The sequence below is a fragment of the Flavobacterium jejuense genome (assembly GCF_006491595.2).
GTDB lineage: Bacteria > Bacteroidota > Bacteroidia > Flavobacteriales > Flavobacteriaceae > Flavobacterium > Flavobacterium jejuense.
In genome coordinates, this window is record NZ_VEVQ02000008.1 from 57,672 (window position 1) to 115,342 (window position 57,671).

A 57,671-nucleotide genomic window follows, 5' to 3' on the forward strand; every position below is an offset into this window, starting at 1 on the left:
TAGCTTCTGAAGATTTTATTGAATTTGAAGTGACAGAAGTGGTGCCATTGTTTAAAGGGTGTGATAATTCAAATTCTAGAAAGGAGTCTGTTGAATGTTTTAATAAGAAGATGATGAATCATATTAAAAGAAATTTCAACTATCCAGAAGAAGCTTTAGAAAAAAGAATTCAAGGTAGAGTGGATGTTAGTTTTATTATTAATCAATCTGGAAAAGTAGAAAATATTAAAGCTAATGCTTCAAATGTAAAAGACTCTGATAAGAAAATATTAGAAATAGAGGCGACAAGAATTGTATCCTTATTGCCAAAATTTACTCCTGGAATGCATAAAGGTAAAATTGTAAATGTAAAGTATGGTTTGCCTATTGTTTTTAAAATGATGTAATGGTATTGAAAGCTATTCTTAGTTTAGATTTTAACACTTCAAAATAATTGTAAATAAAAAATACTATTTTTACAAAAAATATATTTTGAGAAGAAATACATACATTTTATTATTGCTTCTTTTTACACTTTTTTCTTGTCAGCTTTTTGACAAAAAAGTTCCTGATAAAGAAAAATTGCTAAAAGAAGAATTAGAAAAAATTAATTGGGAAGAGGTAGATGAATTTCCAACAGTGAATAATTGTGATTCTATTTTAGATAAGGAACTTCAAAAAAAATGTTTCTTTGATTACCTAATTCAAAATATCCAACAAAGAATTGGTGTAGATACTTTGCAGATTATGTATCCAGAAGTAGATACAATTGCAGTAAAAGTCACGATTAATCCAGATGCAACTCTTGAATTTCATACTGAAGTACCTAAAGAAGCTGTTACCTATGATATTAAAGTTATAGATAGTATACTTCAAAATAGATTATCAGATTTCCCTCATGTTGAACCTGCTATTAAAAGAGGAATAAAGGTAAAATCGCAATTCATATTACCTGTGATTATTAAAGTGGAAGAATAAGTTTATTTTTTAAACTTTCTGCCTTTCCAAGTATAATTGCCAAATAATGCATAAAAAGCTACAACACTGCTAAAAAAAGGATAGAAAAATAAACTCATTAAAGTCCATCTTAATTTGGATTTGAAATAAAAAGAGGTTTGAAGTAAAAGAATATAGTCTACTATGAACTTTATGCTTGTAAACAACAAAAAATCTTCAATTGTAGCATATTTTGTAAGAGATATAAATAGGGCTAAAATCCAACATAAATTAGTAAGAAACACAGTAATAGCAGTGGTTTTGCCAAATAAGGAATAGTATTCTGTACTTTTTGAGGCCCATCTTACACGCTGAAAAAATAATTTTTTCCACGAAGAAACACTTTCAGTATGAATAATACTTTCTGAATGCATACAAAACCCTATGGCTGTCTTTTCTTTTTGTATTGCTTTTTGTAAAAGGAAAACGTCATCACCACTAGCTATTAAATTGTTGCCTTCAAAACCGTTCAATTCTCTGAAAAAAACCTTCTTATAAGCAAAATTAGCTCCATTACACATAAAAGGTTCATTAATTCCAAAGCTTCCTATTGTAGCTCCTTGTAGGCTTAAAAAATCTAAATTTTGAAAAGCATGCAAAAAACCTTTTTTGTTAGAATAACGTACACCAGCAACAACCATTTTTTTATGGGTTTGTTGGATATAATTGTCTAAAATTTTCAGCCAATTGGGTTTTACTATACAATCAGCATCTGTTGTAATAATCCAGTCGTGAGTAGCTATTTTTATAGCAGTTTCAATAGCGTCTTTTTTAGGAGAATTTGATTTTCTATTAGTATTGATTACTGTAATGTGAAGTTTAGAATTTGGAACTTGAAACTTTTCTTCAGAGGCATCATCTACTAAAATGACTTCATACAGCTCTTTTGGGTAGTTTAGAGAGGATAAAGAAGCCAATAGTTTAGGTAAAGTATAAGTTTCATTACGGAATGGAATTATAATAGAAAATTTATTTTTTGGAGAAGTGTCATAAAAAGATGTTGGCTTCATTTTAGTAAAACCAAAAATTAAAAGGCATATAACTAATGCATAAATAAAAAGAACTGTAAATAAAAATACAATCATCTTTGTTGTGGTTTAAATCGTAAAACAAAATAACTGCCAATTACCACAGGAATAACCAAATTAAAAAACCACATAATTGAAGTGATCATTACTATCTTCCATTCGTTAATGTCAAATTTAGAAAATAAATAAACGGCAACACCTCCTTTAATAGCGACATCCATAAAATGAATGCTAGGAAGTAATGAAGCTATAAAATACAGGGTAAAAATAAGAGATAGAGCTGTAGAATAAGGAATTTCACAATTAAAAATCACTAATAAATAATAAAATTGGTGAGAAAAAACAAGATATCGCATAGTAGATAACTGGAAATTCGTCATCATGATGTTTGAAGGAAATTGCTTGATTTTTCTAATTAATTTTTCAATCGAAAATCCGTAAATACTAACCTTTTTGTATTTAATTATCAGAAAGACTATAAGAATGAAAAGTATAAAAAAAATGAAATAGACCGTTTTTATTTTGAAGTGTACCCAAAGCATAGTTTCTGTCTTTTTTATGCTTAAAAGAATAATTCCTAAAATGCCAAAAAAGCATGTGGTAGCCATTTGCGAACTGTTGCTTATGAAGTTAAGAAATAAGATTTTTTTCGCTTGTTCTTTTGAGTAAAACAATATTTTGGCTCCATATTCACCTATTCTGTTAGGAGTGAAAATGGAAGCGGTTAATGATCCTAAACTTTGTTTGGAAGATTCGAAAAAGGTAATTTCTTTAAAATAAGACACTAAATTCTGCCATTTGAAAATCTCTAAAACCCAATTTGTTATTGAAAATAAAATTAAAATTAGAATAGCTTTAAAAGAAATAGAACTCGAAACAGCATTCCAATCTATTTTTTTATTTTGCAATTGATAATAAATATAACCCAAAGCCATACTTACAACCAAAAGTTTGAGTATTACTAATAAGAATTGTTTAGCTTTGTCAGGCATTGTAATCATAAACGCAAAGTAATAAACTTTAAGCTTTAAACTTTAATTTTTAAACTAAAATTTTGGCAAACGAACGCATCATATTAGGAATTGACCCAGGAACGACCATAATGGGTTTTGGTTTGATTAAAGTCGTCAACAAAAAAATGGAATTTCTTCAATTGAACGAATTAATTCTTAATAAATATGATGATCATTATACCAAATTAAAAGTCATTTTTGAGCGAACAATCGAGCTAATAGAAACGCACCATCCAGATGAAATCGCTATTGAAGCCCCTTTCTTTGGTAAAAATGTGCAATCCATGTTAAAACTAGGTAGAGCACAGGGTGTAGCAATGGCTGCTGGTTTGTCAAGGCAAATACCTATTACAGAATATGAGCCAAAGAAAATAAAAATGGCCATCACTGGAAATGGTAATGCAAGTAAAGAACAAGTCGCGAAAATGCTCCAACAATTATTAGGCTTAAAAACGCTACCCAAAAATCTCGATTCAACTGACGGTTTAGCAGCTGCAGTTTGTCACTTTTTCAATACAGGGAAAGTAATAGGAGAAAAAAGTTATACAGGTTGGGATGCTTTCGTGAAACAGAATGAGAATAGAGTGAAGAAATGAGCGGCATTTACATTCATATTCCTTTTTGCAAACAAGCTTGCCATTACTGTGATTTTCATTTTTCTACTAGTTTGAAAAAGAAAGACGAAATGGTTTTGGCTCTAGCCAAAGAAATTGCCATGCGAAAAAATGAAGCAGCTAATGAAATCATTGAAACCATTTATTTTGGAGGAGGAACACCTAGTATTTTGTCTATTGAAGATTTGAAATTTTTAATAGATTCAGTTTACCAAAATTACAAAGTAGTTGCTAATCCAGAAATTACCGTTGAGGCTAATCCAGATGATTTAACGGAAGAACGAATAATTGAACTGTCTCATAATAGAGTAAATCGGTTATCAATAGGAATTCAATCTTTTTTTGAAGCCGATTTAAAAATGATGAATCGTGCTCATAATGCAAATGAAGCTGAGAAATGTTTAGCAATAGCAACTCAATATTTCGATAATATTTCACTCGATTTAATTTATGGGATTCCAGGTTCAAGTAATGAAAAATGGAAGAAAAACATTGAAAAAGCGCTTTCTTTTGGCATTTCTCATATCTCAAGCTATGCTTTAACGGTTGAGCCAAAAACAGCTTTGGAAAAATTTATCAAAAAAGGAATTATCAATCAACCTGACGACGAAGTAGCACAAGAGCAGTTTCATATTTTAGTAGATACTTTGCAGGAAAATGGATTCGTACATTATGAATTGTCTAATTTTGGGAAACCAGATTATTTTTCTAAGAATAATTCAGCTTATTGGTTAGGAAAAAAATATATTGGAATTGGTCCTTCAGCACATAGTTATGATGGTAAGAATAGAGGTTGGAATGTTTCTAATAATGCATTGTATATCAAATCGATTGAAGAAAATAAGTTGCCTTTTGAAACGGAAACATTAACTAAAAACGACCGTTATAATGAATATATTATGACAGGTTTAAGAACTATTTGGGGTGTTTCATTGGAACGAATTGAAAACGAATTTGGAACTAAATATTTAGATTATTTAAACAAACACGTAAAACGTTTTCTTGAGGATGATTTGTTGGAGATTATCGCTTCAAGTGAAGACGGTAACATATTGACAACTACCAAAAAAGGAAAGTTTCTATGTGATGGAATAGCTTCCGATTTATTTTTGCTAAATTTGGAATAAAATTATTTTCTATTGAAAACAGCTATTCAACATAACAATCAAGTGTTTGAAGTCGATTTGTCAAAACCTTTAGATATTTCTATTCCACTTACAAATGATGAGCAAAACCCTATTGCATGGTATCAAAATGTACCTCAAATAGGGCCTGTTGTAATGGGTGAATGGATAGGAAAAGTATCAGAAGGTAAATCATCAACTAATTTTAATAATATATTTTTCAACCCTCATGCTCATGGTACGCATACAGAGTGTTTAGGTCATATTACAAAAGAATTTTATAGTATCAATCAATCTTTAAAACAGTTTTTTTTTACTGCTGAGGTAATTTCGGTTGAACCAATAAAAAAGGAGGAAGATTTAGTTATTACAAGGGGACACATTGAAAAGGCTTTACTGAATAAAGAAACAGAAGCAATCATTATTCGAACTTTACCAAATCCAGAGAATAAAAAGCACTTAAAATATTCCAATACAAATCCACCTTATTTATTAGAAGAAGCAGCAATTTATATAAGAGAAATTGGAATAAAACATCTTTTGATTGATTTGCCAAGTGTAGATAAAGAACACGATGAAGGAAAGTTGTTGGCTCACAAAGCATTTTGGAATGTAAAAAACACAAAAAAATTGAATGAAGATGCCAGATTAACTAGCACTATAACGGAAATGATTTACGTGGACCATTCTATTTCTGACGGTAATTATATTTTGAACTTACAAATAGCTTCATTTGAAAATGATGCTTCACCAAGCAAGCCTGTTTTGTATAAAATCATATAAAAAAAAGACTGTTCTTTCGAACAGCCTTCTTCTAAAAATAATTAAGAATAAAATGGTTATTTTTCATTTAACCTGAAATCAGGATAAGCATTCATCCCGTGTTCCGTGATGTCTAGGCCTTCGGTTTCATCTTTTTCAGAAACTCTTAATCCTAGAGTCTTTTTCAGAATAAATAATACTATAAATGTAGTAGTTATTGCCCAAGCACCTATTGCAAAAACACCAACTGCTTGAATGCCAATTTTTGAAAAACCACCACCATATAGCAAACCACCATCGATTGCAAAAACACCAACTAATATTGTTCCTAAAGCACCACATACACCATGTACTGAAATAGCACCTACTGGATCGTCAATTTTAAGTTTTTCGTCTATAAAAGTAATTGCTAGAACAACTACTAATCCACAAATTGCTCCAATGGCTAAAGCTCCACCATTTGAAACGGCAGCACACCCAGCAGTAATTCCAACTAATCCTGCTAAAGCACCGTTTAATGTCATTGATACATCTGGTTTTTTGTATTTAATCCAAGTATAGAACATGGCTACAATGGCACCTGCTGCTGCTGCTAGATTGGTTGTAATGAAAACATTAGAAACATTTTTTGCATGTTCTCCAGAAATAGCTAATTCAGAACCTCCATTAAATCCAAACCATCCGAACCAAAGAATTAAAACTCCGAGTGCTCCATACATCATATTGTGTCCAGGGATTGCGTTAGATTTTCCATCTGTATATTTTCCTATTCTAGGGCCAACTAAATAAGCAGCAACTAATGCGGCCCAACCTCCAACAGAATGAACAACAGTGGAGCCTGCAAAGTCAACAAATCCTAAATTAGTTAGCCATCCACTTCCTTGCCATACCCAATGTCCAGAAATAGGATAAATAAATACAGTGATAACTAATGATAGAATTAAATAGGTAGAAAACTTAGTTCTTTCTGCAACAGCACCTGAAATAATAGTAGCAGCGGTTGCACAAAATACAGTTTGAAAAAACAAATTGTGCATTTCACCTTCTGTATTAAAGAACAATGATGGTGTTCCAATAAAAGATCCTATTGAATCTCCATACATTAAGGTGTAGCCAATTGCCCAAAAACCTAATGATCCAATACATAAGTCCATTACGTTTTTCATAATAATATTTATTGTGCTTTTTGATCTTGTGAAGCCAGCCTCAACTAAGGTAAATCCGGCTTGCATTAAGAATACTAATACTCCAGCAATAAGTATCCATAAAATATCAAAAGCGCCATTTATTTCCGTTATTTGATTAGTAACATCTTCCATAATAAGTTTTATAATTTGATTGATTATTTTAAAGTTTGATTGCCTTTCTCTCCTGTTCGTATTCTGTATACTTCTTCAATGTTTGATACGAATATTTTTCCGTCACCGACTTCTCCTGTAGCTGCAGCTTCAAGAATAGCTTTAATGGTAACTTCTTCGAAATCTTCGTTAATAACTATTGAAAGATACCTTCTTTGAATGTCGCTAGTACTGTAAGAAATACCTCTGTAAACATGACCTTGTTTTTCGTTTCCTAAGCCTGTTACGTCCCAATAAGAGAAGAAGTTTACACCAACTTCATGCAATGCTTTTTTTACCGCAGAAAATTTAGATCTTCTGATTATTGCTTCAATTTTTTTCATTTGAAATATATTAGTTAGTTAAAATTTATAAATAGCAGCCACTAAAAAAGAGCCTAAGGTTTTTGTTGGTACTAAGTCAGTATCTAAAAAAGCATCGTCAGATGCGCTGTCTAACCTAATCTCAGGTTTGATGGTTAAGTCGTTTATTGTAAAACTTCCTGTTAGAGTAGTCGCAAATACACTTGAATCTGGCAAACCTGTGCCAATAGCACCAAAATCTCCATCTTCCATAAAATACTCTGCTCTCAAACCAAGAGTAAAAGTGTCTGAAAAAGTATATTGCGGATATAGTGCTCCACCAGCAAATCCTCCACCATTATCTTCAAGAGTTAAGTAAGCCGCATTGATTCCTAAAAAGAAAGTTTTTGTTACATCAAAACCACCTGTAAAATCAATTTCCATGAAAGATGGATCATAGATAAAGTTTAAGAATTGACTTTTATATCCTAACTGAAGACCTGCAGCGTAATCTCCTGTTGGGTTGAATTCTGTTAAATCAGTATCATTCATAACGCCAACCATTAAACTTAAATCATCTGTCAAAGTGAAATCAGCTTTTAAACCAGTATGGCTAAAAGGTCCGTATGAGAATAAGTATGAGGTGCTGTAGTTGAAATTTGCCGTTGGGGAAATCACTTCATATCCTAAAAAAGTATTGAAATTACCCATAGTAAGTTTGACTTTTTTACTTACATTCCAATAAGCATATAATTGGTTAACAATATTACCAGTTGAAGAATACATTGGGGAAGCAAAAACTGCATCAGTACCTCTTGGTCCAAATACTAAATCGGCTACAAAACCTACTTTTTCACCTTCATAAGAAGCTATTACATTAGCCATGCCTAAAGCAAAACCTGGTAGATTTGCAAAGGAAGATCCAGGGGCTAAATAAAGCGGATCTGCTTCAGTTCCTATGTTGTCATTTGGACCTGTTATATTTGTTCTGTAATAAACATCTACACTTCCATTAAATGTAAATTTTTTTTCTTTCAATTCTAAATCTTCTTCTTGAGCATAAAAACAGGATGTAAGTAATGCAAGGCTAATAGTAAAAAGTTTTTTCATGATTTTAGTTTTTATAGTTAGTCGAGTAAATTTATTTAAAAACAGTATATACCTATTAAAAAATAGGGTATTATTTATTATTTTTATGTTTTTTTTATTTTATACCATAAAAAAATATGGGTATCTTTTTATTTTTTATGTTTTTTATGTTTTTAACAATCCTTTTTTTAAATATTATTTGTTAAAATGCGTTTTTAAATAATAATTATTTATGTTTTTTGTTTAAAAAATGAGTATTGTTCATGTAAAAATCATTTTTTATGACTTTATATCATTATTGATTTCTTAAAACAAAGCATATAAATTATTAATTTGATTTTTTTTAATTCAAATATTTTGAATCTCATAATAATGATTCCGATATTTTATTATTAAAATTCTTAATTATAACTTAGTGTGATGTGGGGTAAAAAAATCTAAAAAAAATGACAACAATGCTAAAAAAACAAGGACTCTATTTGCCAGAATTTGAACACGATAATTGTGGTGCTGGTTTTATATGTAGTTTAAAGGGAAATAAATCGAATGATATTATTCATAAAGCTCTTGAAATTCTTGAAAAATTGGAGCATAGAGGTGCTGTAAGTGCTGATGGAAAAACAGGGGATGGAGCAGGTATTTTGATAGATATTCCACACGATTTTTTTATAAAGAACTGTAATTTTGCATTACCCAAAGAAGGAGAATATGCTGTTAGTAATGTTTTTTTACCCAAAAAAGAGAATCAAAGAAATTATTGTATTCAAAGATTAGAATATTATATAGAAAAACAAGGTTTAACAATTTTAGGTTGGAGAGAAGTTCCTGTTAACACTTCTGTTATAGGAAGAATAGCGGCAGAAACAGAACCTTTTATAAAGCAAATTTTTATTGGTAAACAAGATAAGAAACAAGACGACTTTACTTTTAATTTAAAATTATTTACTGCAAGAAAACAAGCAGAACATGACATAAATAATTCTAAATTATCTGAAAGTAAACGATTTTATTTGCCAAGTCTATCTACAAAAACGATTATTTTCAAAGGTTTATTAATTCCTGAAGATATTAAATTATATTATAAAGATTTACAAGATCCTTCATTAGTTACTCGTTTAGCTCTTGTACATCAAAGGTTTTCTACGAATACTTTTCCTACTTGGGATTTGGCACAACCTTTTAGGTACATGTGTCATAATGGAGAAATCAATACCTTAAGAGGAAATGTATCAAGGACTTTATCGAGACAGGAATTAATGGAAAGCGAATGGTTTGGCGAAGATATTAAAAGTTTATTTCCAATAATTCTACCAGGAAAATCAGATTCTGCGCAAATGGATATGGTTGTGGAATTATTACTAATGACAGGTCGTTCTTTACCAGAAGTAATGATGATGCTCGTTCCTGAAGCTTGGGAAAAGAATCCAAATATGTCGGAAGCTAAAAAAGCATTTTATGAATACAACTCTTGTATTATGGAACCGTGGGACGGTCCTGCATCTATTCCTTTTACGGATGGGAATTATATAGGAGCTGTTTTGGATAGAAACGGTTTAAGACCTTCTAGATATACTGTTACCAAAGATGGATATGTAATTATGTCTTCTGAAACTGGTGTTATTGAGATTGATCCAAAAAATATTGAACGTCATGGACGATTAGAACCTGGTAAAATGTTTTTGGTAAACATGAACCAAGGAAGAATTATAAATGATGAAGAAATCAAAGAGAAAATTGTATCGAAACATCCTTATAAAAAATGGTTGGATAAAAATTTGGTTCACTTGAAAGATATTCCTGCCAAAAAAGGACCAATTAAACATAAAGAAGAACAGCTTGAAAAAAGACAAATTCTTTTTGGCTATACAGAAGAAGACTTAAAAACAATTATTCTTCCAATGGCACAATCAGGAAAGGAACCTATTGGCTCCATGGGGAATGATGCTCCTATAGCAGTTTTGTCTTTAAAACCTCAGTTGATTTATAATTATTTCAAACAATTATTTGCTCAGGTTACGAATCCGCCTTTGGATGGAATTCGAGAAAAATTAATCACGGATATTAGTTTAACGCTAGGAAGTGATACCAATATTTTCAAAATCAATGAAGACCAATGTAGAAAATTAAAAATTCAAAATCCGGTTATTTCAAAGCATGATTTAGATAAGATTAAAAATTATACTAATAATCCAGACTTTGTAGTGACTACAATTTCAATATTATATGAAGTCAATAAAGGATTGAATGAATTAGAAAGAGTTCTTTTGAGTTTGGTTGAAACTGCTTCTAAAGCAATAGATGAAGGTGGAAATATCATTATTTTATCAGATAGAGGTGTAAATAATAAATTGGCTCCAATTCCAGCATTATTAGCCTGTTCTTATGTGAATCATGAATTATATAAAATTGGTAAACGAGCAAAAGTCAGTATTATAATTGAATCGGCTGAACCAAGGGAAGTACATCATTTTGCTTTACTTTTTGGCTATGGAGCAAGTGCAATTAATCCCTATATAGTAAATGAAATTGTTTACAAACAAGTTGAAAATAAAGAAATTGAAAATTTAGATTATTTACAAGCAATTCTGAATTATAATAAGGCTATTGGAATGGGTATTCTAAAGGTGATGAATAAAATTGGGATATCAACACTAAATTCTTATCGAGGAGCCCAACTTTTCGAATGTATAGGTTTAAATACCAAAGTCGTTGAAGAATATTTTCCAAATACGATCACTAGAATACAAGGTATAGGCTTAAAAGAAATTGAAAGTGAAATTTCAAAAAGGCATAAAAAAGCATACGAGAAAAATGGCATTGATGCCGACTTAGGATTAGAATTTGGAGGAGATTATAAATGGAGAAGAAATGGAGAAAAACACGCTTTCAACCCATTATCAGTAGCTAAATTACAAGAATCTGTTCGGAGTAATAAACACAGTACTTTTAAAGAATATTCTGAAATTATAAATGAACAATCGCAACGATTAATGACTATAAGAGGATTATTCGAATTTACAAATTATGATCCTATTCCCTTAGATGAGGTTGAACCATGGACAGAAATTGTGAAGCGATTTAAAACAGGTGCGATGTCTTATGGTTCTATAAGTAAAGAAGCACATGAGAACTTAGCTATCGCAATGAATAGAATTGGAGGTAAAAGTAATTCTGGTGAAGGTGGAGAAGACGAAGAACGTTTTTATAAAGATTCAGATGGAGATTGGAAAAACTCAGCAATTAAACAGGTCGCTTCTGGAAGATTTGGGGTTACTTCAAATTATCTTACGAACGCTTCTGAGATACAAATAAAAATGGCTCAAGGAGCAAAACCAGGTGAAGGTGGTCAATTACCTGGACCGAAAGTAAATCCTGATATTGCTAAAACTAGAAATTCAACTCCTTATGTGGGTTTAATATCACCACCACCACATCATGATATTTATTCTATTGAAGATTTGTCCCAATTAATTTATGATTTAAAATCGGCAAATAGAGAAGCTAGAATTAATGTGAAGTTAGTTTCTGAGGTAGGCATCGGAACGGTTGCTGCTGGAGTGGCTAAAGCAAAAGGAGATGTAATCTTAATTTCTGGACATGATGGGGGAACAGGAGCATCACCATTAACTTCTCTAAAACATGCTGGATTGCCTTGGGAATTGGGTTTGGCTGAAGCTCAACAAACTTTAGTCATGAATAATTTAAGAAATCGAGTCGTTTTAGAATGTGATGGCCAACTTAAAACCGGAAGAGATGTTGCAGTCGCTTGTTTATTGGGTGCTGAAGAATTTGGTTTCGCAACGGCTCCTTTAGTAGCTTCTGGGTGTATTATGATGCGTGTTTGTCATTTAAATACGTGTCCAGTTGGAATTGCTACTCAAAATCCTGAATTGAGAAAAAAATTCCAAGGAAAACCAGAACACGTGGTAAATTTTATGTATTTCGTAGCCCAAGAGTTGAGAGAAATTATGGCTCAATTAGGCTTTCGATCAGTGAATGAAATGGTAGGACAAGTTCATAAATTAAATCGCAACAAAACTATCAAGCATTATAAAGCATTAGGACTAGATTTATCTCCTATCCTTCATAAAATAGAAGTGCCTGAAGGAACAAAATTATACAATACTGAATCTCAAGACCATCATTTAGAAAAATCTTTGGATTTTAAAATTATTCGTCAAGCTCATCCTGCTTTATTTAGAAAGGAAAAAACGGTTTTAGAATCTAAAATCACCAATAGAGACCGAGCATTTGGTGCTGTTTTAAGTAATGAAATTTCTAAAATTTATGGTTCTCAAGGATTACCTGAAAACACTTTGAAAATTAATTTTACAGGCTCGGCTGGTCAAAGTTTTGGTGCTTTTGCTACTAAAGGATTGACATTGGTAATCAATGGAAATTCAAATGATTATTTGGGAAAAGGCTTGTCTGGAGCTAAATTAATTGTAAAAGTTCCTGAAGAAGCTACTATTGTTCCTGAAGAAAATATTATTATTGGTAATGTAGCTTTGTACGGAGCAACTTCAGGAGAAGTGTATATAAACGGAAAAGCAGGTGAACGTTTTTGTGTGAGAAATTCTGGAGCAAGTGCAGTAGTTGAAGGAATAGGGGATCACGGTTGTGAATATATGACAGGTGGTAGAGCTGTGGTTTTAGGAGAAGTTGGACGCAATTTCGGAGCAGGAATGAGTGGTGGAATTGCTTACGTATATGATGTAAATAATACTTTTGAAAAACAGTGTAATACAGAAGGACTGAATTTAGACCCTGTGATTTTGGAAGAGGATATAGCAGAGTTAAAACAATTTATTGAAAATCATTACAACGCAACAATGAGCCCTTTAGCACAAAGGATTTTAGAAAATTGGGAAACACAGCTAAATGAATTTATAAAAGTACTTCCTGAAGAATACAAACAAGCCTTATTGAGAATTGAACAAGAAAATCTGGTAAAACAATAATATTATGGGAAAACCAACAGGATTTTTAGAATATGAACGAGTAAACGAAAGTTACCTTAAAGTTGAAAAAAGACTAAAAAATTATAATGAATTTACTATTCCTTTAGAGGAAAGCAAATTGAAGAATCAAGGAGCGAGATGTATGGATTGTGGTATTCCATTTTGCCACAGTGGTTGTCCATTAGGCAATTTGATTCCTGATTTTAACGATAAAGTGTATAAAGGAAGATGGAAAGAAGCTGCTCAGATATTACATTCAACTAACAATTTTCCAGAATTTACTGGAAGATTATGTCCAGCTCCTTGTGAAGAGGCTTGTGTTTTAGGAATTAATGAAGATCCAGTCACAATTGAAAATATTGAAAAAAATATAGTTGAGACTGCCTTTAAAGAAGGTTGGATTACTGCACATCCTCCTCAAAATAGAACAAATAAACGAATAGCCATAATTGGTTCTGGACCATCAGGATTAGCTGCAGCCCAACAATTAAATAGAGCTGGTCATTTTGTAACTGTTTTTGAAAGAGATTCAAAAGTAGGAGGTTTATTACGTTATGGAATTCCTGATTTTAAATTAGAAAAACAAATTATCGATAGACGTATTCAAATTTTAAAAGAAGAAGGGATTATTTTTGAAACCAATGCACATGTAGGGCAAAATATAAGTGTAGAAACCATAAAAGCAGATTTTGATGCAGTCCTTCTATGCGGTGGTGCCACTGAAAGAAGAAGTATGCCAGTAAAAGGCATTCATTTAAAAGGAATCCATCAAGCAATGGATTTTTTAAAAGGCAATAATCAATATGTCGATGGATTAGCAAAATTTGAGGAAATTATATCGGCTGAAAATAAAAAAGTAATCGTAATTGGCGGTGGAGACACAGGTTCAGATTGCATTGGAACCAGTAATCGACATGGAGCAATTTCAGTTGCTAATTTTGAAATTTTAAGTAAACCAACAGAAGGTCGACCAGCCAGCCAGCCTTGGCCTTATTGGCCCATGAAATTAAAAACCACTTCTTCTCATCAAGAAGGAGTAGAACGGTTTTTTAGTATTTCTACTAAAGAGTTTCTTGGAGATAAAAACGGAAACGTAATAGGGTTAAAAACAGTTGAGGTTGAATGGATTTTTAAAGAAGGTGAGCGTCCTCAATTAATAGAAGTGCCCAATACTGAAAAAGAATGGGATTGTGATTTGGTTTTACTAGCATTAGGATTTGTAGGTGCTGAAAAAACATTAGCAGAACAATTTGGTGTGGAAATGGATTTTAGAACCAATATTAAAGCTTCTACTAAAGATTATGCTACTAATGTAAAAGGAATTTTTTCTGCTGGGGATATGCGTAGAGGACAATCATTAATCGTTTGGGCTATTTCAGAAGGACGTCAAGCGGCTTATCATGTAGACAGTTACTTAATGGGTTCTTCAAACTTACCTTTAAAAGATGAAAATGATTTACCTAGAGTATAAATCTTAAGTAAACACTTTTTTGTATATTAGACTTTTTATTATACAATGAATATTCAACAACTTTACGAATATTGCCTTTCAAAAAAAGGTGTTACTGAGCATTTTCCTTTCGATGAAGACACTTTAGTCTTTAAAGTAGGAGGGAAAATGTTTTGTTTGACCTCTTTAAAAAAATGGGAAGCAGGAAGTTCGTCTCTTAACTTAAAATGCGATCCTGAGATAGCCATTCAACTTAGAGAACAATATGAAGATATCATTCCTGGTTTTCATATGAGTAAAAAGCATTGGAATACAATACTCTTAAATAATTCATTACCAGATAAAAAAGTAACTCACTTTATAACACATTCCTATGAATTGGTTTTTGCTAGTTTACCAAAAAAAATAAAACAAGAAATTGAAAATTATGAAAATTAGCCATTACATTTGTTAATGTAATAAAATTCAAATTTCATGTTAGATAACTTAAAAAAGATTTTAAACGAAGATCAAGATCCTAAAGCTATTGAAAAAATCACTTCAAAGCTAGAAAATTTAATCATGTCTAATGAAGAAATAGGATATATTGCCGTTCAGAAAAAGCCTGCATTAACTATTTTTCCAGATAGCATAGTGGTTACGAATAAAAGAATTATTATTTGTAAGCCAAAAAATTTAGGACTTTCCATGGAGTTTATCGATTACGATTGGGATAATATTGAAGGTGCTTTTGTAAAAGAAGGTATACTCGGAGCTGATTTTACTTTTACTACCAAAACGGAATTAACACAAACAGTTGATTTTTTGCCTAAAAACCAAGCTCGAAAATTATATACTTTTTCTAAAGAGCAATTGGACAAATTAAAACATTCTGAAAATAATATTACAATTCAAACAAGTTCTACTGCTTTTAAGGATGAAGAATCTATTGATAAGCCAAGTTTTTTAGCTGAAGATTATACTGATGAAACAATTATAGAAGAAATTCTAACAGAAGAAGTGTTTGATTTTGCAGAAATCATTTCAGTAAATACCAATAATACTTCTTTTGAAGAACCAAAGTCCATTGAAGAGAAAAATACTGAAAGTAATCTAAGCGATTTATCTCAAGAAGAATTATTTGAAAAACTTCAAAATTATAAGCGATTGTTAGATAATGGATTAATTCTTCAAGGAGAATATGATAAATTAAAGGCAGCAATTTTAAAATATATGTAAAAAAATAAATTTCTTTATAATATAAAAAGCCTGTAATTATATTTTACAGGCTTTTTTTGTTAATACAATTCGTCTATACTTTTTTTCCATTCATCGACACTTAAATAAGAACAATCGAATTATAAACATCAATGATTTATTAAGATTTAATTTTGTGTTTGAGTAGTTGCCTTTTATAACAAAAAATAAAATGAAAACATGACAAAATCTTTAAACATACTTTTAATTGAAGACGATGCAATTGAAGTGATGAAGTTCAATAGAGTTATGAGAACTTTAAATTTTAATCATAAAATTATTGAAGCTAATAATGGCGAAGAAGCTTTAGATATTCTTAAAACTAAAGAAATTATTCCAGACATTATCATTTTAGATTTAAATATGCCAAAATTAAATGGTATAGAATTTCTTACTATTTTAAAAAGTGATGAAATTCTAAAATATATACCATCAATTATTTTAACTACTTCAAGTAATCATAAAGATATGCTTGAATGCTATAAAATAGGCATTGCTGGGTACGTTTTAAAACCCTTAAAGTATGAAGATTATGTAGATAGAGTAAAGAAAATGTTGGAATATTGGAGTTGTACAGAGTTAATCTCACAGTAATATTTATGGAATTTTAAAGCAGACAAATTTTGATAGAGTTTTATTTAACTTTTGTCAAAATAGTTTCCTATCGTAATATTAAGATTATTAAGCTAGAAAGGAAATACTTAAAATATTTTTTATTAAATTTACTTGCCTTCTAAAGGAGATGTTATCCAAAATTAACAACTACTTAATTTAAAGTAAGAACATTTTACCTCACTTTAAAGTACCATAATGGACATTTAAAACAGGATTTAATAAGTGTTATATTAGGGACTAATAGATTTATAATACTTCAGTTGAAATTAATTTATTGCTAACCAAATTAAAAGATGTTTCAAACCAGATTTCAAAAATAACTTAGTAAAATATGGGTAGAGTAGAATTTAATTTTGATGAAGATAGTTTCAATAAATTGTACCCCTTTTTTATACTACTTGATAAAAAACTAAAGATTACTAGTCTTGGTAAAAGTGTAAGAAAAGTATGTAAAGATTTAGATATTAATTCAAATTTTAATGATAGTTTTTCCATACGAAAATCTAATGCAGTACCATTTACTTTTGAAAATAAAGAGCAATTTGTAGATCAACTTATTGTTCTCGACTATTCTAAAGACAAACTTGTCTTAAGAGGACAGTTTCAGTTTTTTGATGACTCCATTCTTTTTTTAGGTACTCCTTGGTTTGTTACTATGGATCAAATTACGGGTAAGAATTTGGTTGTTAGCGATTTTTCAATCAGCGATCCTTTACTTGAATTATTGAGCATATTAAATAATCAAGAAATTACAACAAAAGAATTAAATGAATATTTTATACTTATCAATAAACAAAAGGAGGAATTAAAAAAAGATAAAGAAGAATTAAATAAAATTTCTCTGGTAGCTAGTGCCAATAAAAATGGAGTGGTTTTTACAGATCCATTAGGAAAAATATTTTGGTGTAACCAATCCTATTCCGAATTAACCGGTTTTTCATCTGAAGAAATTATAGGAAAGACACCTATAGATATTGGAAGATGTCATTTGTCTACTCCAGAAGAGTTAAATAAAATGGTTTCTGCGTTCTATAAAGGAGAGTTATTTAATGTAGAAGGTTATCATGCACATAAAGAAGGGAAGCCATTCTGGGCTAAAATTAAAGGACAACCTGTTTATGACAAAAATAATAAATTGATTCAATATTTCGCAATTGTAGAAAATAGTGATGATGAAAAGGAAAAAGAAGAGCAATTAAGTATTTTGTCGTCAATTGCTAAAAAAAATATAAATTCAGTGATTATTTGTGATAAAGAGGGAAAAATAGAATGGGTTAACGATAGTTTTATTGAAATGTCTGGTTTTCCCATAGAAGAATTATTAGATAAAAAACCGGGACAGCTTCTTCAAGGACCTGATACAGATAAGGAGACTATTATTTATTTAGCCAATCAAATAAAAAAAGGACTTCCTTTTAATTGCGAAATCATCAATTATAGCAAAAAAAAGAAAAAATATTGGGTTCGTATACAGGGACAAGCACTTCATAATAAAAATGGGGAAGTGTTTAAATTCTTTGCTATTGAAGAAGATATTACATTAGAAAAAGAATTTAATCAACAATTAATAGAATCAGAAAACAGACTTACTTCTTTAATTGAAAATTTGCAATCGGGTATATTATTAGAAGATGAAAATCGAAAAATAGTAATCGTGAATAAAAAGTTTTGTAACATGTTTGGAATAGAGCAAGAGCCAGATTTAATGAAAGGAGTTGATTGCGAAATGGCTGCTCAAAACACCAAACATTTTTTTAAAAATTCAGATTATTTTTTAGAAAGAATTGATGAAATTTTAAAAGATAGAGAAAAAGTAATTGCAGAAGAAATTGAATTAGTAGACGGTAGAATTTTTGAAAGGAGCTTTTTACCCATTTATAAAGAAGGGAAATATGCAGGTCATTTATGGAGTTATGAAGATATTACTATTAAAAAACGCTACAAAGAAAGTCTAGAAGCAGAAAGACAAAAGTACAGTAATATTATAGCCAATATGAACATGGGTTTACTTGAAGTAGATAAAAACGATGTCGTTTTATTTGCTAATCAATCATTCTGTGAAATGAGTGGTTACTCTTTGTTAGAGCTGTTAGGAAATAGAGCTTCAGATCTAGTTCTAACTTCTGAGGCTAAACAAGTTATTAAAAATAAAAATACTATTAGGACTAAAGGAGTTTCAGATTCTTATGAAATCACTTCAAAAACTAAAGAAGGTGATATTAAACATTGGTTAATAAGTGGTGCACCAAATTATAATCTAAATGGAGAGGTTACGGGTTCAATAGGAATTCATTTAGATATAACAGATCAAAAAAACCTAGAACTTCAAAAAGAACAGTTGCTTAAAAAATTAGAAAAACAAAATGAACAGCTCAGTGAATATGCTCAAGTGGTTTCCCACGATTTAAAGTCACCACTTAGAAGTATTCATTCACTGATTACTTGGATAAAAGAAGATAACGAGAAAGAATTTAGTGAACAAACTTCACAATATCTTTCTATGATTGAGAGTAAAGTCGAAAAAATGGATCATCTAATTCACGGGATTTTAACGTATTCTAAAGTAGATTCAGAAGATAAAATAGATGAAAAAATTAACATAAATGAAGTAGTTGAAAATTGTATAAACATCATCCATATTCCAGAAAACATTAAAGTTGTTGTTTCTGATAAACTACCTGTTATAATTGCAGATAAATTTAGAATGCAACAACTTTTTCAAAATATTATTAGCAATGCCGTTTATTATATAGATAAACCAGAAGGCCTAGTTGAAGTAGGCTCTTTTGAAGAAAAGGATTATTATGTTTTTTCAATAAAAGATAACGGACCAGGAATAGCAAAAGAAAATCAAGAAAAAATATTTAAAATTTTTCAATCTTTTACACAACACGAGCAATCAACAGGTATTGGATTATCAATAGTAAAAAGAATAATTGATAATTATAATGGAGAGATATGGGTTGAAAGTGAGATGAAACAAGGAACTACATTTTTTATAAAACTTCCAAAAACGAATAAATAATGAAAACAATTCAGGCTTATAAATTAAAAGACAGTAACTGGAACTATTTTCAGGATAAGAAAACGCTAAATAACCCATTAGTTTTAGTTTTCGGAAACCGAATGTTATTAGAAAAGAGTGAAATAATTGCTGATATTAGAGAAGAATTCCCTTACGAACATATTGTTTTTGGTTCTACATCAGGTGAAATAATAGAGAATACTGTTTTTGATGATTCTATTGTGGTTACAGCAATAGAATTTGAAAGAAGTTCATTTGAAATTAGAACTCAAAATATTTTAGATCATAATAAAGATGCGAAAAAATTAGGAGAATCCTTATATAATGGTATTCCCAAAGAGAATTTAAAACACTTATTTGTTCTTTCAGAAGGCAGTTTTGTGAACGGTAGCTCTTTAATTGATGGTCTAGAAAAAAACATTCAAAATGCAATTCCTATTTCTGGTGGAATGTGTGGAGATGATGCTAAATTTGAAAAAACACTAGCTTCATATAAAGAAAATCCTAAAGAAGGAGAAGTGGTTTTAATAGGTTTTTATGGAGAAACATTAGAAATTACTTTTGCCAGTTTTGGAGGTTGGTCAACATTTGGTCCTGAAAGAATTATAACGAAATCTAACGCTAATGTTTTATATGAAATTGATGGTCAACCAGCATTAGATTTGTATAAAAAATATTTAGGAGAAAAAGCCAATCAATTACCGCAAGCTTCCTTACTTTATCCTTTAAATGTTACTCCAGAAGGAAAAACCGAACCAGTAGTTAGAACTATTTTGGGTATTGATAATGAAAACCAATCTATGACATTAGCTGGTGATGTACCTGAGAATTCTAAAGTACAATTAATGATGGCTTCAGTCGATGCTATTGCAGAAGGGGCAAGTGAAGCTGCAAAATTAGCAATGAAGGATAGAAAAACAAAACCTGAATTGGCACTTTTAGTAAGTTGCGTTGGTAGAAAATTAGTAATGAATCAACGAGTAGAAGAAGAAATTGAAAGAGTACAAGAAGTAGTAGGAGAAAATACAGCCATAACTGGTTTTTACTCTTATGGAGAAATGGCACCATTTTCAGGAAATACTTTTTGTGACTTACACAATCAAACCATGACATTAACCCTTATTAGTGAATAATGAATCCATTATTAAAAAGACAGATAACCAAATTAATAGAACCAGAGCATTTAAAAGATTTAAAACATTTTTTACAAGCAGTTAATGACTCTTATAATAATTATGAAGATCAATTAAGTATGTCTCAACGCGCTATGAAAATTAGTTCGGATGAACTTTTCGAGGCTAATAAAAAATTAAGAGAAGAAGCTAATAATTTAAAAGAAGTGAATCAAAATTTATCTTCCATTCTAAACTCTATGAATTTAGATGCTAGTAAATTAGCAGATGAAAAGGAATTTAACCAAAGCGAATATTTAAAAAAACAAGCTTTGGAAATAGTAGCCATAAATAACCAAAGAGAGCAATTGTTGAAAGATTTGGAAGCTCAAAATGAAGAATTAAATGAATATGCACATGTAGTTTCTCATGATTTAAAAGCGCCTTTACGAAATATTGATACATTAGTGAATTGGGTGATTGAAGATAATAAAGATGGAATGGGTGAAAGTTGTTTAAACTCTTTAACTATGGTTTTGACAAATGTGGAAAAAATGGATTTGTTAATCAAAGGAATCTTGGATTATTCCACAATCGATAAATTAGAATCAGAAGATCGTATTTTAAATATAAATTTAATTATAGATGAGGTTTTAAGGACTTTATCGGTGCCAAAAAATATAAACATAAAAACTCAAGATGATTTGCCTAAAATCTATGGAAATGCTTGGCGTTTTAAACAAGTATTTCAAAATCTTATTCAAAATGCAATTAAGTATAATCACAAAGAAAAAGGAATCATTGAAATTGGTGCCACTGAAAAAGAAAACTATTTTGAATTCTTTGTGAAAGATAACGGAATAGGAATTTCAGATGCTTATTTTGAACGGATTTTTAAAGTATTTACTAAATTAGAAAGCAATACATCTTCTTCTGGAATAGGACTTTCAATAGTAAAAAAAATTGTTAATTATTACAACGGAGAAATTTGGTTAGAAAGTCAAGAAAATATAGGAACCACTTTCTTTTTTACGTTACCAAGAAAATAAAAAATGTTACTAAAAAGGTATAATAAAATAGATATTGAAACAAGACTTTATATAAAAATGCTCCTTTTAATGGGACCATCTCAATTTATATATGCTTATATTATTTCTTATATGTATCCTGATGTAGAAATTAAAAAACTATTTCCATGGATATTTCTCTTTTTATTTCCACTAGTTTCAATTTATTTATTTATTAATTATAAAAAACCTTATGTTCAAAAAAAAGGTAGCGATTTTATTATGATTCCCTTATTTGTCTTTGGGTTTTATAATTCTTATCAAGCTTTTGAAACTAATTTTCATATTGACTATTTATTAGCGTCGTTTATAACAATCTTTGGTGGTATATTGTTAATAAATAGACACAAACAATTAATTATTTATTCTTGTAGTTATTTCTTATACTATGCTATCATGTTCTATGTTTTTCCTTATACTATAGAAACAAGAACGAGTATTTTTTTAGCGCTTATTGTGATAATTTCTTTTTCGTTTGTTATACAAAATGCTTTCATAACTTATAGAAAAGAACAAATTAAATACAAACAAAAATTAAAAGAACAAGTTAGAAGTAGAACAATAACTATAGAAAATAAATTAAGTATAATAGAGAAAAAAAACAACGATTTAGAAGAATATGCACATGTAGTTTCTCATGATTTAAAAGCGCCTTTACGAAATATTGATACATTAGTGAATTGGGTGATTGAAGATAATAAAGATGGAATGGGTGAAAGTTGTTTAAACTCTTTAACTATGGTTTTGTCAAATGTAGAAAAAATGGATTTGCTTATTAAAGGTATTTTGGATTACTCTACTATAGATAAATTAGAATCAGAAGATCGTCTTTTAAATATAAATTTAATTATAGATGAGGTTTTAAGGACTTTATTCGTACCAAAAAATATAAACATAAAAACTCAAGATGATTTGCCTAAAATCTATGGAAATGCTTGGCGTTTTAAACAAGTATTTCAAAATCTTATTCAAAATGCAATTAAATATAATCACAAAGAAAAAGGAATCATTGAAATTGGTGCCACTGAAAAAGAAAACTATTTTGAATTCTTTGTGAAAGATAATGGAATAGGAATTTCGGATACTTATTTTGACAGGATTTTTAAAGTATTTACTAAATTAGAAAGCAATACTTCCTCTTCTGGAATAGGACTTTCAATAGTAAAAAAAATAGTTAATTATTATAACGGAGAAATTTGGTTAGAAAGTCAAGAAGGAATAGGAACCACTTTTTTCTTTACAATTTTAAAATATGATGGAACAACCTAATACTACATACATAGATGAATTATCAGGAGATAATCTCGAATTTAAACAAAAAATGATTGGCATACTTAAAAGAGAACTGCCAGAAGAAATTGAAATGTATCAAAGTCAAATACAAAATAGCAATTTTTTATTGGCTGCAGATAGTGTTCACAAATTAAAACATAAAGTATCTATTCTTGGTCTTGAAAAAAGTTATTATCTTGCTGAAACATTTGAAGAAAATTTAAAAAATAATTCTACACAGTTGCAAAACGATTTTGAAGCAATTTTAAAAGCAATGCATAAATTTGTAGAAGCACTATAAAACATTTACGACATGAATTGCATTATTATAGATGACGAAGAAATGGCAAGAGCAATTATTGCTCAAATGATTGCTAACCATAAGGAACTACATTTAGTTCAGGATTTTTCGAATGCAATGCAAGCCATAAAATTTTTAAATCAAAACGAAGTAGATTTAATATTTTTAGACATTCACATGCCTGATTTCACGGGTTTTGATTTTATTCAAACTATTAAAAATCCACCTAAAATTGTTTTAGTTACGTCTGATAAAAATTTTGCAATAGAAGCTTTTGAATATGATTGTATTGTGGATTATCTGGTTAAACCAATAACAGAAGAACGATTTCAAAAAGCTATTCAAAAAGCAAATACGGCTCAAATTAGCTCATCAAAATTAACAACAGAAAAAACGTCTACAGAAGATAATGCTAATGAATTTTACGTAAATATCGACAGAAGATTAATTAAAATAGAATTTAATTCTGTTACTGTTGTAGAAGCAAAAGGCGATTATATTCATGTAAAAACGGATACTAAAAATTATATCGTTCATTCTACTCTAAAAAAAATAGAAGATAAATTGCCTAATGATTTATTCTTAAAAGTACATCGCTCTTACATCATTAATACCAAAAAAATAATTGATATAGAGGATAATAGCGTTTTAATAGGAAAAGAAGTCATTCCTGTAAGCAGAGCAAATAGACCAGAATTAATGAAAAGATTGAATTTATTGTAATCCATTCGTCTAAACTTTTATACAACTCAACTATACTAAATTTTGTACAAACGAATTAATTTATTTTAGAGAAAATACTGTAATAAATTTGCTTCATAATACTAAATAAAAATATTATGAAAAAAATAGTACTTATACTGTTAATAGCTATTTCATCATCAGTAATTGCACAAAATTTTCAATTCTTGGGTTCTTATACTTCTGATGGAACTCCTTTATATTTTGCAACTAGTGATACTATTAGTCAAGCAACATTAGATTTGGTAAGTAATTCTTTGCCAGAAAATTACCCAGTTCCTGTTTATAATCCACAATACATTTCGTCAGGTTATGATACAGATTTAGTTATTGATAGTCTTGCCGATGTTTGGGTAACTTTCGTAAGTGAAGGAGCTGGTTACAAAAATGTATTAGGATTTTATACATATGATTTAAATAATCCACCTTTAACAGCTCCAACAACAGCTGATATTACTATTGTTTTTCCAAATGTATCTGCGGCAGGAAGTGGAGGAAGTTTAGTAACAGGAAATAAAGTAAAAATAGGAACTTTCCCAGCAGGAACTGGAATTGGTTGGGTGCTTTTAGCAAACGGATGGAATGGATCTCAAGTAACAAATGGTTTATGGAGGTTGTTTTCTAATCCAAGTTTTAATCCGGAATCAGATCCTAATTTAAGAAATCACAATGTATTGCTAAATGATCCAGATAATGAAAGAATTATTTTAGGGTTTGAAGATATTAGAAGAGATAATGCTGGTTGTGACAATGATTTTAACGACGCCATATTTTATGTCACAGCGAACCCTTATACAGCTTTAAGAACTGTTAATGTAGCCGATGTAAGTAGCAGAACTGATATTACTTCTGCAAATGATGGAGGATTAGAAAGTGAAGGAAGTTTAGCTACTTTAATTGCAAAAAGAAATTTTAAAAGGGTTAAAGAACAAACGTTTGCAAATAGGAAACAACTTCAAATTCCTTTTAAAGTAGATTCCTCTTCAAGTTATCAAAATAGAACTGGTGTTATTAATTTAAACACTCTTTTTCCAAGTACAGGAATGTTTGGTACAGAAACAGTATTTGTTTCTAGTCCTACAGATCTTATTCAGATAACAAACGCTGAGGAAGTGTTTTCAGTAGACTATTATGAAGGTACAAATAGAGTAGCAGCAGTACTTGGAACGAAGACGACAGGAGGGATTTACAATCACTCAAAAGTAATATGTGATAGGTTAAATGGTTCAACACTAGAAGATATTAGAACTATAAATTTAAAAGGATATGAAATAATCCTATCAAAAATAAGACGAGCCAATGGAGAAGTAGAATTTGCATTACACTTTTCAATAGAAGAATTAGCTACTGAAAATAAAATGCATAGTTATTGGAACATTGGACAATATCCAATCGGGAATTATAAAAATTTTCAAATTTGGGGTGCTACAATGGGACAAGTTTCGAATATTGCTAATTATATAATTGATACTTATAACCAACAAAGTGTTTTAATTCAAAATGTAGTAAGTAATAGAATTCCAACAGTTTTTGTAAAAAAAGGAAGTTACAAAGATGGTAAAGTTAAATTGACTTTAATAAACAAATCAGGTGCAAATGAAGTACAATTAAACGGAAATAGTAAAGAAACTGAACTTACTACAGAAGTAAACCTAACTTTAAATGAATTTATTTCTACTGCTTATGAAAGCGAAATTGAATTGGTTACTGGAAATCTATTTGATATTGGATTTTCAATTACAGGTAATAATTCTCCTCAACAAGATACCCTATATTTAGCAGATGGTCCTTGGGGAATGGATTATAATACTTCTGAAACAATAATAAGCTCATTCCAATTAACAAATCCAGTAGTAACAGTTCAATCAGAAATCTATACTATTGAAAGAAATGCTTCAGTAACAGGTCAAGTAAAAGGAACAGCTAATCTATTTAGAAATATATTGCCAGGAGAATTGTTATTTGACGCAAGTGCCTATGAAGGAACTCACTTTTCAATTCAAAATTCATTGCCAACTGAAGTAATATTGGTAACAGAAAACACAACAGATTGGAATAATAGATTACGTTTTAATATTCCTGCTAATGTGAATATGGTTGATGTTGCTATTTCTTTCCTAGATTTTACAAGTCCAAATGGAGCAATATACAATGGTGAAAAAATTAAAGGTTTTGTTTTCTCAGTAAAAGGAGATTATTTTCAATTTCAACCTTTTTCATTACAAGTATCTAATTTGAAATTAGGGTCTACTACTACTTTAAGTACTATAGATTTTGAAACCTCAAAAACTAATGAAATTTATAATTACCCTAACCCGTTTTCAAATGAAACCACTATTGTTCTTAGCGAAAATATTTCTGATTCAAGAGTTCAATTAATCGATGTAACAGGTAGAATTGTTCATGATAAGAATTATAAAGTTGTTAATTCGAATGAAATTAAATTTAAAAATACAAGTGTACCAAAAGGGATTTATATGTTTGTAATTACAACAAGTTCCAATAAGGTTTACAGCAAGAAATGCATAATAGATTAGGAAAATGCTGTTATTAATTTGGGATAAAAAACCGAAGATAATTCTTCGGTTTTTTTGTTTTACAAAGATTTTTAATTGAATTTATAGTAGCCTAATTTTTACATTAGATAGCTGTATTACTTTCTAATTGTCAGACTATAAAATAGTTTGTCGATACTTTTTCACCTTTCGACTATATCAAATATGTTATGGTCGAATGTCTCATTAATTACGATATTTTGAGCGTAGATTTGTCTTATAAATAACAACAATATTAGAAAGTCTTTACTATAAAAAACAGAGACCAACTATCAAAATACACATCAATGCATTAGAAAAATGTGTTATTAACCAGAGATAAAAAAACCGTAGATTATTCTTCGGTTTTTTTGTTTACAATAACATATAATCAGTTTAAAATCATAGGAGTAAATCAATATTTTCCCATTTAAATTACAGCATTTAATACATTGATAAATTCAATAATTACAGTCTCAAAGTAGTTTTAAATGAAAGCGTCTTAATTAAAGTAAACTTCTTAATAAATCTCAAAATACTTAGTGATAAGATTTGAATTAAAGCGTTTTTAAGCCATAAAACACATTCAAGGTAAATTTAATTATCTTTCATTACAGCGAGTATTTTAGTCCGAAATGGCTTTGTGATATAATAGTTTTTAATTGAATTTCGAGTTAAAAAGAAAAATGCTTGAATTTACTAGTTTAATTAAAAAAGTTAAAAGGTTAAGCACTAAAAAAAACCGTATATTATTCTTCGGTTTTCTTAGTTTTAAAAATAGGCTTACTTAATAACAACCATTTCAATCTTACACCAAATTCGTTATAAGTAAAACCAGCAGCTGTAGCAGAGGCTATATTACTTCGTAAGCCATATATATTGGCTAACAAGCGATCAGAGAATTTATAGCCTAATTTAGCTTGTACTCTATATGTCCATTGTTTGTCATTATCTTCAATATATTGAAAGCCTGTTGCAGCATTTACGTTGTAAAAGACACTTTTTACTGTTGCTATATTTTCATCCTTCAAGAAATCAACAAATAGTTCTACAGCATTGAACTTCTCAGGGCTAAAATAATCCGTAGGGACTTGGTTTTTAAAGGCAATAAATTGATAGTTAATACCTCCTTTTAACACTGGTTTTGATAAAAAGTTATAATACAAAGAAGTAAATAGTAAATTTCGAGTATTGGAATCCGATTGAGTAGTATAGAAATATTGGGTAAACCAGCCTAGTTTTATATTAGTACTTATATTATAATTAGCATAAAAGTTATTACTAACAATTTGCTTGTCAATTAAGTCTGAATTAAAGTTCTGCATTTCTCTTTTGTAGCCTACTTCCAAATCTTGTAATTTTAAAGGTTTCATTTTAAAGTAAGTATGTACTAATAATTGATTATAGGAATTAGTAACCGCTTTTGCATTTGAAATTCCAGCATTTAATGTAAAACTCACTTTTGGATGGAATTTATAGGTTGTTCCCAATGTGAAATCATTAGTAGTAGCATTAGCCAATGTGACTTTATTATCTGTTTTCCTATACTGATAAGAGGTGTTGAAAGACCATTTTGTTGCCGTTGGAATAGTAACTTTTGTTAACGAAGCATAAGCAGTATTGTCACCATTGTCGAAAGAATAACTTACTTTTTCTTCTAAAACTGGTGTATGTTCTGCATTTAATTTTTTTAAGAAATTAGCAGCATCATTCTGATTTTGGAAAATGTCTAAAGTTGTATAAACAGCTTCATAAGCTTTATCAATTTCCCCAGAAGCATAATAAGCATTAGCAATTCCTAAATTTCCATCAAAAGATTTGGAATCGTTTTTTAAGATGTTGGAATAATCAGCAATACTTTGTTTGAAGTCACTTTTGTATATCGCTAAAGTAGCGGACAAAGCCAAAACCCAATTCTCATTGGGATATTTTTCTAATAAAGAATCGATATTCTCTTCAGCTAAATCATATTTTCTATTCCAAATTAATGCTTGCACATAGCGTTCTTTAGTTTGTTTAATAGTCGTTTCGTCAGTAATTAGTTTGCTTTTTTCTAACGATTCTGTTGCTAAATTTAAAGCTTCAGTTTCTTTTTCATTCAAATGTGCCAATAATGAAAGTCCGTTTAAAGCAATATTTGGATTTTCAGGAGCTAATAATTGGTACACTTCCTTTCCTTTTTCTATTTGTTTCGAAATCAAATATAAATTTGCTTTGTTAAGTAAGGTTTCTTTGTCATTTGGAAAATCCGTTAGAATTTCATCATATAATTTTTCAGCTTCATCATATGCTTTAGCATTCACTTTTTGATTGGCAAAACCTAGTTTAATGTATTTTCTAGAAACCAAAGCACCATTGTTTTCTGGAGAAAGATTAAGTGCTTTATTTACATATAGAAGTGCATTCTCATATTCTTTTAAATTAGATAACGTATTGGCAAACCCTAAATGTGCAACAAAATTAGTTGGATTCTCAGCTACAAGAATTGTATAATAGGTTTTAGCGTCATTGTATTTTTTGTTCCAAAGTAACGATTCAGCGTAATTCAGTTTAATTTCTAAATCCTCTGGATACTCTTTTTTTAATTGTATAAATACTTCTAATGCTTTTTTAGGGCTCTCATTTAAACCAATTGCTCTTGCATAACAAAGACGTGCTGTTTTATTATCAGGATACTCTTTTAATATAGAGGCAAAAAATGTTTCGGCTTTAGCAAAATCTCCTTTTTCAAGATACGTAAAGCCTTCTTGCATGTCTTGTGCATAAATTGTTGAAGTGAAAAACAGGAAGATAAAAAAGGTAATTTGAAATGCTATTTTCATTGGTCGAAAGTGATTTTGTTACTACTTGCAAGTTAGTCATAAACCATTGATATTTCAACTACAGTAACTTACCATTCATCGAATAAGAAGCTTCATTCATTGAATTCTATCGGATATTTGTACTAGTAATAACTCAAAACCTAAAAATTATGGCATTACAAATTAACGAAAACGCAGGAGTTTTAGAAATAAATGGAGTTTTAAATACACAAAATGTAAATTCTTTAAAAAATTATTTTGAAGCATTAATTAGTCAATCTAGTTTTATTATTATCTCTTTAAATAAAGTGATTGATATGGATAAATCTAGTTTTGATACCATTATTAATTTATATAAGAAGGCATTGTCAAAAAATAAAGTTTTTTATATCATCAGTGAAGGAAATCAAAAGGTACTCGATTTATTTCAATCGGAAAAAATGAATTATTTGTTAAAAAATAGAGCAGCATAATTTTATTTTATAAAAAGGCAAAAAATAATAAAAAAGACAAAAATGATACAAGCAATAACTCTAAAAAGAAGACAAATAAGTTCAGAACAAATTTTTATGCTAACTATGTTCATTGTTAATGCAGGAAATTATGCTTACAATTTATTATTAGGAAGAATGTTAGGGCCAAATGCTTTTGCTGACGCTGCTATCTTAATCACTTTTTTACTAGTGTTATCTTTTGTAGGAATGACTTTCCAAATTGTAACAACTAAGTATAGTGTGCTTTTAGAAGGAGATTTGAAAAATAAGTTTATTAAAACTATTTCTAAAATCTCGATTGCGATTGGGATTTCAATTGGATTGCTTTTTATCATTTTTAGTGAAAATTTACAAATCTTATTGCACACAGAGACGGATACGATGTTTCATTTATTTGGAATTGGAATTCCTTTGTACTTTTTAATGAGTGTCAACCGAGGAATCTATCAAGGAGAAAATAAATTAAATTTATTATCAATCACTTATGTTAGTGAAATGTTTGCTCGCTTATTCATAACGATTACATTGTTCTTTTTTGCTTCAAAATTACCGACTACCATTTTAGTCGCAACAGGAATTGCAATATCATTTGTTTTTGGACTAATTCCATTTCAAAAAACTATTTTCAAAAAAGCAACTTTTGAAAATAAAATAAAAGTAGAAACTAAACCAATAGTTACTTTTTTTGCCCTAACGGCTTTTTACGAGTTAACTCAAATTATTATTAACAATAGCGATGTCATTCTAGTAAAGCATTTTTTTGACAATCAACAAGCTGGTTTTTATGCATCTTTGGCCTTAATTGGAAGAGTAGTTTATTTTGTAACTTGGATTTTTGTAATGCTTTTATTGCCAAAAGTAATTCAGTTAAAAAAAGAAGGAAAGAATACCCAACCCATTTTAATGAAATATGTTTCAATAATTGCCTTATTTTCTGCCATAATTGTTTTGGTGACTTACATCATGCCAGAAACGGTAGTTTATCTTATGTTTGGTGATGATTACCTATCTATTGCTCCTTTATTATGGCAATATGCTTTGGCCACAGCCATTTTTGCAGTAGCAAATGTGTTTGCATATTATTTCCTTTCGATAAGTAATTATTTTCCAGTAATCATTTCAGCTTTATTAGGTTGTACGCAAATTGTATTAATTGTTTTTTTTCACAATTCATTAGAGCAAGTAGTTCATATGCAAACTGTTGCGATGTTGATTCTTTTAGTTTTCCAATTGCTTTATTTCGTTTATCAGAATAAAAAAAGTATTCGTCTACAGTAATTTACTGCTCATCGAAAAACCATTAAAAACCTTTCCACTTCACCCGATATTTGTACTATAATACTAACCATAAAAAGACAAAATTATGAAAATCGCAGTTGTAACAGCATTCCCACCAAGTAAAGTAACCTTAAATGAATACGGATACCATTTAGTAAAAAACTTTGTTCAAAAAGAAGAAGTTTCAGAATTAGTTTTACTATGTGATAAAACAGAAGCACCAAAACAACTAGACTTTAATAATAGTGAAAAAGTAACCGTTAACGAATGTTGGTCATTCAATAGTTACAAAACCATTTTCTCTATTATCAAACAAGCAATCAAAGAAAAACCAGAAACGATTTTATTCAATTTACAATTTGTAAAATTTGGAGATAAAAAAATTCCAGCCGCATTAGGACTATTATTACCAATGATTTTAAGACTGCTAGGATTCAAAACAATGGTTTTAATGCATAATATTTTAGAGCAAGTAGATTTAGAAAGTGCTGGATTTACTTCTAACAAAATAGCTCAAAAAGTTTATAATTTTATTGGAACAACTTTAACAAAGTGTATTTTAAAAGCGAATAGAGTTTCGGTTACCATTAACAAATATGTTGATGTTTTAAATGCAAAATACAAAACAAAAAATGTCGTTTTAATTCCTCATGGAACATTTGAATCTGTCAAAGAAGTTAACTTTAATTTACCAGCAGGACCAAAGAAAATCATGGCATTTGGAAAATTTGGAACTTATAAAAAAGTTGAAATTTTAATTGAAGCTATTATTGAAATTAGAAAAAACAATAAAGAAGCCATCGAAGTGGTTATTGCTGGGACCGATAGTCCAAATACACCAGGATATTTGCAATCTGTAAAAGAGAAATATGCTCATGTAGAAGGAATAACATTTACAGGTTATGTAGAAGAGAATGATGTAGAAAGAATCTTTACTGAAAGTGCGATTGTAGCATTTCCTTACACTTCAACAACAGGAAGTTCTGGAGTTTTACATCAAGCAGGAAGTTATGGAAAAGCAGTTGTAATGCCAGATTTAGGAGATTTAGCTTTGTTAGTAGAAGAAGAAGGCTATAAAGGAGAGTTTTTCAATCCTACAAGTAGTACTTCATTAGCAAAAGCGATTGCAACCATTTTAGAAGATGAAAATTATAGAAAGAAAATAGCCAAAACAAATTTTCAAGCAGCAAGTGCTTTGTCAATGGATAAAATTGTGGACTTATATTTAAATGAGTTTCATCAGATAAAAGCTCAAAATGCTATTGAAAAAGACAGTTTAGTTGAATACATTTAATATTAGTAAGAAATATAAGAAAATGAAGGTTTTTGTCTTCCTTCAACATCGATAAATCCAAACTGTTTTTGTTTGTTTTTTATCCAAGGCCATTTCCCGGCAACACCATTTGGCACTTTTGGGAAATCATATAAAGTCCATGATACAAATGCAAGTTGTTTTTCTTTAAAAATAGCTTGCATTTTTTTATGATATTCCGCTTGATCTTCTTTTGAATTTCCATTCCAACTCCAAAAACCTTTGTTAGATGACATTCCAAATTCTTGTACAACCAAAGGTTTGTTTGTTGCTTTTTCTAAAATAGCCAATTTGTCTTTAAAAAGCAATATGTCTTCGTAGTAATGATAAGAAACAAAATCGACTTCATCTTTTAATATTTCACCAGCTTTTATAGAAGAATAGCCAATAGTCACCAAATGATTAGGAGCTGCTTTTTTTACAACTTCAATCATTTCAGAGAGCCAAGGTTTCACATTTTGAATGCCTCGAGATTCGAAATCTAAATCGGGTTCGTTTTTGATGTCCCAAGCAATAATATTGTCAAAATTTTTACAACTTGAAACTACTGTTTCAGCATGTCTCTGTGTCAATGTCCAATTTGAAACGGAATAATCTCCGTAAAAATCAAAAAGGGTTATAATGACAGCTAATTTTTTAGTTTTGGCCAATTCTAAAACTTGTTTCAATTTTTCTATTTTTTCAGTTTTAACTTCTGCTTTTCCAAAATCTTCATAAGGTACAAATATTCGAATGGTGTTTAGTTTGGCTTTGCTAATTATATCAAAATCGGTTGCAATAGTATCCAGATTAAATAAATCTCCATACATATCCCAAGCGGAATTTTTAGGATAATAATTGATGCCTTTTATAACGAAAGGTTTGTTGTTTTTTAAGATTTGATTTCCTTTTACAGTAAATGTTTTTTCATTTGTGTTTGCTTGAAGGGTATCAGCTACTTTAGCCATTCTTTCGCAATGACGAATTCTCCAAAAACCATCTTCTAATAACATCAAAACTTTATAAGTAGCAGTGTCTTTAACAGAAGTAACTAATTTTTTATCTTGATAAATATTCTGAAATTCAATGACATTTTCATCGGTAAAAACAACTAATTGTCCGTCTTCGCTATAAAATTCTAATTTAGGATTGTGTGTAAGAGTTGTGCTTTCAATCGATATTTTATTAGCTTTATTCTGTTGGATTATTGTGTCTAAAATTTTTCTAGGGTTTTCAGTAAAATAATCAGCAATTCCTTCTGAAGTATTCGTTTTTAAAGCATTATTTTTAATATACCATGAAAATAAATAGTGTTTTTCTAATGTGGCTAAAGTCTGTTTTTCCATTGCTCTTCCAGGATTTTCTAGGCTTTCCCAACTGACTTTTGGTAAGTATGTATTTATGGTCATTTTATCTAAATGCAACATTGTACTTCTATCTGCTCCTTCGTTTAAATAAGCCAAAATACTTGTAATAGCATACAATACTAAAATATTGAGTGCAATAAATGATGCTAGTAAAAAAACGCGATAATTATTTTTATTATTTATTAGAGACATTTTTTTCTGCTTTTTTTATAGTTTTCCCAAGGGTTTCAATTTCAAAACTGTATTTCTTTTCTTTGTAAAATTCAGGAGACAGATAGAAGGTAGCTTTTCCTCTGTTGCTGTCTTCAATTATTGTTTCAACTAAAGTGTCGTTGTGATATATTCTTAGCGTTACTTTGATTCCATCGGGAACAATTTGGTTCATGAAACTTTTTATTGGACCAACAGAGATGGTTCGATTGTCTTTTGAAAAAGAATAAGCAATAGTAGGATTTATGGATTTATAATTAATCTGAATACTATTACTTTTGCTAATTCCATTCACATACGCTTTTACGATGTAGCTGTTTTCTTTTTCTGGATGTAAAATTTGACCAGTTGCAATGCCTTCAATCGTTGTTCCAAATGTTTTTAGAAGAACATTTTCTTTGTTTTTAATGATAAAGGTAACCATGGTTCCATCGCTAACCGTATTTCCAAATTTATCTTTTAAAATAGAAGTAGTTAATCTTGTGATTTGGTTTCCATCGGCAAATTCGTGATTTCTTTTGTATGCAATGGTAAAGTCTGTAGCAATTGAAGGATAAATTACAGCGTCAAATTCTTTTGTAATGGCTTCATTACAGCTGGCAGAAATTAAAACACCACCTGATTTTGTGGGAGCATAAATGTTTTTCCAAGCAATGAAATCTTTTGTTTTTTCATTATCGGTTGCAATAGTATTCAAAAATTGATGTTTGATAGCAACTTCAGTATTAGTAAATTTGGGATTGTCAAAGTTATCCGTTGGAATGGTAACAAACATGGTAAAATGACCATCTCCAACTAAAGTACTAGGTGGTCCAAGATAGGATTCAAGATTGGTTTTAGTTTCGTCATTTGGTATGATTTGAAAGTTTCCTTTTGCTTTTTCATCGTTATTTTCTATCAAAAACCAAGAAACTAAGCTTGTTTTATTATAATAATTTTTAGGTAAATTAAATTGAATGATATCTTTTTTCAAAATACCATCAAGCAATGTTCTTCCAAAAGAATGAATGATGTAAAGTTGTGGTTTGTTTTCGAAACTTCCTTTAAATTCTATTGCAATAGGTTTTCCAGCAACAAAGTTTTCTTGAGTGGTTATGTAAGAAAGAGTATTTTTAGTAATCGACTTTTTATCCAATAAAGTGACAGAAAGCAAAACCAAAGCGATGCTTACCAATATAATAATGATATGTAGTTTTCGTTTCATCATTTTGGATTACCAATATAATTATTCATCTCGATTTTTATATAGCTAAAACCTTTTCCGTTCACTTTTTGCAATTGTTCTTCTTCCTCGTTTGTTTTTCGAGTTTTAATAACATCTCGTGCAATAGCTTCATTTGAAATACCATTTACAAAACAATTTTCTGTTGAATATTTTATGCTTTTTAAAGTAGTAAGATCTAAAAAGAAATACTTGAAATATTGTTTTCGTTGAATGCGAACCCCTTCTTTGATGAATTTATGATCGACAAAAATCAATTCTTTTTTAGCATTATAATAAGAGATCAATACTTCTGGAACAGTAACTTCTTGAATACCATAGTTGAACAAAGTTCCTTTTAGTTCTGTGTCAGAAATAACTAAATCGGCTAAAGCTACCGAAGTGTATAAATCACTAATTGCGACATTTCCTGCACTTTGAATGTCAAAAGTGACGGGTTTATTCTCAAAATACTTATCGGTAAACTCATCTGGATTAAAATTGGTTGGTTTTACATCATCTGGTTTTAACCAGGCAATATCTTCAAAATTTACTTTAAAACTAGTAGTTTCTTTTGGCATTAATTTATGTTTAATGACATATTTCGCATTATGAGTAGCTAAAGTTTTATCTTTTTCATCATATAAAGTCGCTTTCAAAACTACATCCGCAGGGACATTATCAATGTTTTGCACTTCACCAATAATCATGTATTTTTTATCAAAATAAATCAAGTTGGCTTTAGTAATTTCCAAATCAGGTTGACGTAAAATATCATCATGATAGGTTTGTTGGGTTGAAATTTTTCTTCGTCCTTGTTTATAATAGGAATTGATGTTGGTCGCAATAAACTCATCTGGTGGCAAATCGGTATCTTTCTTTTCAGGAACGATATACCATTTTCCTTTAATTTTTTCTACTTCGTGTGTGTATGTTTTTTCTATAATTTCGAGAGGTGTAATCCATTTGGTTTTGGCAATAATTCTAGCTTTGTTCTTTGAATTGTTTGTAATAGTAGTTTCAATAGCATCTAATTTCCCATACGAATTTAAAATACCGTCTGAAACCGAAATTTCAAGCATAAACTGTGAAAGTGGATATTCCTTATCTGGAATAACATAAGAATATGCTTTTTCGTAATATTTAAAATCGAGCGCATCATAATAGGATTTCACCACATTTTCCGGACTTATTTGAGTAGCGTTTTTAATGTAAATGAAGTAAATTCCAATGCCAAAAATGATGAGGACAAATACAGTCCAAATATGTAATAATTTAATCATCCAACTTTTAAAACCAGTGTAAGCCACACCATGATTTAAAAAGGCAGGTTTGTCGAGTACTTTTATCTTTAATGCTTGAAACCAAATCATTTGAATGTTTAAAATAAAAGCAATCAGAACAGTTAATAGAGGAATGATGCCCCACATTAATTTTAGTACTATGGAAACTTCGTCTTTCGGAAGAATTTTAGATAAAGGTTGCACATTGAGTTTCTCCCAAACCATAATACCATTTTCCAATTGAGTCAAACGATGCCAACCGCAGAAATAGAGTATTGGATCATAAAATTTATCATTAGAAAACACATATTTTAAATTGTATTTTTCTGGAACGGTTAAAAATTGCTGTAAAGAACCAATGCCTTCTATACCTCTAAATTTTGAATTTTCTAAACGTTCTACAGCTCTTGTCGTCAATTCTGGTAGCCTTCTTGCCGAATGATAATTGCCATCAACTGTCATGGCTTTGGTTTGTGTAGAAAGAAATGCCATTTGGTCACCAAAACCTAAAGGCAAAAACCGCCATTGGTCATGTTGGTCTTGATTTAGGAAATTCACTATTGGTAAAAAGTTGATTTTAGCAGGTTGCAAAGGTCTAAAGTAACCTAGTGTAATAGTGAAAACAGCAAATAATAGAAAGCATCCTGCAAATAAACCTCCTAAAACACGATGATATACAGTTCCAAATTTGGTTTGTATGGCTGTTTTTAAATCACCTTCAACCAATCGATACACAAATTCACCAAAAATAGGCAAACTCATAATGGAAGCCCAAAGTGTAAATCTATCTAGAGTCAAGATGTTAAAAGCAGTTTCTCCTAATAGTTTTAGAGGAATAGGAGTTGTGCCACCTGTTCCTAAAATAGTTAATAAGGTAATAGAAAGACCAAAGAAAATATAGCGTTTTGAATAATAACGATAAAAAATGTAAGGTAAAATGAAGAGTAAAATGCCCCAAGGAATTAAGAAAAACATCAATCCAGAAGAAGTGACTTCTAAAAAGTTATCGCGACTTCCATGTGGAATAGGTACTTGTGTTATCGGATTGGCTTTGGAATTAATCCAATAGGGTAAAATACAAAATACAATTAAAAAAACGGCTGAACCGCAAAAGAGAACAATTCGTTTAAATAATGACAAAAAACTTTTAAAGAAAATTATGAAAGTGATTTCTTTGTTCGAATTGACTCTTTCTCTTGAAACGTCCATAATCACCATCCCTATTAGAGGAGAAATGAAGAAAACCATTCCAAACAATGGAGTAACATGATGCGAACAAACTGTAACAGCAATTAAAGACAAGGATGTAAAAAAATATTTCCATTTACCTGTCTTTATATAGAGATATATTTCTGGCATCGCATGCATCAAAACGGAAACTCCTATGATGCTAGGCAATTGACCAAATATATGAAGTGTTTCTACAAAGGAGGAAGAAATTATAGCAACAATAGATGCATAGCCTGCAACAGTTCGATTACCAGTAATTAAAACAGCATATCTAAAACTTCCTGTTACAAAGAGAATAATTCCAATAATAGCAACTGTAAACATACCAAATTTTAATCCACCAATATAGGATAGTATTCCAATAGCTTGATGTACTAAAGGTGGATAACCCATTACAGTAAAGCCTGTGTACCAACTATAATTCCATGGTTCAAACCAACTATTGGCATAATGATTCCCAAAAAACATATGAATTAAAGCATCATAAGTATTTTCAATAGTAAAGAAAATAGCACTTCCATGGAAGGTTAATCCAAAGAGCAAAGCAACAATTAAATATTTATTAGATGTTTCTTTCAATTAAGGTTTTAATTTCTTTAGTAAGGTAAAGATAATAATAAAGATAATATCGATAATTTTTTACTATCTCAAGAAATAGTTCATTCGTCTATAGGAAATTTCCATTCGTCTAAAACTAAGTCTTTCACTTTCAGTTATATCTATCTTTGAATCAAATAAAAAGACAATTAATTTTAAAACTACCCCAATATGAAAATTTTAGTAATAGACGATCAAGACTTAGTGTTACTTTCTTTAGAAAAAAGCCTTACCGATTTAGGGTATGATGTAATTACTGCAAAAAGTGTTACCAATGGAATTTTAAAATATGACAATCATTTACCTGATTTGGTTCTAGTTGATATCAATATTCCTGAAAATGAAAATGATGTAGTAAAAAATAATCATGAATTAGTTTCTTCTGCTTCAGGTTTAGATATTGTTGAGCACATTAAAGTAATAAGAGAATCAAATACTCCAGTGATGATTTTATCAGGTAATACAGATGAAACCATTATTGAAAGAGGATTTACACTTGGAGCTGAAGATTACATGAAAAAACCATTGAGTTTAACAGAAATAGGATTGAGAGTAAAAAGATTAATCGGTTCTGGAACTATTTATAAAGTAGAACAAGAGAGTCAATTATTACAAAAAGGAGTAATAGGTGTCGTAATTCCATGTTATAATGAAGAGGAAAGATTACAAAGCGAAGCTTTTAAAAAATTCATCAATAGAAATTTAGGATATCATTTGTGTTTTGTAAATGATGGAAGCAAAGACAATACTTTAAATTTATTAAATGAATTAGCTAAAGGAAATGAAGAGAGAATAAGTGTTTATGATTGTGAAAAAAATGGTGGGAAAGCGGAAGCTGTTCGTTTAGGTATGTTGCATTTAGCAAAAGATCAACAGTTTGATTATATCGGATTCTTAGATGCGGATTTGTCTACTAATTTTGATGATTTCCAAGATTTAGTCACTACCATTTCAAATTCTAATTTCCAAATTGTTAGTGGTTCAAGAATGAGCAGAATGGGAGCAGATATTACTAAAGAATCTGCAAGAGCTATTATTAGTAAAACCATTAATTTCATCATTAGAAAAACTTTGGGAATGGAAATTAATGATACACAATGTGGCGCTAAAATAATGACTAAAGAAATTATTGAAAAGACATTTCAAACAAGATTCTTGACGAAATGGTTATTTGATGTTGAAATATTTATGAGAATGAAAAAAGTATATGGTTCAAAAGAAGCAAAAGAACTAATTTGTGAACAACCTTTAAAAAGATGGATTCATGCAGATGGTTCAAAATTAAGTATGAAAGACTCTGTTAAAATCGTAGGTCAAATAGGGCAAATTGCGATTAGTTATAGATAAATAGTAGGTAGTTTTACTAAATAAAAAGGGAGTTATTCATATTGAAAACTCCCTTTTCTAATTAAATTGATTTCTTCTGTTTTTCTACAAAACCATCCGCTTGCAATTTTAATAATTCGGTAGCTTTTTGTTTTTTATAATTGTACAATTCGTTATCTTCCTTAATATTAGAATAAACTTTATCGTATATTTCTGAATCGGTTTTACGGTGTAATTCGCTTTGGTATTTATTTTGTGCCAATGCATTTTTAAGGGCTAATTCATTATCTTCTTGTTTGAAATCATATTCTCCTTTTGGTGACAATAATTTAGCAATAATAGGAGAGGTTTCAATAGCTAAAAATAATAGCATAATAAAAAAGGAGGGAAGCCATGGTAATTTATCCAAAGCATTAATACGAGCCATTAAGCCATCAAATCCTTCAATTATAGGTTGGGTTTCTGCAACTTTTTTATCTAAATCAGCTTGAAGCGTTTTAGCTTTAGTTTCTAATTCAGTAATTTTAGCTTGATTGGTAGTTTTTAATAAGGCCAAATCTTTCAAAGCGGTGTCATGTTTATCTCGTTTTTCTTTGTAAACAGGTCCTTTGCCTAATTTTTTGGTTCCGGCTGTTCCTTCTGCTTCTGTTATATAAACCGCATATAAATCGTTGACTTCTTTTTCTTTTTTAAGAATATCGCTTTTAAGACTATCTATTTGTGCTTTGTTTTTATCTAAATCGGTTTGGAAATAATTGGCCACTTCTTTTTTGTTATTCAAAGCCATTGCGTTTTTTTCTTTCAGTAAAACGGTGTTGATTTCTTTTTCAAATATTTTAATTTCCAAAGGCTTTGAAATTACAATGGCAATGATAATGGCCAAAATAATTCGAGGAGTAGCTTGAATAAATTCATCTAGAAAACTATCTCTTTTTTTTATGGTTGAAACAATAAATCGATCAAGATTGAAGATAAGTAAGCCCCAAATTAATCCAAAACCGATAGCTGTAAAAATATTGTCGAAAACCGTATATAAAGCATATGAGCCTGCAATGAAAGCCATGACTGCAGTAAAAAAAACTGTAGCACCTATTCCAGCATATTTGTTTTGCTCTCCATTGGAAGAGGATTGGATGAGTTCTTTATCTGCTCCTGAACAAAGAATAAAAAAGTTTTTTAACATAATGATTGATTTTTTACTGAAACAAGTTCAGTAGGGTTGATTGATGATGATTAGTACAAATATAACACCAAATGTTTCACATTATTGTTAAAATATTGAAAATTACAGCGATAAAAAAACTCTGAGTAAGGTTTTAGTCTTATCAGAGTTGTATTAATTGAGAAATACTATTGCTTTTTTGGAGGTTCTGGTATCCTAATTACTATAGTTCCTCCTAATCTCTTGTTTTTTGTATTAAAAACTGCTTTATAGCCTTCTTCTGTATATAAATTAGCTTGGTTTTCTTGAGGAAATTTTTCACTTCTAGCGTTTTTATATACATGACTGTTTTGGAATAATACAAAGTCTGAAGCTTTATACTTGTTCAATTCAAGATTTTGAACGTTTTTACCATCAATCCATATGGCGTATTTGCTTTGGTTTTTAAAATCTTCAAACTGAATTTCTGATATTTTTATCTTTCTAGGAATAGGAGGAGGTGGAACCTGTAGTTTTTCCTGCTCTGATAATTCAGTGTATTTTTTATCAGCAATAACTTTGTTTTTTTTGTCTTTAAATACAATTCTTGTGTCTTCATAGTAATTGTCTAATTCTTTATTTGGAAATGTTGAATCAGATTTCTTTTTTTCTTGTGCTACTATGTCAGTACATAAAAAATAAATCATAAAAGTAAATAAAGGGATAATTCCAACTCGTTTAATAAAGGAGGGGAATTTTGAGGTGTTTTTTGTCATCATAATAAGACGTTTTTTGGTTACTAAATAATTCAAATTACTGGCCAAGTAATATTTTTTAGTTTCAATTGTGTTCAATAATAGAGATTGATAGAATGAAACATCGTGGTGTTTTTTTATAACATTTTCATCTGCAATGAATTCATGATTAAGTTGAATTGCTTTTTTGTACATAATGAAAATGGGGTTAAACCAAAAAATAATTTTTACTAATTCGACAAATAAAATATCATAAGTATGTTTTTGGTTCACATGTGTTAATTCATGTTCATAAAATTCAGGATTAATACTTCCTTTTTTATAAGCCTCTTTGTTTAAAAAAATATAATTCAGAAAAGTATATGGAATTGTATTTTCTTCTACTAATATTAATTTGCTGTTTTTAAATTGTATAGTTTCATTTGAAATGATCTTTGTTTTAAAATGCCATAAATTTTTAATAAATCTAATTAGTAGTAGTATTGTTATAATGGAGTAAATAAATAAAGTAAAAACAAAAATATAATCGGTTTTTGGTCCTAATGCAATTGAATTTTTGTTAGTTGTCTCAAATGTAATTTTTGGAGGGAAAGGAATATTTTGAATCTCTTTCACAATTTCAATTGAAATGAATGGTATAACGAATGAAACTAGTATCGATGTTAATAAGTAAAATCGATTGAATTGATAGGTTTTTTCTCCTTCTAGAAATAGTTTATAAAAAGAAAAGAAAATTATTAAACTAATAGTTGATTCTATAATGAAATTGATCATTTTTTCTTTTTTTTAAGTTCAACATCAATTATTTTTTTTAATTCCTCTAACTCTTTTTCAGATAAATCAGTAGCTGTTGTAAAGAAAGAAGCAAATTGCGACACAGAATTGTTAAAAAAATTCTTGATTAATCCATGAACATGTTTGGAGAAATAATCTGATTTTTTAACTAAAGGATAATATTCTCTTGAATTTCCATATAAATTGTACGCTATGAATTTTTTATCAATCATTCTCTTTAATAATGTAGCAATTGTGGTTGTAGCAGGTTTTGGCTCTGGATAGACTTCTAATAAATCTTTCATAAAAGCTCTTTCAAGTTTCCAAAGATGTTCCATTAATTGTTCTTCAGTATTAGATAATTGCATTTTGCTCTACTTTTTTAGAATTAACTCTACAAATGTAGAATAAAATTTTAATTCTACAAACGTAGAGCAAAAATTTAACAAAAAACCCTCACAAATAAATGCAAGGGTCTTTAAAATCTATATAACTAATTACTAATCACTAGTAACTAATTACTTGAGCTTAGTATCTGTAATATTCTGGCTTGAATGGGCCTTCAACAGGAACACCAATATATTTCGCTTGATCTGGTCTTAATTCTTCTAATTCAACACCTAATTTAGCTAAGTGTAAAGCGGCTACTTTTTCATCTAAATGTTTTGGTAACATATACACTTCATTTTTGTAAGCAGCACTATTAGTCCATAATTCGATTTGTGCTAAGGTTTGATTTGTAAAGGAATTACTCATTACAAAACTTGGATGACCAGTTGCACACCCTAGGTTTACTAAACGACCTTCTGCTAATAAGATAATGTCTTTACCGTTGATAGTATATTTGTCAACTTGTGGTTTGATTTCAACTTTAGAAGCACCGTGATTTGTGTTTAACCAAGCAACTGCAATTTCGTTATCGAAGTGACCAATGTTACATACGATAGTTTTGTCTTTCATTTGCTCAAAGTGAGATCCTAAAACGATATCTTTATTTCCAGTCGTTGTAATGATAATGTCTGCATTTCCAACAACGGTGTTTAATTTTTTAACTTCAAATCCATCCATAGCTGCCTGTAAAGCACAAATTGGGTCAATTTCAGTAACAGTTACAATGGATCCAGCACCTCTAAACGAAGCAGCTGTTCCTTTTCCAACGTCACCATAACCACAAACAACTACTCTTTTACCAGCTAACATAATATCTGTAGCTCTTCTTACAGCATCAACAGCTGATTCTTTACATCCGTATTTGTTATCAAATTTAGATTTAGTAACGGAGTCATTTACATTGATTGCAGGAATATGTAAAGTTCCATTTTGCATTCTTTCATATAAACGGTGAACTCCTGTTGTTGTTTCTTCTGATAAACCTTTAATTCCTTTGATTAATTCTGGATATTTATCGAAAACCATATTTGTTAAATCACCACCATCATCTAAAATCATATTTAAAGGTTGACGATCTTCTCCAAAGAATAAAGTTTGTTCAATACACCAATCAAAATCAACTTCATTTAATCCTTTCCATGCATAAACTGGAATTCCAGCAGCAGCAATAGCAGCAGCAGCATGATCTTGTGTTGAGAAAATGTTACAAGAAGACCAAGTAACATCTGCTCCAAGAGCTACTAAAGTTTCGATAAGAACTGCAGTTTGTATCGTCATGTGAAGACATCCTGCAATACGAGCTCCTTTTAAAGGTTGGCTTGCTCCATATTCAGCTCTTAAAGCCATTAAACCTGGCATTTCAGCTTCTGCTAATTCAATTTCTTTTCTTCCCCATTCAGCAAGAGTAATATCTTTTACTTTATAAGGAACGTAAGGGATGGTTTTTGTACTCATCTATTCGTATATTTGTGTTTATAAATTGAGAGTGCAAAGATATAGAATTCCTTTTTATTTTTTAAATCATTTTAGGTTTTTTGTGAAATGTCTAACATTCTAATAATTTGAAATTCAGTTTTTTAATTGGGCTATTTTTGCTTAAATAGTAAGAAGTTAGCACTTTAATAACAAAAAAAATCACAAGATGCCCTTTTACAAGGAAATAATTATAAACGATACTACTTCTATTTACCTTTGGAAAATAGAAGAGGATTTTAATACATTTTTTAGGCAAGTACAATTAAAAGACACTTCTTTAACTAGATTAGAATGTATGAAATCTGAAAGTCATCAGAATGGTTTTTTGGCTGTAAGAATGTTACTACAATATCTTCAATACAGTGATTTTGATTTATATTATGATGATTTTGGTAAACCACATTTGAAAGATGGCAAACATATATCGATAAGCCATTCTCAAGATTTTTCTGCTATTTTGATTAGTAATACTCCTATGGGAATAGATTTAGAAATTTTAAAAGATAAAATTGTAACCATCGCTCCACGATTTATGGATGCCAGCCATTTAGAAAACCTTGAACAAGATAATAAAATTAAAAAAGCGACTGTTATTTGGGGTATAAAAGAATCTATTTTTAAAATTAAAAATGAAAGAGGAATTAGTTTTCCAAAACATATTTTTGAGAAGCCATTTCATTTAAATGATAAAAGAGGTTTTGCTCAATTAAGATTTAATAATTTGATTGAAGAATATTGTTTTCAGTTTGAATTTGTAGATAATTATGCCTTAGTTTGTGCTTTTCAAAACAAATAATGACACAAATCTATCAAGAAATAGTAAGCGCTAAAGAGCAAAACAGAAAATTATTAGCCATTCTTTTAGATCCAGAAAAGGTAATGCTTTCTGATATTAAAGAGTTATGTTTTAAGATAACAGAATCTCCAGCCACACATATCTTTGTGGGAGGGAGTACTTTTAATGGAAATCATTTGGATGATATTATTCAAGTTATAAAGAATCATTCAAATTTACCAATTGTACTTTTTCCAGGAGACTATAAACAAATTTCTGCTTTTGCTGATGGGATTTTATTTTTAAGTTTATTATCTGGTAGAAATTCAGATTATTTAGCCGAGCATCAAGTTAATGCTGTGCCATTGCTTAAAAAAACAAGCTTAGAAGTCATTCCAACAACTTATTTACTAATAGAAAGTGGTATTGTAACTGCTGTGGAACGAGTAAGTGCAACTAAGCCTATGAATAGAAATGAGTATAAATATGTAGCACAAACAGCGAAAGCAGGTGAATACATGGGAAATAAATTAGTATATCTTGAAGCTGGAAGTGGAGCAAAAAATCCAGTCCCATTGAAAATGGTTAGTGAAGTTTCAAATGCTATTCAAGTACCACTTATAGTCGGTGGTGGCATTCGTACTAAAGAAGCTATAAAAAAGACTTTTGAAGCTGGTGCTGATATGATAGTAGTGGGTACGGTTTTCGAAATAAATAATTCTTTTTTTGTATAATGATTGAATTTTTGTTTTCTCAATATAGGGATTACCCAAAGCAAGATATTATTTTAGAAATAGTAGCTATTATTTTTGGATTAATAAGTGTATTGTTTGCCAAAAAGAATAATATTCTAGTATATCCAACAGGTATAATTAGTACTGTGATTTTTGTTTATTTACTTTACAAATGGGAGTTAATTGGAGACATGCTTATTAATGGGTATTATACAACGATGAGTATTTACGGTTGGTACCTTTGGACGTTGAAGAAAAATGATCACGAAGAATATCCTATTTCAGTGATGAATAAAAAAGAAATAGGTATAGGAGTCATTATTTTTTTAATAACGGTTATATTTGTTATCTTAGTGTATCATTTTTTTGATAAATTTACAAGTTGGACTGCTTATGTAGATACATTCACAACTGGTGTTTTCTTTGTAGGTATGTGGTTGATGGCAAAAAGAAAAATAGAAAATTGGATACTGTGGATAATTGGAGATATTATTTCAATTCCATTGTATTTTTATAAAGGATATACATTTACAAGTTTGCAATATTTTGTTTTTACAATTATTGCAATTTATGCTTATAAAGAATGGAAGAGAAATTTAGCGATTACGATTTAAAACAAATAGAAGAAAAAGGAATATCTATAGTAAGAATAGAAAAACAATTGCATTTTTTTAAAAATGGAATGTCTAAAATAAACCTTTTAAGATCTGCTACTAAAAATGATGGAATTTGGGTTTTAAGCGGGGAAGAAAAAGAAGATTATATTGTGATTTTTAATGCTAAAAGTCATTTTTTTGATATTCAAAAATTTGTTCCTGCTTCAGGTGCTGCAAGTAGAATGTTTCAGTTTTTGTTAGAATTTTTGAATGAGTACGATTATAAAAACGAAACGATTAATGCCTTTATCAATAGAAAAAAATCCAGTGAATTATCTGTTTTTTTAATTGGACTAAAAAATTTTCCGTTTTACCAAGATTTGAAAAATAAAACACTTTTGATTTATCCTGAATATTATAGTAATAATAGAGATGTTAAGGATTACCTTTTAATCAAGACTCTTTTGTCTGAAGAACACTTTGATTTTGCTAATAAACCAAAAGGAATCCTTCCATTTCATAAGAAAGAAAATCTAATTGTTTCTCCAGTAGAAGAGCATTTAAGAGAAGCTCTTTTTTATAAGACAGATGCAAAAAAAGCAAAAATACATTTTACCATTTCTGAAGTACATCTAGAAGGTTTTAAAAAAATAATAAATCAAGAAAATACTGTTGAAGTTAGTTTTTCTTATCAACAAGGATATACTGATACTCTCGCAGTTAATGAAGATAATACTCCTTTTAGAAATGAAGACGGTACGCTACTTTTTAGACCAGGAGGACACGGTGCTTTGATTGAAAATTTGAATCAATTAAATGCAGATATTGTTTTTGTTAAAAATATTGATAATGTATCACAAAATCATTTTAACGAAATTCTCAGTTATAAAAAATTATTGGGAGGTATTTTAATATCCATTCAAGAAAAGGTTTTTGAGTTTTTAAATTACCTTGAAAAAGAGACTTTGAAAAAAGAACAATTAGATAAGATTATTGCGTTTGCCAATGCTAAGTTGAATGCCAATTTATCTGCCGATTTTGATAAATATAAAAAATCATATCAAAGTGAGATTTTATTTAAAATATTGAATAGACCAATAAGAGTTTGTGGAATGGTTAAGAATGAGGGCGAGCCAGGAGGTGGGCCATTTTGGATAAAACAAGAGAATGGAGCTATTTCTTTACAAATTATTGAAAGTTCACAAGTTGATTTTAATAATGAAAAGCAAATTGAAATATTTAATAATTCAACCCATTTTAATCCAGTAGATTTAGTTTGTGGTATTAAAAATTTTAAAGGTAAAAAATTCAATCTGCTAGAATATGTAGATGAAAATATGGGATTCATTGTCAAAAAAAATAGAAATGGGAAACCATTAAAAGCCTATGAATTACCTGGACTTTGGAATGGATCTATGGCATTTTGGAATACGATTTTTGTAGAAGTTCCGCTATTAACTTTTAATCCAGTTAAAACGGTAAACGATTTACTAAAACCAGCTCATCAACCTGAAAATGAATAAAGAAGTAATTAACTCAGAATTAAAATATAAGGCGGTTCGAAGTAGTGGTGCTGGTGGTCAAAATGTAAATAAAGTTTCTTCAAAAGTGGTACTAACATTTAATCTAGAAAATTCAAATGCACTAAATGACGAGGAGAAGATACGTTTGAAAGAGAAAATTGCGTCAAAATTAACACAAGATTTTGTTCTAATTCTCACTTGTGATGATGATAGAAGTCAATTGAAAAATAAAGAAATAGTTACCAAACGATTTTTTAAAATACTTACAGATGGTTTGAAAGTACCAAAAGTAAGACGAGAGACAAAAGTACCTAGAGCTGTCAAAGAAAAAAGACTTTTAGCGAAAAAAACTACTGGAGCAATTAAGGAAAATAGAAAAAAACCAAAGCTTTAAAAAACTTCTAATTTCTATCTTCTAATCTCTAACTTTGTTTTACATTTGCACCGTCTCAAAGGGGTGCTCTAAATTACGAGCTGAGATTATACCCATAGAACCTAGAACAGGTAATGCTGTTTAGGAATTTAAAACAAAACAATATTTTATTCTGCTTCTAAATTGTTTCAGAATCAATTAAAGTTTGTTTTAGAGTATCAATTTAAATTTTAACAAAGAATAATTACCCCTTTTATTCGTATTTATTTTACGAATGAAAACTTTATTCAAAAAACAGTTCCAAAACATTGGAACAAATTACAAAGCAAAAAGTATTAAAAAGATTTGTTTAAGTCTATTTTCTATTTGCTATTCTCTATTTTCTTTCTCCCAAGAAGCTAAAAAAGATTCTACAAAAGTTACTCAATTGAAGGAAGTTGTACTTTCATCAGTGAGAGCAAAAGAAAAAGACCCTATTACGTTTACCAATGTCTCCAAAGAAGAAATTGCTAAAAGAAACCTAGGTCAAGATATTCCAATATTATTAAATTATCAACCATCAGTTGTTACAACTACAGATGCTGGAAATGGTGTTGGATATACTTACATGAGAGTAAGAGGCTCAGACGGATCTCGTATCAACGTAACTTTAAATGGAGTTCCATTTAATGACAGTGAGAGTCACGGAACATTCTTTGTAAATTTACCTGATTTTGCGTCTTCTTTAGAAAGTGTTCAGTTGCAAAGAGGTGTTGGAACTTCTACAAATGGAGCTGGTGCTTTTGGAGCTAGTTTAAATATGGAAACCAAATCGTATCAAGAAAAATCTCATGCTGAAATTGCTAATTCTGTTGGAAGTTTTGGTACGAGAAAGCATACTTTATCATTTGGAACAGGGTTGCATAATAATTTTGAAATAAACGGTAGAGTATCTCAAATTGCATCTGATGGTTATATTGATAGAGCTTCTACGAACATGTTTGGTTATTTTTTGAATGCTAATTATGTAAAAGAAAACACATTAATCAAGTTTATTGCTTTTGGTGGGAAAGAAAAAACGTATCAAGCATGGAATGGTTTGGATCAGGCTCCTCTAGATATTTTAGGTTTAGACTCGAATATGTTAGCTAATAATCCTACTTATAATGTCATTGGTATTCAAACTGACGATAATGGCAATATAGAAGGATTTTATGATAATGAGACCGATAATTATTGGCAAAATCATTTTCAACTGCATTGGTCTGAAAAATGGAATTCTAAATGGAGTTCAAATGTTGCTTTGCATTATACTATAGGAAAAGGTTTCTTTGAACAATATGTAGATGATTATTACTATTCAAATGTGCTTTTTTCTGATAATTCTTCATTTGATTTTTTAGGTTTACAACCAATTGTAGTAAATGGTCAAACGATAACTTCTATGGATTATGTTAGAAGAAGATGGTTAGATAATGATTTTTTTGGAGGTACTTTTGTATTGAATTACAATAGTCAAAAAACAGATTTTCAGTTTGGGGGTGCAGCTAATAGATATTTAGGTAAACATTATGGAGAAGTAATTTCGTCACAATATCAAATTCCAGAAAATTATAGATACTATGATAATTTTGGAAACAAAGATGATATAAATGTTTATGGTAAAGTTTCTCATGAAATTGTAGATAAACTTAATGTTTTTGCAGATTTACAATATAGATTAGTTTATTATCAAGCTAATAGCGTAAAATTTGATGCTGTAAATGATACCTTTCGTTTCTTTAATCCAAAAGTAGGTTTGAATTACCAATTGAATACTGCTAATATGTTTTATGGATATTTTGGTATAGCCAACAAAGAGCCTAGAAGAGATGATTACGAAAATGAAACTGCAAAACCCGAACGTTTGTATGATTTCGAATTAGGTTGGAAATACAATACTAAAAATATAAAAGTAAACACCAATGCTTTTTATATGGACTATAAAGATCAATTGGTTTTAACAGGTGCTTTAAATGATGTTGGTGCTCCCGTATTTACAAACAGCGGTAAAAGCTATCGATTAGGACTTGAAATTGATGCTCAAATACAAGTTGTAGATAAGTTATATTTTCAGCCTAATGTAACGATAAGTCAAAATAAAAACAAAGATTTCTTCTTTCAACGTGATGGAGAATTACAAAATTTAAGAGATACTAATATTGCATTTTCTCCAAATGTTATTGCTGGCGGAAATATTACTTATTTACCAGTAAAAGGATTGCAAGTTACTTTGTTATCTAAATATGTTGGCAAACAATATATGGGAAATATTGATGCAGAAAAATCGGTTTTAGAGGCTTATTTTAGTAATGATTTTAATGTAAACTACGAATGGAAAATTAACAAAGGAATTAAATCTATTGTTTTTTCAGGATTAGTAAATAATATTTTTAATGTGAAATATATCTCTAATGGTTATTTTTATACCTATGATGATGATTTTTCAAATCCACCAGCTGTAACAACTATTGAAGGAGCTGGTTTTTATCCACAAGCAGGAATTAACTTTTTAGCAGGAATAAATCTGAATTTTTAAATTATAGAATTATTTTATACAAAAAGACTAGTTAGTTTTAACTAGTCTTTTTTTTTGTTGCAAAAGAAATCACTATTTATAATGATTTATGATCTTTTGTTTACTACTAGTTTTGTATCAAATTAATTGTAATACAAAAATTATGGGACTAGCAGAAAAGCGTTTAGCAGAAGGAATTAAAACAAATTCATTACCAAAATTTGAATCAGAACTTCAAGAACTAGCAGGGTATTCAATAAAGGTAGATGTTAATTGGGATACCTTTACAACATTTGATTCTTATCCATTGACTAGATTAGAAAATTATGTTTTTAATGATGTAAAAGAGGCAATAAAAAAGATTTGTCAGGATGATATGGGAAAAGAAGCTTTGAAAGAAAAGTTGACATCCATTCATATTACTAATACTGATGATCCAAATGCATTTAATATAGAACTAAAAGATTCAGTTTTATATCTTACAGAACGTTTATTTGGAGACACTTTTAGTAATCACATGACAAATATGATTGTGGATTTTATTGAGCCTCAATTATAATGAAATTATCATTTATAGAAAATTTGCCAACTACTTCTACATTAGAGTTGTGCAAACAAATGGCAAATTTTGCTAAAAAAGTAGTTGATAGTTCTAGTTTACCAAAACTGGAACTATTGCTTCATAATGGAACATTTATTACTGGAAGAATAATTAATTTTCATGAAAATGCAAATAAACAATATATTTGGATTGAAAACAATATTGATATTCCTGAAAAAATAAATGTTTTTCTTCTAGAAGTAAATCAAATTATAGGAATCTCAATTCTTGATTATGATGCTTATCAAACAGGTGTAGAATTAGTTAAGCCTATAGAGATTATTGGAGTTCTTGAACTTAAAAGAAAAAAGAAAAGTATTGAGGAACTATTAGAAAAATTGTTTGCTAAACCTATAATAGTATCTGTTGATATAGATAATTTGTATGAAGAAAATCGTTCAATTATTTATAAAAACCTTTCTTTTATTGCTACTGCTTTACAAGAAATTTTAAGCGATGAAATCAGTAAATCTGTTGTAAATGAAAAAGTAAATATAATACAAGTCAATATCTTAGATAGAATAGAAGTAACTTTAAGTAATGAGATACTTTTTGTTTCTATTAAGAAAGATAACACGCAAACTTCAGCAAATCAAATTAAAATACTAAAAGAAAAAATAGAAAGTGTTTTCTAATTTTTAAAGTAACTTTTTATGAAATATAAATTATTAATTAGTAGAGAAGGAGTAAATCAAGTAAAAATATTTAAACATCAGACAAATGGGTTATATACCAATGAATGGAATTTTTCTTTAAAAGGGGATGATGAACCTATTGTTTTTAGTGAATTTTATAATGAAAATCAGTTTGTAGTCATTAATTGGAATGGTTGGATACGATTATTTGATGCGGAAAAAAAAGAATTAGTATTAGATTATAATTTAAACGGGAATATCGGTGCAGAAGCTGTTTTTTCGATTGATAAGTCAAAAATTTATATCGTTTTAAAAGATAAAGAACACAAAACATTTTTAGCAACCTTATGTTTAGCTACTCATAAAATTCAATTGCAAGAATTAGGAAATTATTTTAGTTTCTATTTACAAATAAGAAATGACGGTTGCTTACTTTTTTATAAACAAAATTGGAGATTTGAAAATAATAAAAAAGTATACAGTCATGGTTTTACCGTTTACAATCCTGTTACTAAAGAAAGAAACTATTATTCTTTACCTCATGTACCTCATTCTTCTTTTGATGTAGTAAAACCTTTTATTGATGCTCAAAAAAACATAGGCATAATGCCTTACTATGGAGAGGTAACTGTTAAAAAAAAGGATAATGAGAATGCTTTATTTGAGTATAAGATAATGCTATTTGATTTAAATACTTTTGAAATTGAGTTACTCGTTGTTCGGGATTTTGAATTGAATCAATTGGGGTGCTCTGATTGTAACGAACTTGCAGAACAGTTCTTAAATTTAAATGAAGGAAAGGAATATCAAGAAGCAATATCTAAGTTTTGTTATAACTTGAACTCTATTAAATTTGTAGAAGATGGTTTTTGGCTTTGTTGGAGAGGCGGTATTTTAAGAAAAGTATATGATGATAAAACACTTTCTCCTTTATTGGTAACTTCTGAAGTGTCTAATACAAATATGGGAGGAATGTTTGAATTCATTTTTTTTCATACTTATTTATCTAAAATAACAGATAAAAAGATTTTTCTTTCTGAGCATCGTAATTATTATGTTTTTGATTTACCTGAAATTACTAATCAAAAAAGCGAAATGTTAATCCCAATTCAATTGAAGAAAATGGATTTAGAAGAAATAGAAAAGCTAAGTTATAGTAAAGAAAAGAGTAAAGAAATTGCTAATCTCAGCAAAATAATTATTGAGGTAAATGATTTATCTGAAGAGGAAGATCTTATAAACGTTTTACAACAAATTGAAAATAAGATTTCTAATATAGAAGAATTAGGAATAGGAACTAAACTGGTATTTCATATTGAAGATAAAAAAGGTAATATTTTAAATGAAAAAGATTTTTTTGAAAAAGTAATAGCACTAAAAAATGTTCCTAAAATAGTTCAAGCAATAATAGAAAATTTTTGTCAATATTCTAAAGCCAAATATATTTATAGGAATGAAGAAGAAACGGCTCTTTGTCATGCTGTTTTAGAATTGGCAAAACAAGGGGAAAGTTATTTACATACAATTCTGCGATATTTAGATACGATAGACCTCGATCACGATGTTTTTAATAGAGAAAATCTAGTTCCATATTTAGAAGAGCAATACACTAGAGATTTTTTAATGAAAAAAATACAATCAGTTTCTGAGGACTTATTAGAATGGTATGAATATTATTCAGAATTTGAATAATATTTATTTTAATCATTTAGAATTCTATGAATGTAAAGTAAACATATTATGAATAAATATAATATTAAAAAAGTATTTGAAAATGCTGTAGAACAAATCAACGAGTTTGCAAAACATCATAAAGAAGAGCATTTTTATGCCTTTGCGATAGATAGTGGTATGCTATGCTTAAGTAGCGAAGAAGGATTTCATAAGATTATTGAAAAATACAGTAGAAATTGGAAGGAATCAAATGAAAAAGAAAAATTAAGAGAGCATTTATTAGATGATGAAATTGAAATTATAGAAGACGAATATGAATTTTATAAAAAAAGTGCCATAGGTAAAAATCAATTAGATAGTAATAAAATTACTAACCTAGAGGAGTATATTGAATATTGGCTAAAAATTGAAAATAAAGTAAGAGAAAAAAATCTAAGAAAAGGAAATCCATATGTTGATGAAGAGCGTATTGAAGCAATAAAATATAATACAGGAGATTGGCCTTATCAAGGTTTTGGAAATTTGAATTTTGAAAGTGATGAAACAAAAGAAGAAACCTTAAATTATCAGTCCTATAGAGAATGTATCGATAAACTTCTTGAACTTTTTGATAAAAATAAAGATGTGGTTTTCCCACAGTTAAAACGTACGCCAGATTTTAAAATAATAAAAACAAGGCATGATTATTAAAGTATAGGAAAAGAAAATGGTAACAAGTTTATTAAATATTTTAAGTGATAGACGATGAAGTTTTTCTTTTAATCATATAACAGTAATAAGAAATTAATTGTATGTAGTTATGAAAAAAAACATTTTAGAAATTGAAAACGAGATAAAAGAATATGCTTCTCAGAATAAAGGAAAATACAATCTTATTTTTGAAAAGATTAGATCCTATAACCATAAATCTTCTGATTATACAGAAGATTATTATGAGTTCCAATCTTATATGCGTGATATAATGAATAGCTATTTTGACCAAATGATTCTAGAATATGAAGAAACTAAAAATAATGAATTAAAGAAGGATTGTATTGTTATTGCTGATTATTTATTAGACAGAAGATATGATATTTTGATTCGTTTAGATGACGAGGAAGCTTTCGAAATTGTTTTGCAATATGCAGAAGATTTTCTAAAAGGAGAAGATTTTATATTTTTTCAACGAAAATATGTCAATGGTGAGTCTTTATTCGCATTAGCAGAAGCATATTCTAATCCAAAATTCAAAGAACGTGTAGTTGCATTTTTTATAGATGCATTTCAACTTGCTAAGAAATATGCTAAAGAGAGGGATAAATCTGTTTCAACTAGAGTAGATCCCGACGGAGATACGTTATTCCAATTGTGTTCCGCTATTACTTCTCTAAATCAAGATGATAGAGAACAATTTTCAAAGATTGTCTTTGATATATATACGTTTAGTAGTAATAGTAAAAGAAGAAGTTATGAACTCAGCCAAGCTTCAGGTTTTATAGCGCTTTTATTGCCTTATTATCAAGCTTCATTTGATATGAAAATTTTTGATGAAGCAATAAACATAACAGGAAAGTTTTATAAAGAAAACACTTTTGTACATCAAACACTATATGCAAAATGGATTTTAGAAAAAAATGCAGAAGAAGCATTGGATTATTATTTGAATGAGGAAAATAACAAATGGCCTCATTTTGCAATAATGGCATTAACTGATTTGTCTTGCAAAGAAGCTTTGCCATTTTTTATAGAAAAACAAAAAGAAACAAAAGATCCAGTACTTTGGGAAATCTATGAAGAAGCCATACAAAGATTAAAAAACAACTATAAACCTTTACAAGTTGAAGACAGAATGATTCTGTTAAATGGAAATGTAACTCCAACGCAACGTGCATTAGGTACAGAATCGAATAATTTTTTTGTACAACGAGCACAAAAAAAAATCAATATAGACGATACGGTTTATGAAACCGATGACGATTTACTTTAATTTATTTTAAAATAGATTATAATGAGAAAATATTTATTTTTTTACGCTTTTCTTTTAACCCTAAGTATTAATTCACAAAATACAACTATGAATAGAGACTATCAATACGATCAAGAAATTTTAAATGAATCTGGTCAAAGACATGGAACACTTGTTCAAACCAGTTATATATACGATTCGTTAGCGTATAGTCATATTTATGATAACGGAGAATTAGTAGTAACTACCGATTATCGTTTTCAAATTGAAGATAAAAAGGAGTTAGTAGGAAAATATAAAGATGATTTACCTTATGACGGTTATTTTGTCTATGAAAATGAATATGAAATTGCTGAAATAGATTATTATGAGAAAGGTGTTTTCCAATTTAAATATACTACAACAATCATAGAAATGATGAAACCTGAAATGACAGGAATGAAACCAAAAATGATTAAAAATATTTATAAAGAAGAGCAACTTTGGCAAGGATTGAACCATAAGAGTTTTAAAATGGATGGCTCAAATCTTCTGGTAACCGAATATTATGAAAATGGAGCGATTACCAATGTGGATCTTTGGATTTTAGCTATGCATTATGCTCAACTCATAAAAATTAAGTTTCTACCAAATGGATATACAATTTATACAGATCCAATAATTGACCCAGAAGGTGATCCAGAAGTAGATAGAAGAGCTGCGAGCATTTTAGTACAATTTACTGATATTAATGATGGGAAAGTCAGTTTTAGTATAGATAATAAAGTTATAGCAAAGTATCAGTTTAGCAATCAAAATATTTCAAGTAAAATCGATTGGATGAAAAAAATTATGATTTATTCCTTATCGGACAATGATACTATTTTACTAACTAATAAATTTAATTTTGAAGGTGATGATAGATTTGAAAAAGAATATTCCTATTCCAATAAAAATATAATGCTTGGGTTTTATACCAACTTAATCTATAAACCCATTCCTATGCTTACTCCTAAAAACGATAATGATTATTTAAAAATTTTTGATTTTAAAGAAGAAACGATTGAAAATAGGATTTTAATTATCAATGAAGAAGGAAAACCATTTATGGGGACTTTTATACAAAAAGAAGGTACTACTTATACGTTTTCCAAATATGAAAATTATAAAGTTGTTGTAACAAAAGATAATTTATCATTTAAAGCAATAAAGGAATTATTATTTAAGGAATAACTATTTTGTTTAAGAAACAAAATTGAAAATAGAGTTTGGTTTGTTTGAGTCGGTTATTGATGGAATCAGTAATCGGCTTTTTTTGTGTTTAATTTTTCCTTTATCTTAAGATGTAAGAATTTTGCTAAGACTTTGGTTTTGTTTTTTCAGTGAACTTATCTGCTCAGTTGTCTAGAAATTAATGACGTCTTTTTTAGCCCAGATAGTAGTGGCATCCTGTTATTGCGAGGCACGAAGTGTTTCAAATATAGCTTGCTTCGTTCCTCGCAATGACAGATAGAACGAATAGCGGGTGTGATTTTCTTCCGAAGTGCAGTTTTTGTGCTCCTAGAAAACAACAATGTGACTGCAGACTATAATTCTTCTTTATTTTTTTAAAATTTCTTTTACTATTTCAGAGGTATCTCCTTTTTCTTGTGCTTCTTTAGCAAATGAAATAGCCTTTTTTCTGTTTTTTAATTTGTAATGAATTTCAGCTTTATTGGCTACATAAATTGCCATTTCAGGAGCTAATTCATTCGCTTTTTCAAAATAGGATAATGCTTTTTTATAGTCTAGATCTTCATCTAATAAACAACCATAGTTATTGTAAATATGAGCTAAAGCTTTAGTGTCATGAGATGTTCTCTCAATAAAATAGGCTTCTTTATCGTAACAGGCTTTTTTACCATGAATATAAAATAACAATCGAGCTTCGTAGAAATAGAGCATTCCGTCAGTAGGGTTTTCTTTAATGCTTTTTTTACACAATTCTTCTGCTTTTGAGTATTCTTTTTTTTGCATTAACTCATAAATTTTACTATAGACAACGTTTTTCTGCTCTATTTTCTTCTTTTCTTTAATTTTTAGTTGAATATCCAAAAGAGAGTCATGAATTATAGTTTTTTCCCAATAT

The 57,671-nt window shown here is 29.3% G+C and carries 47 protein-coding genes (2 of these 47 cut by a window edge); 33 read left to right on the top strand and 14 right to left on the bottom strand.

Translation table 11 applies throughout. The annotated features are described in order from the left end of the window. A protein-coding gene (locus FIA58_RS12970) for an energy transducer TonB (RefSeq protein ID WP_140962909.1) crosses the window boundary here: on the top strand, window positions 1-386 show its 3' portion. The gene continues 100 nt to the left of window position 1, outside the view; the window shows 386 of its 486 coding nt (coding positions 101-486); the start codon falls outside the window, past its left edge; the stop codon is at window positions 384-386. An 85-nt stretch (window positions 387-471) separates the two neighbouring features. Then, window positions 472-957 (top strand): hypothetical protein, encoded by a 486-nt coding sequence (locus tag FIA58_RS12975; RefSeq protein ID WP_140962910.1) that lies wholly within the window; start codon window positions 472-474, stop codon window positions 955-957. A gap of 2 nt (window positions 958-959) precedes the next feature. Here FIA58_RS12975 and FIA58_RS12980 read toward each other — a convergent pair whose 3' ends face one another. Next, on the bottom strand, window positions 960-1,985 hold the full coding sequence (locus FIA58_RS12980) for a glycosyltransferase family 2 protein (RefSeq protein WP_317167907.1): 1,026 nt from the start codon (window positions 1,983-1,985) through the stop codon (window positions 960-962). Between the two features lie 71 nt (window positions 1,986-2,056). After that, window positions 2,057-2,995: a lysylphosphatidylglycerol synthase domain-containing protein gene (locus FIA58_RS12985; protein WP_208022806.1), complete on the bottom strand. Its 939-nt coding sequence runs from the start codon at window positions 2,993-2,995 to the stop codon at window positions 2,057-2,059. A 62-nt stretch (window positions 2,996-3,057) separates the two neighbouring features. Here FIA58_RS12985 and ruvC point away from each other — a divergent pair, with 62 nt between their 5' ends. The 3 genes from ruvC to FIA58_RS13000 are packed head-to-tail and all read left to right on the top strand — an operon-like array spanning window position 3,058 to window position 5,537. Further along, window positions 3,058-3,612: a crossover junction endodeoxyribonuclease RuvC gene (gene ruvC / locus FIA58_RS12990; RefSeq protein ID WP_140962913.1), complete on the top strand. Its 555-nt coding sequence runs from the start codon at window positions 3,058-3,060 to the stop codon at window positions 3,610-3,612. Next, window positions 3,609-4,757, top strand: a complete 1,149-nt coding sequence (gene hemW / locus FIA58_RS12995) for a radical SAM family heme chaperone HemW (protein WP_140962914.1) — start codon at window positions 3,609-3,611, stop codon at window positions 4,755-4,757. The genes ruvC and hemW overlap by 4 nt, the downstream gene beginning before the upstream one ends. A 12-nt stretch (window positions 4,758-4,769) precedes the next feature. Next, window positions 4,770-5,537, top strand: a complete 768-nt coding sequence (locus FIA58_RS13000) for a cyclase family protein (protein ID WP_140962915.1) — start codon at window positions 4,770-4,772, stop codon at window positions 5,535-5,537. 56 nt (window positions 5,538-5,593) lie between these two features. Here FIA58_RS13000 and FIA58_RS13005 read toward each other — a convergent pair whose 3' ends face one another. The 3 genes from FIA58_RS13005 to FIA58_RS13015 are packed head-to-tail and all read right to left on the bottom strand — an operon-like array spanning window position 5,594 to window position 8,265. Next, window positions 5,594-6,835, bottom strand: a complete 1,242-nt coding sequence (locus FIA58_RS13005; protein WP_140962916.1) for an ammonium transporter — start codon at window positions 6,833-6,835, stop codon at window positions 5,594-5,596. A gap of 23 nt (window positions 6,836-6,858) precedes the next feature. Beyond that, window positions 6,859-7,197: a P-II family nitrogen regulator gene (locus tag FIA58_RS13010; protein ID WP_140962917.1), complete on the bottom strand. Its 339-nt coding sequence runs from the start codon at window positions 7,195-7,197 to the stop codon at window positions 6,859-6,861. Window positions 7,198-7,215: 18 nt separating this feature from the next. Further along, the gene (locus FIA58_RS13015; protein ID WP_140962918.1) at window positions 7,216-8,265 is read right to left on the bottom strand and encodes a porin; all 1,050 of its coding nucleotides are present in this window, start codon (window positions 8,263-8,265) and stop codon (window positions 7,216-7,218) included. Window positions 8,266-8,699: 434 nt separating this feature from the next. Here FIA58_RS13015 and gltB point away from each other — a divergent pair, with 434 nt between their 5' ends. The 12 genes from gltB to FIA58_RS13075 all read left to right on the top strand — a co-directional run bounded on the left by gltB (window position 8,700) and on the right by FIA58_RS13075 (window position 26,561). Continuing rightward, a complete protein-coding gene (gene gltB, locus FIA58_RS13020; RefSeq protein WP_140962919.1) occupies window positions 8,700-13,205 on the top strand; it encodes a glutamate synthase large subunit in 4,506 nt (1,501 codons plus the stop codon). Window positions 13,206-13,209: 4 nt separating this feature from the next. Continuing rightward, a complete protein-coding gene (locus tag FIA58_RS13025) occupies window positions 13,210-14,676 on the top strand; it encodes a glutamate synthase subunit beta (RefSeq protein ID WP_140962920.1) in 1,467 nt (488 codons plus the stop codon). A 45-nt stretch (window positions 14,677-14,721) separates the two neighbouring features. Continuing rightward, entirely contained in the window at window positions 14,722-15,093 is a 372-nt protein-coding gene (locus FIA58_RS13030) for an MmcQ/YjbR family DNA-binding protein (protein WP_140962921.1), read from the top strand. Window positions 15,094-15,129: 36 nt separating this feature from the next. Next, window positions 15,130-15,873, top strand: coding sequence for a PH domain-containing protein (locus FIA58_RS13035; RefSeq protein ID WP_140962922.1), 744 nt, complete (start codon window positions 15,130-15,132; stop codon window positions 15,871-15,873). Between the two features lie 198 nt (window positions 15,874-16,071). Next, window positions 16,072-16,485, top strand: coding sequence for a response regulator (locus FIA58_RS13040; protein ID WP_140962923.1), 414 nt, complete (start codon window positions 16,072-16,074; stop codon window positions 16,483-16,485). A 352-nt stretch (window positions 16,486-16,837) separates the two neighbouring features. Further along, on the top strand, window positions 16,838-19,531 hold the full coding sequence (locus FIA58_RS13045; RefSeq protein WP_140962924.1) for a PAS domain S-box protein: 2,694 nt from the start codon (window positions 16,838-16,840) through the stop codon (window positions 19,529-19,531). After that, window positions 19,531-20,664, top strand: a complete 1,134-nt coding sequence (locus tag FIA58_RS13050; RefSeq protein WP_140962925.1) for an FIST signal transduction protein — start codon at window positions 19,531-19,533, stop codon at window positions 20,662-20,664. The genes FIA58_RS13045 and FIA58_RS13050 overlap by 1 nt, the downstream gene beginning before the upstream one ends. Continuing rightward, on the top strand, window positions 20,664-21,692 hold the full coding sequence (locus tag FIA58_RS13055; protein WP_140962926.1) for a sensor histidine kinase: 1,029 nt from the start codon (window positions 20,664-20,666) through the stop codon (window positions 21,690-21,692). The genes FIA58_RS13050 and FIA58_RS13055 overlap by 1 nt, the downstream gene beginning before the upstream one ends. A 3-nt stretch (window positions 21,693-21,695) precedes the next feature. Then, window positions 21,696-22,979 (top strand): sensor histidine kinase, encoded by a 1,284-nt coding sequence (locus tag FIA58_RS13060; RefSeq protein WP_243754675.1) that lies wholly within the window; start codon window positions 21,696-21,698, stop codon window positions 22,977-22,979. Further along, the gene (locus FIA58_RS13065; RefSeq protein WP_243754676.1) at window positions 22,963-23,283 is read left to right on the top strand and encodes an Hpt domain-containing protein; all 321 of its coding nucleotides are present in this window, start codon (window positions 22,963-22,965) and stop codon (window positions 23,281-23,283) included. The genes FIA58_RS13060 and FIA58_RS13065 overlap by 17 nt, the downstream gene beginning before the upstream one ends. A 12-nt stretch (window positions 23,284-23,295) precedes the next feature. Further along, the gene (locus tag FIA58_RS13070; protein ID WP_140962927.1) at window positions 23,296-24,006 is read left to right on the top strand and encodes a LytR/AlgR family response regulator transcription factor; all 711 of its coding nucleotides are present in this window, start codon (window positions 23,296-23,298) and stop codon (window positions 24,004-24,006) included. A 116-nt stretch (window positions 24,007-24,122) separates the two neighbouring features. Then, window positions 24,123-26,561: a DUF4114 domain-containing protein gene (locus FIA58_RS13075; RefSeq protein WP_140962928.1), complete on the top strand. Its 2,439-nt coding sequence runs from the start codon at window positions 24,123-24,125 to the stop codon at window positions 26,559-26,561. A gap of 746 nt (window positions 26,562-27,307) precedes the next feature. Here the strand turns inward: FIA58_RS13075 and FIA58_RS13080 are convergent. Then, window positions 27,308-29,380 (bottom strand): tetratricopeptide repeat protein, encoded by a 2,073-nt coding sequence (locus FIA58_RS13080; protein WP_140962929.1) that lies wholly within the window; start codon window positions 29,378-29,380, stop codon window positions 27,308-27,310. 149 nt (window positions 29,381-29,529) lie between these two features. On the opposite strand from FIA58_RS13080, the gene FIA58_RS13085 reads away from it, so the two are divergent. The 3 genes from FIA58_RS13085 (at window position 29,530) to FIA58_RS13095 (ending at window position 32,425) form a co-directional block, all read left to right on the top strand. Next, window positions 29,530-29,832, top strand: coding sequence for an STAS domain-containing protein (locus FIA58_RS13085; protein WP_140962930.1), 303 nt, complete (start codon window positions 29,530-29,532; stop codon window positions 29,830-29,832). Window positions 29,833-29,874: 42 nt separating this feature from the next. Beyond that, the gene (locus FIA58_RS13090; protein ID WP_140962931.1) at window positions 29,875-31,131 is read left to right on the top strand and encodes an oligosaccharide flippase family protein; all 1,257 of its coding nucleotides are present in this window, start codon (window positions 29,875-29,877) and stop codon (window positions 31,129-31,131) included. An 85-nt stretch (window positions 31,132-31,216) separates the two neighbouring features. Next, complete coding sequence (locus FIA58_RS13095; protein WP_140962932.1) at window positions 31,217-32,425, top strand: glycosyltransferase; 1,209 nt, start codon at window positions 31,217-31,219, stop codon at window positions 32,423-32,425. Between the two features lie 2 nt (window positions 32,426-32,427). Here the strand turns inward: FIA58_RS13095 and FIA58_RS13100 are convergent, their stop codons facing one another. Genes FIA58_RS13100 through FIA58_RS13110 form a run of 3 tightly spaced genes read right to left on the bottom strand, consistent with a single transcriptional unit; the run spans window position 32,428 to window position 38,292 of the window. Continuing rightward, on the bottom strand, window positions 32,428-33,981 hold the full coding sequence (locus FIA58_RS13100; protein ID WP_140962933.1) for a cellulase family glycosylhydrolase: 1,554 nt from the start codon (window positions 33,979-33,981) through the stop codon (window positions 32,428-32,430). Then, window positions 33,965-35,203, bottom strand: coding sequence for a hypothetical protein (locus FIA58_RS13105; RefSeq protein ID WP_140962934.1), 1,239 nt, complete (start codon window positions 35,201-35,203; stop codon window positions 33,965-33,967). Before FIA58_RS13105 ends, FIA58_RS13100 begins: the two co-directional genes overlap by 17 nt. Next, complete coding sequence (locus FIA58_RS13110; RefSeq protein WP_140962935.1) at window positions 35,203-38,292, bottom strand: hypothetical protein; 3,090 nt, start codon at window positions 38,290-38,292, stop codon at window positions 35,203-35,205. Before FIA58_RS13110 ends, FIA58_RS13105 begins: the two co-directional genes overlap by 1 nt. Before the next feature lie 189 nt (window positions 38,293-38,481). On the opposite strand from FIA58_RS13110, the gene FIA58_RS13115 reads away from it, so the two are divergent. Next, window positions 38,482-39,657 (top strand): glycosyltransferase, encoded by a 1,176-nt coding sequence (locus FIA58_RS13115; RefSeq protein WP_140962936.1) that lies wholly within the window; start codon window positions 38,482-38,484, stop codon window positions 39,655-39,657. Window positions 39,658-39,718: 61 nt separating this feature from the next. Here FIA58_RS13115 and FIA58_RS13120 read toward each other — a convergent pair whose 3' ends face one another. The 4 genes from FIA58_RS13120 to ahcY all read right to left on the bottom strand — a co-directional run bounded on the left by FIA58_RS13120 (window position 39,719) and on the right by ahcY (window position 44,151). Beyond that, window positions 39,719-40,819, bottom strand: a complete 1,101-nt coding sequence (locus FIA58_RS13120) for a DUF4407 domain-containing protein (RefSeq protein ID WP_140962937.1) — start codon at window positions 40,817-40,819, stop codon at window positions 39,719-39,721. Between the two features lie 167 nt (window positions 40,820-40,986). Beyond that, window positions 40,987-42,306 (bottom strand): M56 family metallopeptidase, encoded by a 1,320-nt coding sequence (locus FIA58_RS13125; RefSeq protein ID WP_140962938.1) that lies wholly within the window; start codon window positions 42,304-42,306, stop codon window positions 40,987-40,989. Next, entirely contained in the window at window positions 42,303-42,674 is a 372-nt protein-coding gene (locus FIA58_RS13130; RefSeq protein ID WP_140962939.1) for a BlaI/MecI/CopY family transcriptional regulator, read from the bottom strand. Before FIA58_RS13130 ends, FIA58_RS13125 begins: the two co-directional genes overlap by 4 nt. Before the next feature lie 160 nt (window positions 42,675-42,834). After that, window positions 42,835-44,151, bottom strand: coding sequence for an adenosylhomocysteinase (ahcY, locus tag FIA58_RS13135; RefSeq protein ID WP_140962940.1), 1,317 nt, complete (start codon window positions 44,149-44,151; stop codon window positions 42,835-42,837). A 187-nt stretch (window positions 44,152-44,338) separates the two neighbouring features. Here ahcY and FIA58_RS13140 point away from each other — a divergent pair, with 187 nt between their 5' ends. The 12 genes from FIA58_RS13140 to FIA58_RS13195 all read left to right on the top strand — a co-directional run bounded on the left by FIA58_RS13140 (window position 44,339) and on the right by FIA58_RS13195 (window position 56,776). Then, window positions 44,339-44,968, top strand: coding sequence for a 4'-phosphopantetheinyl transferase family protein (locus tag FIA58_RS13140; RefSeq protein ID WP_140962941.1), 630 nt, complete (start codon window positions 44,339-44,341; stop codon window positions 44,966-44,968). After that, window positions 44,968-45,681, top strand: a complete 714-nt coding sequence (locus FIA58_RS13145) for a geranylgeranylglyceryl/heptaprenylglyceryl phosphate synthase (protein ID WP_140962942.1) — start codon at window positions 44,968-44,970, stop codon at window positions 45,679-45,681. The genes FIA58_RS13140 and FIA58_RS13145 overlap by 1 nt, the downstream gene beginning before the upstream one ends. Further along, window positions 45,681-46,295, top strand: coding sequence for a nicotinamide riboside transporter PnuC (pnuC, locus tag FIA58_RS13150; RefSeq protein ID WP_140962943.1), 615 nt, complete (start codon window positions 45,681-45,683; stop codon window positions 46,293-46,295). The genes FIA58_RS13145 and pnuC overlap by 1 nt, the downstream gene beginning before the upstream one ends. Beyond that, the gene (locus FIA58_RS13155; protein ID WP_140962944.1) at window positions 46,265-47,800 is read left to right on the top strand and encodes a DUF4301 family protein; all 1,536 of its coding nucleotides are present in this window, start codon (window positions 46,265-46,267) and stop codon (window positions 47,798-47,800) included. The genes pnuC and FIA58_RS13155 overlap by 31 nt, the downstream gene beginning before the upstream one ends. Then, complete coding sequence (gene arfB / locus FIA58_RS13160) at window positions 47,793-48,194, top strand: alternative ribosome rescue aminoacyl-tRNA hydrolase ArfB (protein WP_140962945.1); 402 nt, start codon at window positions 47,793-47,795, stop codon at window positions 48,192-48,194. The genes FIA58_RS13155 and arfB overlap by 8 nt, the downstream gene beginning before the upstream one ends. 253 nt (window positions 48,195-48,447) lie before the next feature. Then, window positions 48,448-50,730, top strand: a complete 2,283-nt coding sequence (locus FIA58_RS13165) for a TonB-dependent receptor (protein WP_140962946.1) — start codon at window positions 48,448-48,450, stop codon at window positions 50,728-50,730. 142 nt (window positions 50,731-50,872) lie between these two features. After that, entirely contained in the window at window positions 50,873-51,268 is a 396-nt protein-coding gene (locus FIA58_RS13170) for a hypothetical protein (RefSeq protein ID WP_140962947.1), read from the top strand. After that, entirely contained in the window at window positions 51,268-51,945 is a 678-nt protein-coding gene (locus FIA58_RS13175; RefSeq protein ID WP_140962948.1) for a hypothetical protein, read from the top strand. Before FIA58_RS13170 ends, FIA58_RS13175 begins: the two co-directional genes overlap by 1 nt. An 18-nt stretch (window positions 51,946-51,963) precedes the next feature. Further along, window positions 51,964-53,637 (top strand): hypothetical protein, encoded by a 1,674-nt coding sequence (locus FIA58_RS13180; protein WP_140962949.1) that lies wholly within the window; start codon window positions 51,964-51,966, stop codon window positions 53,635-53,637. Between the two features lie 48 nt (window positions 53,638-53,685). After that, on the top strand, window positions 53,686-54,309 hold the full coding sequence (locus FIA58_RS13185; protein WP_140962950.1) for a hypothetical protein: 624 nt from the start codon (window positions 53,686-53,688) through the stop codon (window positions 54,307-54,309). A 109-nt stretch (window positions 54,310-54,418) separates the two neighbouring features. After that, window positions 54,419-55,585 carry a hypothetical protein gene (locus tag FIA58_RS13190; RefSeq protein ID WP_140962951.1) on the top strand — a complete coding sequence of 389 codons (1,167 nt, stop codon included), beginning with the start codon at window positions 54,419-54,421 and terminating at the stop codon, window positions 55,583-55,585. A gap of 21 nt (window positions 55,586-55,606) precedes the next feature. Further along, window positions 55,607-56,776 (top strand): hypothetical protein, encoded by a 1,170-nt coding sequence (locus tag FIA58_RS13195; RefSeq protein ID WP_140962952.1) that lies wholly within the window; start codon window positions 55,607-55,609, stop codon window positions 56,774-56,776. A 366-nt stretch (window positions 56,777-57,142) separates the two neighbouring features. On the opposite strand, the gene FIA58_RS13200 is transcribed toward FIA58_RS13195, so the two are convergent. Further along, a protein-coding gene (locus FIA58_RS13200) for a tetratricopeptide repeat protein (protein ID WP_140962953.1) crosses the window boundary here: on the bottom strand, window positions 57,143-57,671 show its end. It continues 1,367 nt past the right edge of the window; 529 of the gene's 1,896 nt are visible here — the last part of the coding sequence; its start codon lies beyond the right edge, outside the window; it ends in the stop codon at window positions 57,143-57,145.

Bases quoted from the DNA above. Each gene is read 5' to 3' on its own strand.
- FIA58_RS12980 (WP_317167907.1), bottom strand. From the start codon at position 1,985: ATGAAGCCAACATCTTTTTATGACACTTCTCCAAAAAATAAATTTTCT.
- FIA58_RS12985 (WP_208022806.1), bottom strand. From the start codon at position 2,995: ATGCCTGACAAAGCTAAACAATTCTTATTAGTAATACTCAAACTTTTG.
- hemW (WP_140962914.1), top strand. From the start codon at position 3,609: ATGAGCGGCATTTACATTCATATTCCTTTTTGCAAACAAGCTTGCCAT.
- FIA58_RS13005 (WP_140962916.1), bottom strand. From the start codon at position 6,835: ATGGAAGATGTTACTAATCAAATAACGGAAATAAATGGCGCTTTTGAT.
- FIA58_RS13010 (WP_140962917.1), bottom strand. From the start codon at position 7,197: ATGAAAAAAATTGAAGCAATAATCAGAAGATCTAAATTTTCTGCGGTA.
- FIA58_RS13015 (WP_140962918.1), bottom strand. From the start codon at position 8,265: ATGAAAAAACTTTTTACTATTAGCCTTGCATTACTTACATCCTGTTTT.
- gltB (WP_140962919.1), top strand. From the start codon at position 8,700: ATGCTAAAAAAACAAGGACTCTATTTGCCAGAATTTGAACACGATAAT.
- FIA58_RS13025 (WP_140962920.1), top strand. From the start codon at position 13,210: ATGGGAAAACCAACAGGATTTTTAGAATATGAACGAGTAAACGAAAGT.
- FIA58_RS13030 (WP_140962921.1), top strand. From the start codon at position 14,722: ATGAATATTCAACAACTTTACGAATATTGCCTTTCAAAAAAAGGTGTT.
- FIA58_RS13035 (WP_140962922.1), top strand. From the start codon at position 15,130: ATGTTAGATAACTTAAAAAAGATTTTAAACGAAGATCAAGATCCTAAA.
- FIA58_RS13040 (WP_140962923.1), top strand. From the start codon at position 16,072: ATGACAAAATCTTTAAACATACTTTTAATTGAAGACGATGCAATTGAA.
- FIA58_RS13045 (WP_140962924.1), top strand. From the start codon at position 16,838: ATGGGTAGAGTAGAATTTAATTTTGATGAAGATAGTTTCAATAAATTG.
- FIA58_RS13050 (WP_140962925.1), top strand. From the start codon at position 19,531: ATGAAAACAATTCAGGCTTATAAATTAAAAGACAGTAACTGGAACTAT.
- FIA58_RS13055 (WP_140962926.1), top strand. From the start codon at position 20,664: ATGAATCCATTATTAAAAAGACAGATAACCAAATTAATAGAACCAGAG.
- FIA58_RS13060 (WP_243754675.1), top strand. From the start codon at position 21,696: ATGTTACTAAAAAGGTATAATAAAATAGATATTGAAACAAGACTTTAT.
- FIA58_RS13065 (WP_243754676.1), top strand. From the start codon at position 22,963: ATGATGGAACAACCTAATACTACATACATAGATGAATTATCAGGAGAT.
- FIA58_RS13070 (WP_140962927.1), top strand. From the start codon at position 23,296: ATGAATTGCATTATTATAGATGACGAAGAAATGGCAAGAGCAATTATT.
- FIA58_RS13075 (WP_140962928.1), top strand. From the start codon at position 24,123: ATGAAAAAAATAGTACTTATACTGTTAATAGCTATTTCATCATCAGTA.
- FIA58_RS13080 (WP_140962929.1), bottom strand. From the start codon at position 29,380: ATGAAAATAGCATTTCAAATTACCTTTTTTATCTTCCTGTTTTTCACT.
- FIA58_RS13085 (WP_140962930.1), top strand. From the start codon at position 29,530: ATGGCATTACAAATTAACGAAAACGCAGGAGTTTTAGAAATAAATGGA.
- FIA58_RS13090 (WP_140962931.1), top strand. From the start codon at position 29,875: ATGATACAAGCAATAACTCTAAAAAGAAGACAAATAAGTTCAGAACAA.
- FIA58_RS13095 (WP_140962932.1), top strand. From the start codon at position 31,217: ATGAAAATCGCAGTTGTAACAGCATTCCCACCAAGTAAAGTAACCTTA.
- FIA58_RS13100 (WP_140962933.1), bottom strand. From the start codon at position 33,981: ATGTCTCTAATAAATAATAAAAATAATTATCGCGTTTTTTTACTAGCA.
- FIA58_RS13105 (WP_140962934.1), bottom strand. From the start codon at position 35,203: ATGAAACGAAAACTACATATCATTATTATATTGGTAAGCATCGCTTTG.
- FIA58_RS13115 (WP_140962936.1), top strand. From the start codon at position 38,482: ATGAAAATTTTAGTAATAGACGATCAAGACTTAGTGTTACTTTCTTTA.
- FIA58_RS13120 (WP_140962937.1), bottom strand. From the start codon at position 40,819: ATGTTAAAAAACTTTTTTATTCTTTGTTCAGGAGCAGATAAAGAACTC.
- FIA58_RS13125 (WP_140962938.1), bottom strand. From the start codon at position 42,306: ATGATCAATTTCATTATAGAATCAACTATTAGTTTAATAATTTTCTTT.
- FIA58_RS13130 (WP_140962939.1), bottom strand. From the start codon at position 42,674: ATGCAATTATCTAATACTGAAGAACAATTAATGGAACATCTTTGGAAA.
- ahcY (WP_140962940.1), bottom strand. From the start codon at position 44,151: ATGAGTACAAAAACCATCCCTTACGTTCCTTATAAAGTAAAAGATATT.
- FIA58_RS13140 (WP_140962941.1), top strand. From the start codon at position 44,339: ATGCCCTTTTACAAGGAAATAATTATAAACGATACTACTTCTATTTAC.
- FIA58_RS13145 (WP_140962942.1), top strand. From the start codon at position 44,968: ATGACACAAATCTATCAAGAAATAGTAAGCGCTAAAGAGCAAAACAGA.
- pnuC (WP_140962943.1), top strand. From the start codon at position 45,681: ATGATTGAATTTTTGTTTTCTCAATATAGGGATTACCCAAAGCAAGAT.
- FIA58_RS13155 (WP_140962944.1), top strand. From the start codon at position 46,265: ATGGAAGAGAAATTTAGCGATTACGATTTAAAACAAATAGAAGAAAAA.
- arfB (WP_140962945.1), top strand. From the start codon at position 47,793: ATGAATAAAGAAGTAATTAACTCAGAATTAAAATATAAGGCGGTTCGA.
- FIA58_RS13165 (WP_140962946.1), top strand. From the start codon at position 48,448: ATGAAAACTTTATTCAAAAAACAGTTCCAAAACATTGGAACAAATTAC.
- FIA58_RS13170 (WP_140962947.1), top strand. From the start codon at position 50,873: ATGGGACTAGCAGAAAAGCGTTTAGCAGAAGGAATTAAAACAAATTCA.
- FIA58_RS13175 (WP_140962948.1), top strand. From the start codon at position 51,268: ATGAAATTATCATTTATAGAAAATTTGCCAACTACTTCTACATTAGAG.
- FIA58_RS13180 (WP_140962949.1), top strand. From the start codon at position 51,964: ATGAAATATAAATTATTAATTAGTAGAGAAGGAGTAAATCAAGTAAAA.
- FIA58_RS13185 (WP_140962950.1), top strand. From the start codon at position 53,686: ATGAATAAATATAATATTAAAAAAGTATTTGAAAATGCTGTAGAACAA.
- FIA58_RS13190 (WP_140962951.1), top strand. From the start codon at position 54,419: ATGAAAAAAAACATTTTAGAAATTGAAAACGAGATAAAAGAATATGCT.
- FIA58_RS13195 (WP_140962952.1), top strand. From the start codon at position 55,607: ATGAGAAAATATTTATTTTTTTACGCTTTTCTTTTAACCCTAAGTATT.